The sequence below is a fragment of the Peribacillus sp. NPDC101481 genome, from assembly GCF_044767165.1.
GTDB lineage: Bacteria > Bacillota > Bacilli > Bacillales > DSM-1321 > Peribacillus.
On sequence record NZ_JBIWNJ010000001.1, the window covers coordinates 1,646,681 to 1,693,925 of the forward strand.

At 41.1% G+C, this 47,245-nt stretch carries 43 protein-coding genes (1 of these 43 only partly in view); 17 read left to right on the forward strand and 26 right to left on the reverse strand.

Annotation, left to right across the window (positions count from 1 at the left end; translation table 11 throughout):
• The 4 genes from ACIROD_RS07960 to ACIROD_RS07975 form a co-directional block, all read left to right on the forward strand.
• On the forward strand, nt 1-1,316 hold the 3' portion of the coding sequence (locus ACIROD_RS07960) for an amino acid permease (protein ID WP_230176625.1). Its footprint begins 106 nt before the window's first position; the window shows 1,316 of its 1,422 coding nt (coding positions 107-1,422); its start codon lies beyond the left edge, outside the window; it ends in the stop codon at nt 1,314-1,316.
• A gap of 51 nt (nt 1,317-1,367) precedes the next feature.
• Nucleotides 1,368-2,222, forward strand: coding sequence for a tryptophan 2,3-dioxygenase (kynA, locus tag ACIROD_RS07965; RefSeq protein ID WP_402939345.1), 855 nt, complete (start codon nt 1,368-1,370; stop codon nt 2,220-2,222).
• Nucleotides 2,223-2,273: 51 nt separating this feature from the next.
• Nucleotides 2,274-2,900, forward strand: a complete 627-nt coding sequence (gene kynB / locus ACIROD_RS07970) for an arylformamidase (protein WP_260358458.1) — start codon at nt 2,274-2,276, stop codon at nt 2,898-2,900.
• A gap of 165 nt (nt 2,901-3,065) precedes the next feature.
• Nucleotides 3,066-3,698 carry a LysE family translocator gene (locus ACIROD_RS07975; RefSeq protein ID WP_402939349.1) on the forward strand — a complete coding sequence of 211 codons (633 nt, stop codon included), beginning with the start codon at nt 3,066-3,068 and terminating at the stop codon, nt 3,696-3,698.
• A gap of 136 nt (nt 3,699-3,834) precedes the next feature.
• Here ACIROD_RS07975 and ACIROD_RS07980 read toward each other — a convergent pair whose 3' ends face one another.
• Nucleotides 3,835-3,963, reverse strand: a complete 129-nt coding sequence (locus tag ACIROD_RS07980; RefSeq protein ID WP_260358459.1) for a hypothetical protein — start codon at nt 3,961-3,963, stop codon at nt 3,835-3,837.
• Nucleotides 3,964-4,205: 242 nt separating this feature from the next.
• Between ACIROD_RS07980 and ACIROD_RS07985 the strand changes: the two genes are divergently transcribed.
• Nucleotides 4,206-4,847 carry a hypothetical protein gene (locus ACIROD_RS07985; RefSeq protein ID WP_402939353.1) on the forward strand — a complete coding sequence of 214 codons (642 nt, stop codon included), beginning with the start codon at nt 4,206-4,208 and terminating at the stop codon, nt 4,845-4,847.
• A 140-nt stretch (nt 4,848-4,987) separates the two neighbouring features.
• On the forward strand, nt 4,988-5,332 hold the full coding sequence (locus ACIROD_RS07990; protein WP_101223140.1) for a hypothetical protein: 345 nt from the start codon (nt 4,988-4,990) through the stop codon (nt 5,330-5,332).
• Nucleotides 5,333-5,419: 87 nt separating this feature from the next.
• Here the strand turns inward: ACIROD_RS07990 and ACIROD_RS07995 are convergent, their stop codons facing one another.
• Together ACIROD_RS07995 and ACIROD_RS08000 are read right to left on the reverse strand one after the other, a co-directional pair.
• Complete coding sequence (locus ACIROD_RS07995; protein WP_402939356.1) at nt 5,420-6,271, reverse strand: MBL fold metallo-hydrolase; 852 nt, start codon at nt 6,269-6,271, stop codon at nt 5,420-5,422.
• Nucleotides 6,272-6,407: 136 nt separating this feature from the next.
• The gene (locus ACIROD_RS08000; RefSeq protein ID WP_402939359.1) at nt 6,408-7,835 is read right to left on the reverse strand and encodes a phospholipase D-like domain-containing protein; all 1,428 of its coding nucleotides are present in this window, start codon (nt 7,833-7,835) and stop codon (nt 6,408-6,410) included.
• A gap of 220 nt (nt 7,836-8,055) precedes the next feature.
• Here ACIROD_RS08000 and ACIROD_RS08005 point away from each other — a divergent pair, with 220 nt between their 5' ends.
• Nucleotides 8,056-8,502: a hypothetical protein gene (locus ACIROD_RS08005; protein ID WP_402939362.1), complete on the forward strand. Its 447-nt coding sequence runs from the start codon at nt 8,056-8,058 to the stop codon at nt 8,500-8,502.
• 508 nt (nt 8,503-9,010) lie between these two features.
• On the opposite strand, the gene ACIROD_RS08010 is transcribed toward ACIROD_RS08005, so the two are convergent.
• The 5 genes from ACIROD_RS08010 to ACIROD_RS08030 all read right to left on the reverse strand — a co-directional run bounded on the left by ACIROD_RS08010 (nt 9,011) and on the right by ACIROD_RS08030 (nt 11,488).
• Nucleotides 9,011-9,571, reverse strand: a complete 561-nt coding sequence (locus tag ACIROD_RS08010; RefSeq protein WP_402939365.1) for a peptidoglycan-binding domain-containing protein — start codon at nt 9,569-9,571, stop codon at nt 9,011-9,013.
• A gap of 182 nt (nt 9,572-9,753) precedes the next feature.
• Nucleotides 9,754-10,206, reverse strand: a complete 453-nt coding sequence (locus ACIROD_RS08015) for a DinB family protein (RefSeq protein WP_402939367.1) — start codon at nt 10,204-10,206, stop codon at nt 9,754-9,756.
• Nucleotides 10,207-10,646: 440 nt separating this feature from the next.
• Nucleotides 10,647-10,796 (reverse strand): FbpB family small basic protein, encoded by a 150-nt coding sequence (locus tag ACIROD_RS08020; protein ID WP_098186234.1) that lies wholly within the window; start codon nt 10,794-10,796, stop codon nt 10,647-10,649.
• Complete coding sequence (locus tag ACIROD_RS08025; RefSeq protein ID WP_084786080.1) at nt 10,789-10,956, reverse strand: Fur-regulated basic protein FbpA; 168 nt, start codon at nt 10,954-10,956, stop codon at nt 10,789-10,791. The genes ACIROD_RS08020 and ACIROD_RS08025 overlap by 8 nt, the downstream gene beginning before the upstream one ends.
• Complete coding sequence (locus ACIROD_RS08030) at nt 10,877-11,488, reverse strand: flavodoxin domain-containing protein (RefSeq protein WP_402939371.1); 612 nt, start codon at nt 11,486-11,488, stop codon at nt 10,877-10,879. Before ACIROD_RS08030 ends, ACIROD_RS08025 begins: the two co-directional genes overlap by 80 nt.
• 292 nt (nt 11,489-11,780) lie before the next feature.
• On the opposite strand from ACIROD_RS08030, the gene ACIROD_RS08035 reads away from it, so the two are divergent.
• A complete protein-coding gene (locus tag ACIROD_RS08035) occupies nt 11,781-12,404 on the forward strand; it encodes a hypothetical protein (protein WP_402939374.1) in 624 nt (207 codons plus the stop codon).
• A 175-nt stretch (nt 12,405-12,579) separates the two neighbouring features.
• Here ACIROD_RS08035 and ACIROD_RS08040 read toward each other — a convergent pair whose 3' ends face one another.
• The 9 genes from ACIROD_RS08040 to kdgD all read right to left on the reverse strand — a co-directional run bounded on the left by ACIROD_RS08040 (nt 12,580) and on the right by kdgD (nt 23,639).
• Nucleotides 12,580-13,233 (reverse strand): DsbA family oxidoreductase, encoded by a 654-nt coding sequence (locus ACIROD_RS08040; RefSeq protein WP_402939377.1) that lies wholly within the window; start codon nt 13,231-13,233, stop codon nt 12,580-12,582.
• A gap of 242 nt (nt 13,234-13,475) precedes the next feature.
• Nucleotides 13,476-16,511 (reverse strand): efflux RND transporter permease subunit, encoded by a 3,036-nt coding sequence (locus tag ACIROD_RS08045; protein WP_402939380.1) that lies wholly within the window; start codon nt 16,509-16,511, stop codon nt 13,476-13,478.
• A 710-nt stretch (nt 16,512-17,221) separates the two neighbouring features.
• Nucleotides 17,222-17,920, reverse strand: a complete 699-nt coding sequence (locus ACIROD_RS08050) for a polysaccharide deacetylase family protein (protein WP_402939383.1) — start codon at nt 17,918-17,920, stop codon at nt 17,222-17,224.
• Between the two features lie 90 nt (nt 17,921-18,010).
• Nucleotides 18,011-18,460, reverse strand: coding sequence for an ASCH domain-containing protein (locus ACIROD_RS08055; RefSeq protein WP_101223153.1), 450 nt, complete (start codon nt 18,458-18,460; stop codon nt 18,011-18,013).
• A gap of 112 nt (nt 18,461-18,572) precedes the next feature.
• Entirely contained in the window at nt 18,573-18,893 is a 321-nt protein-coding gene (locus tag ACIROD_RS08060) for a hypothetical protein (RefSeq protein ID WP_101223154.1), read from the reverse strand.
• 121 nt (nt 18,894-19,014) lie between these two features.
• The gene (locus tag ACIROD_RS08065) at nt 19,015-19,467 is read right to left on the reverse strand and encodes a GNAT family N-acetyltransferase (protein WP_402939387.1); all 453 of its coding nucleotides are present in this window, start codon (nt 19,465-19,467) and stop codon (nt 19,015-19,017) included.
• A 152-nt stretch (nt 19,468-19,619) separates the two neighbouring features.
• Complete coding sequence (gene garD / locus ACIROD_RS08070) at nt 19,620-21,155, reverse strand: galactarate dehydratase (protein ID WP_402939390.1); 1,536 nt, start codon at nt 21,153-21,155, stop codon at nt 19,620-19,622.
• Between the two features lie 68 nt (nt 21,156-21,223).
• Nucleotides 21,224-22,687 (reverse strand): alpha-ketoglutaric semialdehyde dehydrogenase GucD, encoded by a 1,464-nt coding sequence (gucD, locus tag ACIROD_RS08075; protein WP_101223157.1) that lies wholly within the window; start codon nt 22,685-22,687, stop codon nt 21,224-21,226.
• A 19-nt stretch (nt 22,688-22,706) separates the two neighbouring features.
• Complete coding sequence (gene kdgD, locus ACIROD_RS08080) at nt 22,707-23,639, reverse strand: 5-dehydro-4-deoxyglucarate dehydratase (RefSeq protein WP_101223158.1); 933 nt, start codon at nt 23,637-23,639, stop codon at nt 22,707-22,709.
• 318 nt (nt 23,640-23,957) lie between these two features.
• Here kdgD and ACIROD_RS08085 point away from each other — a divergent pair, with 318 nt between their 5' ends.
• From ACIROD_RS08085 to ACIROD_RS08095, 3 genes are all read left to right on the forward strand, one after another.
• Nucleotides 23,958-25,319, forward strand: a complete 1,362-nt coding sequence (locus ACIROD_RS08085; RefSeq protein WP_101223159.1) for an MFS transporter — start codon at nt 23,958-23,960, stop codon at nt 25,317-25,319.
• Between the two features lie 31 nt (nt 25,320-25,350).
• Nucleotides 25,351-26,709 (forward strand): glucarate dehydratase, encoded by a 1,359-nt coding sequence (gene gudD, locus ACIROD_RS08090; RefSeq protein WP_230176611.1) that lies wholly within the window; start codon nt 25,351-25,353, stop codon nt 26,707-26,709.
• A 161-nt stretch (nt 26,710-26,870) separates the two neighbouring features.
• Nucleotides 26,871-27,572: a FadR/GntR family transcriptional regulator gene (locus tag ACIROD_RS08095; RefSeq protein ID WP_101223161.1), complete on the forward strand. Its 702-nt coding sequence runs from the start codon at nt 26,871-26,873 to the stop codon at nt 27,570-27,572.
• A gap of 390 nt (nt 27,573-27,962) precedes the next feature.
• Here the strand turns inward: ACIROD_RS08095 and ACIROD_RS08100 are convergent, their stop codons facing one another.
• Nucleotides 27,963-28,721, reverse strand: coding sequence for an SDR family oxidoreductase (locus ACIROD_RS08100; RefSeq protein WP_101223162.1), 759 nt, complete (start codon nt 28,719-28,721; stop codon nt 27,963-27,965).
• Between the two features lie 191 nt (nt 28,722-28,912).
• Between ACIROD_RS08100 and ACIROD_RS08105 the strand changes: the two genes are divergently transcribed.
• Nucleotides 28,913-29,533, forward strand: coding sequence for a TetR/AcrR family transcriptional regulator (locus tag ACIROD_RS08105; protein ID WP_402939397.1), 621 nt, complete (start codon nt 28,913-28,915; stop codon nt 29,531-29,533).
• A 31-nt stretch (nt 29,534-29,564) separates the two neighbouring features.
• Here ACIROD_RS08105 and ACIROD_RS08110 read toward each other — a convergent pair whose 3' ends face one another.
• Complete coding sequence (locus ACIROD_RS08110) at nt 29,565-30,266, reverse strand: alpha/beta fold hydrolase (protein ID WP_402939400.1); 702 nt, start codon at nt 30,264-30,266, stop codon at nt 29,565-29,567.
• A gap of 156 nt (nt 30,267-30,422) precedes the next feature.
• Complete coding sequence (locus ACIROD_RS08115) at nt 30,423-31,325, reverse strand: LysR family transcriptional regulator (RefSeq protein ID WP_402939403.1); 903 nt, start codon at nt 31,323-31,325, stop codon at nt 30,423-30,425.
• Between the two features lie 120 nt (nt 31,326-31,445).
• On the opposite strand from ACIROD_RS08115, the gene ACIROD_RS08120 reads away from it, so the two are divergent.
• On the forward strand, nt 31,446-33,449 hold the full coding sequence (locus ACIROD_RS08120; protein ID WP_402939406.1) for a YhgE/Pip family protein: 2,004 nt from the start codon (nt 31,446-31,448) through the stop codon (nt 33,447-33,449).
• 609 nt (nt 33,450-34,058) lie between these two features.
• Here ACIROD_RS08120 and ACIROD_RS08125 read toward each other — a convergent pair.
• On the reverse strand, nt 34,059-35,507 hold the full coding sequence (locus ACIROD_RS08125) for a DHA2 family efflux MFS transporter permease subunit (RefSeq protein WP_402940148.1): 1,449 nt from the start codon (nt 35,505-35,507) through the stop codon (nt 34,059-34,061).
• A gap of 257 nt (nt 35,508-35,764) precedes the next feature.
• Between ACIROD_RS08125 and ACIROD_RS08130 the strand changes: the two genes are divergently transcribed.
• Together ACIROD_RS08130 and ACIROD_RS08135 are read left to right on the forward strand one after the other, a co-directional pair.
• Nucleotides 35,765-36,661 carry a TetR/AcrR family transcriptional regulator gene (locus ACIROD_RS08130; protein ID WP_260358477.1) on the forward strand — a complete coding sequence of 299 codons (897 nt, stop codon included), beginning with the start codon at nt 35,765-35,767 and terminating at the stop codon, nt 36,659-36,661.
• Between the two features lie 144 nt (nt 36,662-36,805).
• Entirely contained in the window at nt 36,806-38,479 is a 1,674-nt protein-coding gene (locus tag ACIROD_RS08135; protein ID WP_101223168.1) for a ribonuclease J, read from the forward strand.
• A 57-nt stretch (nt 38,480-38,536) separates the two neighbouring features.
• Here the strand turns inward: ACIROD_RS08135 and ACIROD_RS08140 are convergent, their stop codons facing one another.
• The 4 genes from ACIROD_RS08140 to asnA form a co-directional block, all read right to left on the reverse strand.
• Entirely contained in the window at nt 38,537-39,874 is a 1,338-nt protein-coding gene (locus tag ACIROD_RS08140; protein ID WP_402940151.1) for an amino acid permease, read from the reverse strand.
• A 191-nt stretch (nt 39,875-40,065) separates the two neighbouring features.
• Nucleotides 40,066-40,698, reverse strand: coding sequence for a LysE family transporter (locus ACIROD_RS08145; protein ID WP_402939411.1), 633 nt, complete (start codon nt 40,696-40,698; stop codon nt 40,066-40,068).
• A gap of 152 nt (nt 40,699-40,850) precedes the next feature.
• Nucleotides 40,851-42,083, reverse strand: coding sequence for an MFS transporter (locus ACIROD_RS08150; RefSeq protein WP_230176604.1), 1,233 nt, complete (start codon nt 42,081-42,083; stop codon nt 40,851-40,853).
• Between the two features lie 473 nt (nt 42,084-42,556).
• Nucleotides 42,557-43,552, reverse strand: a complete 996-nt coding sequence (gene asnA, locus ACIROD_RS08155) for an aspartate--ammonia ligase (protein ID WP_427572397.1) — start codon at nt 43,550-43,552, stop codon at nt 42,557-42,559.
• 268 nt (nt 43,553-43,820) lie between these two features.
• Between asnA and ACIROD_RS08160 the strand changes: the two genes are divergently transcribed.
• Together ACIROD_RS08160 and ACIROD_RS08165 are read left to right on the forward strand one after the other, a co-directional pair.
• A complete protein-coding gene (locus tag ACIROD_RS08160; protein ID WP_101223172.1) occupies nt 43,821-44,447 on the forward strand; it encodes a LysE family transporter in 627 nt (208 codons plus the stop codon).
• 133 nt (nt 44,448-44,580) lie between these two features.
• Nucleotides 44,581-45,084, forward strand: a complete 504-nt coding sequence (locus tag ACIROD_RS08165; protein WP_402939419.1) for a hypothetical protein — start codon at nt 44,581-44,583, stop codon at nt 45,082-45,084.
• 95 nt (nt 45,085-45,179) lie between these two features.
• Here the strand turns inward: ACIROD_RS08165 and thrS are convergent, their stop codons facing one another.
• Nucleotides 45,180-47,087 (reverse strand): threonine--tRNA ligase, encoded by a 1,908-nt coding sequence (gene thrS, locus ACIROD_RS08170; protein WP_402940154.1) that lies wholly within the window; start codon nt 47,085-47,087, stop codon nt 45,180-45,182.
• Nucleotides 47,088-47,245 lie beyond the last annotated feature (158 nt).

The window sequence follows — 47,245 nt, forward strand, 5'->3', positions numbered from 1 at the left end:
TCGGGACAGGGCTATTCCTTGGCAGCGGGCTTGCGATTCAAGCGGCAGGGCCAAGTGTATTGCTCAGTTATGCTCTTGGGGCGTTCATTGTTTTACTGTTGATGGGCTGTTTAGCCGAAATGACGGTTGCCCATCCTACTTCCGGATCTTTTGGAGCCATTGCGGAAAAGTACATGACTCCTATGGCAGGCTATCTTGTCCGCTATTCTTATTGGATTGGCAATGTTTTGGCTGTTGGGGTTGAAGTAAGTGCAGTCAGCGTATATATGAATTATTGGTTTCCGAGCGTTCCGGGAATCGTATGGATTTTGCTGTTTGCAGGGGTCCTGATTTATGTAAATGCTACCAGCGTGAATACATTCGCGACATTTGAGTATTGGTTCTCCTTTATTAAAATAAGTGCCATTGTTGGTTTTATCCTTCTTGGAGCCTATGTACTATTCGGTTCATCCGAACAGCCACATATAGGACCGGAAAACTTCGTGAATGAAGGCGGTTTTTTCCCATTTGGTTTGAAGGGGATGTGGATAGCCGTATTTATTTCTTTATTCAGCTTTCTTGGAACTGAATTGATAGCGGTTACATCAGGGGAAGCAAAAGATCCAGATGCAGCTGTCCCAAAAGCATTAAAAGCAACCGTGTTCCGTTTATCCACTTTCTATGTGCTGACAATCGGCATCATGCTGATGATCGTTCCTTGGAAAACGGCTGGGATCGAGGTAAGTCCATTCGTAAAAGTGATGGAAATATTGAACATTCCAGGTGCATCCGGGATCATGAACTTCATTATTTTAACGGCTGCCATATCTGCCATGAACGCTCAGCTTTATGCTTCAACACGGATGATGTTTTCATTGGCACGTGGGAAAAATGCACCTAGCTTTTTAGGAAAGTTAAACAAAAGGGGTGTTCCTACAAAAGCACTTGCAGTCTCTTCAACGGGAATTTTCATCGCTGCAGGCGTTCATGCGTTACTTCCTGGTTCATCCTATGCCTTCATGATGGGGATTTCCATGTTCGGTGCTATGTTCACATGGCTCATGATCTTCATTTCCCATTTGTTTTTCAGGGTTACATGGGATAAAACAGGCGGACGCAAGTTACCGGTAAGGATGATTGGTTTTCCCTATTTAACGATACTAGGAGCCGTTCTTCTATTTAGTTTGATGATTACGTCATGGTTTACGGATTTCAAAATCATGCTTCAATTCGGGATTCCTTGGTTACTATTTTTAGCTGTTGCTTATTTTATTTCAAAAAGAAGAAATATTAACCATAATGTAATGGAAGAATCTCTGGAAAAGAAGATAGAATAGAATGACGAAATAAATAGTTTTTTGCATATGGAAAAGTGAGGAGATTGCGGAATGAAAAATGTGGATAACAATGAAAAAACAATAACGGGTCTAGAGAAAGAAATTCAAACCGACTTTCAAAAATCGATGTCTTACGGAGATTATCTCCACCTTGATAAGATTTTAACCAGTCAACATAGATGTTCCGATCATCATGATGAAATGCTATTTATCATTATCCACCAAGCGAGTGAGCTATGGATGAAGCTCATTTTACATGAGTTGACAGCAGCGACTGAGTCTATCCGCCAAAACAAGCTGGAACCTTCGTTTAAAATGCTGTCTCGCGTTTCAAGGATCCAGCAGCAATTGATTCAATCATGGAATGTCCTTTCAACCTTAACGCCGGCTGAATACATGGAGTTCAGGGATAAACTGGGACAATCTTCCGGATTCCAATCTTATCAGAATCGTTTGATTGAATTTGCATTAGGAAACAAAAATGTCCATACGCTATCAGTCTATCAGCACCAAACAGAGTTATACGAGCAAATGCAGCAGGCCCTTCATGAGCCAAGTATTTATGACGCGGCGATTAATGCTCTTGTAGCCCGTGGATTACCTATTGATCAAGGAGCCATCAGCAGGGATTGGTCACAAAGATATGAACCAAATTCGAGTGTAGAAGAGGCATGGCTGACTGTTTATCGCGATGTTGAGCAATATTGGGACTTATATGAGCTGGGCGAAAAGTTAGTGGACATTGGCCACCAACAGCAATTATGGCGTTTTAATCATATGACCACAGTGGAAAGGATTATTGGTAATAAGCAAGGTACTGGCGGATCATCAGGTGTAACGTATTTAAAAAGGGCACTTGATCAACACTTTTTCCCAGAACTATGGAGTTTAAGAACGAAGCTATGATGTAATATAATAAGCAGCAGAGAAACAGCCAGCAGAGATGGAGGTAAATGCATGGGGACATGGATTGATATTTCACAACGTCTGGATGATAACGTTGCAGTTTGGCCTGGAGATACACCTTTCTCTTATAAAGTAAATTGGAGTAAAGAAGAAAGTGGATCTGTCAATGTTGGTCAAATCAATATGAGTATCCATACCGGTACCCATATTGATGCACCTTTTCATTTTGATGACGATGGAAAAAGAGTGATTGATTTGGATCTCGACTTATATATGGGAATTGCCCGAGTTATCCATTTACCAAACAAGACAAGCATCGGAGTCGATGAATTATCCAGTATAGATCTAACTGGCGTTACCCGTCTGTTAATACGGACGGATGCATGGCAGGATCGAAGTGTGTTTCCACAAACGATTCCTCCTATCCAGCCAGAATTAGCGGCATATCTTTCAGAAATGGGCGTCCGTCTTATTGGTCTTGATTTACCATCAGTAGATCCACTGGATAGTAAAGAACTGTCTGCCCACCATGAACTTGCCGGTCATGGAATTCACATTTTGGAAGGACTTGTATTAGACGATATAGGACCGGGTAATTATGAGCTGGCAGCCCTCCCTCTTCCTTTAGTTGAAGCAGATGGAAGTCCGGTACGTGCTGTGTTGAAAAAGTTACCCTAACAAATTTTTTCAAAAAACGAGCCAGATCAAAAAATGATTTGGCTTGTTTTTTTTATTGCCTCCCTTTCTATTGAGGTAACCATTAACTATCAAATTTATCTCCCTAAACCAAGTGCATTTATGTTATAATTTTCAGAATTCATCACTAAGAGTGGAGGTCCGAATATGGAAAACTTTTATTTGTTCATCATCATGTGCATCCTTCTCATCATCTTACCCGGTCCAGATACAGCAATAGCCACAAGGAACACCGTTACCGTAGGGACGTCGGGAGGTTTTAAAACGATGTTCGGCACGTGCTGTGCCCTGCTTATTCATACATCAGCTGCCGTGTTCGGACTTTCGGCAATCATTGTGAAATCCGCTTTACTATTTTCCATCTTCAAATATGTCGGTGCCGTTTACTTAGTATATCTAGGCTTCAAGACCCTATGGGGATTAAGGAATAAACAAGTGGCCGCAGCGGCGGAAACATCAGTCAAAAGTAAGTACGAAAACCAGTCTTGCTTTAAGCAAGGCTTCCTTACCAATCTGCTGAACCCTAAAGTGGCCGTCTTCTTTTTAACGTTCCTGCCTCAGTTCGTGAACCCGGGAAATGATACGTTTTTTCCGTTCCTGATCATGGGCATGACGTACACCGTTTTAACTGCGTTGTGGTTTGTATTTTATATCTATCTGCTGAACCAGATCAGTGCTTTCATGAAAAAGCCTAGAACCCAAGCGATTTTCGAGGGTATAACCGGGACGGTCTTGATTGGTTTCGGGTTAAAGCTAGCTCTGGAAAAAGCTCATAATTAATCTGAACTGCACCCTAATTGTTAGAAACACCTAACAATCAGAGGTGCAGTTTTTTACAGAAACAGGGATTAAGGTACTTGCTGAGTTAGTGTCACAATAAATGAAACGATAATGTTTTCAAAAGAGAATCATATGTTCACTTCACTATTTTCCCCCCGTCACCGAACAACAGAATGTACAGTTTACCAGTTTTCCAATCTTCGCTAGCAGGGATTAAAAACAATGCACAAATACTTACTAAAGATAATCTTAGTAAAAGTTTCATTTCCATCCCCCTATTATTGTTTTTCTGCACTTTACCATAAACCACCACAAACAACGCTTTTGAACACAGTATATACGATTCAAATATTATGAACTCCCCTAAGGGAGCCTTACATGCTTCTGAAAATTGGAATTTTTTAAATTCTTTGGTCATTCAACTTTTTGTTTAGGGTTGTCCAAACATCTTGAGGAATTTCTGCATTTATTATCATGTAGCAATTTATAAAAAAAAGGATGAACGCTGTGTCAAAGAAAAAAGATAAGAAAACCAGTAAGAATAACAACGGTCAGAGTACTCGGTATACGACCGATGTTTGTGTTTTCATTTTAGGTAACGCTGCTGAAGTAAGAGAAGAAGATATAAGAACACAATTTAAATACGCCAGTGACATATGGGGAATTGATTTTCGGCCTAATATTTGTGATTTAAGAACTAAAGAAGGAGCACGGAAGTGTGGTTTGAAAACTGATGCCACTATAGCAACGATCTCCGTACCTTTGCGGATGAGACAACGGGAGAAAGTTTTTAGAGCCTTAAGAAAAGGTAATCGTGGCCGTCAAACTGGACTTGCTGTGTTTTACATTAATGCACAAGACCTTAAAGATGGAAAGGCTATTGCTAACGTCAGCTGGGATAATAAAGGAACACTGGGTAATATCGTCATGACATATGATACATTCCAACAAAAAAATATGGATATCTTGGCTCATGAATTCGGACATGCCTTGTTAGTCAATGCACGTCATTTAAATGATAAAAACAACATTATGTATCCCTCAGGGACAGTAATCGTACCACCAATCTCACAAAGACAACTAAGGGCTATGACTACCTCCAAGCAAAGAGCAAAAGCCTATAAAAGACCTTATGTTTACAGAATTTGAAGCCCGATAGAAATGATGAATCCTCCCTCGTGATACATGTACAAGCTATATAAAAGTTATATTAAACGGACCAGAAATAAGGCTATGAATGTTACAATATAAAAAACATATTTTGTTATTTTTATACAGGGAGAATAGAAATGAAAACTATTGAAGTTAGGAAAACAAAGGATATCGGATTAGGTTCCCTTTCTTTTGCACTATGTTTAATCGGAATATTGTTTACCTTTCAATTTGGCGATAAACCTTGCATAGGAGATGATATTTTAAATAATATCGGACTAAGCGCATGGTCAAATGGAGATTCAGGTATTCATTATACAATGTTCTATTCGGCTATATTTTTCATCCCTTCCTTTATCATTGGTCATATTTATCCCGATAACAGAGGAGCAAAAGCAGGGAAAATCATATCAGGTTTCCTATCAATTCTTATAGTTTCAGTACTATTAACTATTATTATCGATTTGGTGTGGGGACCTTGAATGAGCCTTTGAGAACTAAGGCCAAATTAAAGGGTATGGGCCCAGTATTACCGACCTCATACCCCAAGCCACCCCTATGGTCTTCAATCACTCAAAGTAACCATTCACGAAAAATCCAATTGTTTCACGTTCGTCCTCAGTTAGATCCCGCTTTAGTTCTTTAGCCAGTTCCTGCTCCATTAAAGCTCGGTTTCCCCGGTGTTCGACCACCGCTCTGGCACATTCTTTCATTAGCTTAAGCTCCGCCTCCATTTCCAGTCTCGTGCAAGGCTTATCATGATGGGAGAGTATGTAGGTTTCGGCATCATAGGCTTCAATTTTCTTAATGAGCAGCGAAGCCTGTTCAGGCGTATAATTCCATTTTTCAGCATAAAGATTGGCATAAAGGCAGTCTCCCAGAAATAATGTTTTTTCCTCCCGTACATAGATGATGCAGGAATCTTTAGCATGATCGCCCCCTACATGCTCAATGACACAGGTTATATTGCCGAGATCGATCGTCATCGTTCTTTCAAAGATGATATCGGGCAGAGGAAAGGAAATCTCTCTATTCGTCCCATGCTCCAATTTGATTGCATCGGCGCAAAAGGTAATCTCCGTCCCTTCTTCGACCCGTTGATCAAGGGCCCGATCTTCCCATGAAAGCTGCTGCATATCTTTAATGTTGGTGTATGTTTTTTCCTGACAAATCACTGGAATCCCGATATTCTCCAGTCCGAAAACATGGTCCCAGTGTGAATGGGTAAGAACGAGGAAATTCCCGCTAATATCTTTACGAAGCAATTCGTCCTTAAAGAGCTGTGCATGCCTGACTGAGTTACCGGCATCGATGATAAGCGTTTTCTTGTTTCCCGTCACGGCGGCAAGAACCGGGCGATCCGTTTCCTGAACTGGCGGCAGGTAGACAATACGTTTCGATAGGTGCTGTAATGTTTGCATGTTTCTGTTCTCCTTACGATTGTTGTTGTGATTAGCTTGCTCAAGTATAGCAAATTACACATGTATTCATTACATAATCTCCGCTAAAGGCAAAAAAGACAACAATCTCCGTGATTGCTGTCTTTTTCGTCATCATTCAAATGAACCTATTCCAATATACCGTGATTTTCGAGAGGGCATTTAAAAAGGTGGCTTTAAAAAAAGACTCTTCCTTCTTCTGATCTTCAGGCGGTTGTATATATTTTTTATTGTCCGCAATGAGTGTACTTTTTGTGATTTTCGAATCGATGGCACCTATCAACTGCGTTGCAAATCTTTCACTATCGATGACCACCATCGATTCTGTATTCAGAAAGGCAGATCGGGAATCCAAATTATAGGAGCCCACTGCACTTAATCGTCGATCATAGACAACCGATTTACCATGCAAAGAATAAGGCTTTGAATATTCATAAAGCCTTGCCCCCGTCTCAACGACGCTATCCCTAAGCGCCAAATAACCGGAAAAGGCGATAACATTCGGTGTTGACGCCACCGAATTGGTAAGTATTGTCCAATCAGCCTTTGGATCCATTTGCCTCGGTACATAATCCTTCAAGGCATCCCCAGGAACAATATAGGGACTTTGGATGTATACCGATTGATTGGCGTTCGCAGCAATATCCAATAGGGATCTCCACACAATAGGGTGTTTGTTGAAACGTTCGATTGGATTATGAATGAAGGACACTTTCTTTGTAGGTGTTGTAGCCTTGTTCCAATCGACGACTGGATTAACGAAATCAGCTTCAGTTTGCAATGCTTTGCTATATTGTTTCGCTAATGCATCTCTTTCACGTTCTCCTTTTTTCGTTTGCCTTTTCGAGAGGTCCGAAAAAACATCGCTCGTATACGGATGATTCCATAATTGATTCAAATAGTCCTTCATTTCAACGATTACACTATCTTTCTCCTCTTTAGCATTGAAAATGAGTACATCCCTGTCATAGACAAAGTTCCTCGGCGGCTTGCTTGCTAAGTACTTATCTGCAATATTTCTCCCGCCGATGATGCCTAACTTTCCATCTACAGTGATAATCTTGTCATGAAGGCGATTATGCCAGGTCCACGGCTTAAATGGCTTAAAGGTTTCGTAATATCTTAATTCAATGTTTTCATGCGAAGCCAATGCATAACGGGCACTGCTTAATTGACCTCTGAGTCCATGAGATATTCCATCCAGAAGAATTCGGACTTTGACACCTCGGTCAGCCGCATCAATCAAGGCTCCAAGAAAAAGCTCTGTTGATTTGCCTTTTCCAAAAGCATAGTAGGCGATATCGATTGAATGCTGGGCTTCCTGGATCATTCGCATTCTGGCGAGTCCCGACTCATAACCGTCTTCGAAAAGCAGGACACGATCCACGGTGGCTTCCTTCTCCCCCATATATTCACTTACTTGTTTAATCGGCCTGTTTTCTTCTTTTTCTGCTTTGGGGAAAAGAACAACAGCCGTCACCACTACATAAAGGACATATAATAGAAGAACAAGCAAAAATCCTTTAATTGCCGTTTTTACAGACATTGAGCACTCCCCCCTTTAAGCGATATTTTATTACTATTCGTAATATGCAAAGACTCTATTCAAAATCTGCAGGCTTGATAAATCTGACTACCATCGAGCGATGCCATTTACCCATCTGCTTGATCCTGGGTGGAACTTGGAACATTTATTTTCCTTTTAAATGTGACAAAGTGGTGAACATGAAAGCAGTTGCATAATATGATATAGAAGGAGGGATTTCATGCTTAAACAACCTGATAGAATAAGTATCTTCAATTATTGTTTTGCATTAGGGGTATCTGAAGTTTTCTTTTTATCCAGCTTTTATCTTTCCATTCTTGACGTTTCATTATTTGCAATCGCTTTGCCATTTTCCGCTTTATTTCTAATGTTCTCCTTGTACCTATTCCTTCGAACGCACAAAGCAGTAAAGACCTTACCCAACCAAGATGAAAAAAGAAGGGAAATTCATGCCTTCTATCATCAATCTTTCGGGATTTTCACGATCATTTTTTTCACTTTACTTTTTGTTGCTTTAGCCTATATTCCTTTGCTGGACAACGGAGGGCATTTCTATCTGCTTTATTGTTTACCGATGGCCTTGCTTTGTATGATTCCTTCAATTGTTTCTTATAAAGGAATAAAATTATTCAAACTGGATTCCGGCAAGGATTTAACTAAAGTCTAATTGATTTTACCAAAGACTTCGTTAAGCAATATCTCACCCATGTTTTTTAGTTGAATGTATAGGCAAAATGAGGATATAATATTGATAACTAATAAATAAAAAAAGACACTGGTTTAACCAGCGTCTTAATGAACAGCAAACTGCATAAAGAGCAGCGGCTTTCTGTGGTAAGTCAGTTGCTACTCGATCATGAAAGTAACCCTTTTCCTACATACATCTGGCCGGATGGTATGGAGGGGGTTACTTTTTTAATGTAACCGCGATTACTGCGACGATTAAAGAGGCGAATGAAATCATTAGCATCAGTCCGTCCATAATAGAAATCACCAGCGACACCCCCTTTCTGAAAAGGAGTGACCGCTGCCCACTATACCAAATTGCTGTCCATTTACTATTATATCTGTATTTACTTGTTATTTATAGCCAAAAATAGCTGTATTTAGTCTACTTTAATATCCATAAAAAAAATCCCACTTAAAGTGAGAACATTTTTTGCATGTATATCCCTTTATTGTTCGACTACACGGCCATCTTTATAAATGTGAAACCACCCAATCGTTCCTGTGCCGCCTTGATCGATCCAATCTTTATTAGCTGCTTTATAATTGTAATATGATTTTCCTTTACCATCTTTCAGCAATCTGCCATCACCGCTGAATACGATGTTGTTACCCAGCTTCTTCTTACCTAACGCGATCGCGTCTTTCTCCGTGAACTGTCTTCTTTCCACCTTATTTTCATCTAAAGCAGCCCATGTCTTCGGTCCGACGATACCATCCGAACTCAAGTTATGATCCACTTGAAACTCCCTTACCACATTTTGTGTTTGGGTACCGAAAATCCCATCAACACCTACATTATATTTAACATCTTTAAGGCTTTGCTGTAAGTCTCTTACATAACTCGAACGTGAGCCTTTCCTGAGGGTCGGGCGTGTTTCCGCCTTCGTTTCGAATTTCTGGATTTCACTGCCCTTTGATGCTGCGTGGGTAATTGAAGTAACCGTTCCTAGAGGGGCCAACATCAAGGCAACTGTTGGAATCATGACCAATAATTTTTTCTTCAACACATATAACCTCCATTCATATGATCACTCCTGCAGGTTTCTGACACTTCCCTTGGAGCCCATTCATTATAACGTATGGAGTTATCTTATTAGTTATTTATTACTTTAATTATAAAAAATGGTAAATACGATCCATGGAGTGCAAATGTGAAAAATTGAATAAAAAAATAGTGACCTATGGATCACTATTTTTTTATTATAATTTGATTGTTAATATGATGTTCCATATGTTCTAGGTAATCTTTTATTAGCCACTCCAATGATTTTAGTTGATTATTTCCTATATCACAAAGATTAGATAATCTATCATTTGGTGTATTCGTTATTATATGTATGATTTGCTTATTTAAAGAACAAAAAAGATTAACGATCTCATCCATTGGCCGCTCTTGATAATTCTGAATCAATACCCATTGGTCTTGATTATATGGTTGTATAACATATGGCTGTACTTCGTACTGAATCTTGATAAACCTATCCATATTGTTCAATGCAGAATCGCATAGATGTCCTAAAATCTCTTTTTTGGACCATTTGTGTGGCATTGGTCGATGATTTATTTCTTTTTCTGTCCTCCGGTTGAACTCTTCAGGTATAAAACCTATCCAATGATTGATTCCATTTATTACATTTTTCAATTTGCACTCCCCCTAAGATTTACCTAAAGAATTTTTATTCGGCAACCAACCGGAAAATACCTTCTTCTTCAACTGACTGCATTGTTTGCTGAATATGGAAACCAACAGCATTTAATTATAGACCCAAAAGAAAAAACCAAATCAAAAATGGATTTCGGCTCAGACTTCAGGCAAACTTGAAGAAAAGTCAGTTTGCCTGAAGTTTCAAAAATACTCGAGTTGATTTCAGAAATCCGCTCCTTTCCGCTGACTGTCTGCCAAGCCTCCTCGACGCAAGCGACTCCGGGGTCTCGGCTAGCCAGTTTTCGGCAGGGGTGTCGCAAATTTCCTCAATCTAGCGAGCGTTTCATAAAAGAACCACAGGCGCAAAAAGCTCCGAGTGCGGGACCGCCCGTGGAAAGCGAGTGCCAAGTTTCAATCAACGTTCAAATTTTAACCAGTCATGATTGTACTTGCTTACCGCCCTTTTTTTCATTGATGGCTTTTTGATCGATCTTTGTATAGATGCGTTCCACTTCAATTTTGTCATGCAACAGAAGTTCGCGGTTTTCTTTTAGAAGTTCAGTATATGATTTCCTTCTCCTAGACATTTTTTAATTCACCTCTCAAGTGATTGAATTCCTTCTGTAAAACTACTATCGGAAGCTCGTAAAGTTGTTTATTATATTTTTTAAAAATCCCGAATTTCAGAAGTTCTTGTATAAGTTCCTCTTTTTTTGCTTCTCCCTTTGTACTTAATTGGGTAATCATCAAGGACCCTCCTTAACAAAAATACAGACTTTTGGTATTTGGGGCTGCCCAGCATCCGATCCCACATGAAGAATCTCCACTTCTTCCTATTGCTTCCCCATATAAGGGCATGCTCTGCAAAGTCTTCGCATTTGCTTAATTGTTCGTATGTACTGCTTTCATGGTGTATTTTCAACACTTGATCATATACATCAAATCCAAATTTCTTCATTTTATTGGAAAGGATATCTATCCCAGCGCAGGGTTTCGAATGGGTCAGGTCGCCGGCACCAAAGAATGCAACTTTCACTCCAGTAAAGTCCACTTGATCAATTTCTTCATAAAACTCGTTTGCTTCATACGGTAACTCTTCTAGATTCCATGTATATAAACCGATAAAGGCCAAATCAAAATCCTTTAAAGCATCAACTTCAACAGTATCCAATCTTTCCATATATACTTCACAGCCGACAGCCTTCATTCTGTTCTTTATGTTTATAGCCATTTTCTCGGTATTACCGGATAAACTGACATAACCAATGAATACCTTCATCTATATCACCTTCCTAATTGAGAATTAATTTCATTACACATCTCACTATAAATGAAAATGATTCTCATTGTCAATTATTTACCTCCGGTAATTATATTAAACAGTCCGTTCCTCATCTTAAAAATAATATAAATATCCTAAAAATCAAGTGAAAAACCAAAATATCTAGGTAAAAAAGCCTGTTTTTTTCACAAACAACCATGATACACTATGAAATAATTTAACTCATTCAGCCATTGCAAATGGTTATAGTTATTTTGAGGTAAATAAAAAAACACTAGGTGGGCTACTAATGGAATGGTTGAAATCTTTTGAAGCTAATAATCAGTTCTTAGACAATACAGACAGTTTTTCAGATTTCAAGATCAGGGAATTTATCCCCAATTCCAATGTCCAAAAAAAATATTCACTATTAACTCAATTCTTTTTACTGTTGGGTTGCCAAGATGAAAATAGTGTTACTTCGTTATTTGTCGATACTAGAATTGATTATCAAGTAATCGAAGTAATTATTATGCATTTTGACAACACAAAGATTGTATTAGAAAACGAATTACCATCAGAAATAATCTTAAGTAAGCCGAATCAAGAATCTCTCTCCTTGATCAGGTGGAATCATTTAAATCCAATAATAAAAAATCTATATGGGACAATGAGCAAGTCACAATATGAATGGAAACCACAAAAATCATACAAGATAATACCTGAATTTATAGAGAAATACGAAGATATGGAGTTCGATAAGGTGTTAGATTTTTTAAAAAACACATCAAAGGGGCCAAAAATCTCGCTCTCATTATACAATTGGACTTTAAAAGATACTTTTGCCATTAGATATTTCACACATAAATGTAAAAATGCTTATTTATGGGTCGATAATTCTAATATTGTTACTACAATTCAACTAGAGTTATAGAATTACATTAAAATACCCCTTTTATATTAAACAGTAAAAAGAAAGGCTTTATTGTTTGATAAAAGGGGTTATTCTGTAATATTTAAGTACTCTAAAAATTAATCAAGCCTATTTTAAGGAGGGGCGTGAAATGACATTACAGTAGTAAATCCGTATTTGCCTGACAGTAAAAACGTTATTGGCAATTCCCCTTACCATCACATTGCAAGCCATCAAATTCATTCCGTTTATTTTTTGCTTCTACCTTCTCAATGACTTGCGCCAGCCTTTCCTTGCTGGCTAGTCCTTGAATAACTTCATCACCAATAATAAACGTCGGGACAGCCCTTATATCTGCTTCTTCATAGGCATGTTTGAGTGCTTGTTGGTGCACTTCCCGATACTTCCGTGACACTAGCGCTTCTCTAAAGTCTTCTACAGGAAGCTCAACTTCACCCGCTAATTTTGTCAATACTTCAATATCTTCAATATTTTGTTCCTCTTGAAAAAACGCGGTAAATACTCTGTTGTGGAATTCGTTCCCTTTTCCGTGCTCCTTTGCAAAATGGCAGCCTTCGAATGCCAAATGTGTATATGGATGCGGGGAGACACGGGGTAAACGCATATCAACCCCTAGCTTTTTCGCAGCAGGCAGAATGTAAGAGTCCCATGAATTCAACTTATCGGGTTCCTTCCATGGATCGATTTTGGCATGTGGACTCGGACGCAATTCAAATGGCATCCATTCCACTTCTACATCCTTATCCTTCACGATTTCGTCCAAAGGACCTTTACCTAAAAAACAAAATGGGCAAATAAAATCAGAATACGCTTTAATTTTCACTGTCATAATATATTCCCTCACTTTTCATTATCAGCTCAACTTGTAACCGTAATAGTTACAATACAAAGCAAAAAAAATATTAATATAAGAACATGGCATTCAGTAGTCGATAGCTTTCGGCAATTGTTTTACCACCTGCTGTAATAATTTTAGTTACAGGTTAAAGGAAAGTCAACCATTATTTTAAAAGAAAAAAAGTTTGTAAAGAAAATGTTGCTTTTCTCTACAAACTTTTTTATTAAGCTTCCCTACATCTCGATTTGTTCGTTAACGGGTTCTTTCTTTTTCCTTCTCTGTTTTTTCGATTTTTTATAGTATAGTAATTCGTATATACATGGAATGACGATAAGTGTGAGCAGTGTAGACACAGCTAGCCCGCCAATGACAACGATCGCTAAACTTTGTGAAACCAAGCTTCCTGTTTCCGCTTTTTTATATAAAAGCGGCAGCATGGCACAAATTGTTGCTACAGCCGTCATTATGATCGGACGGAATCTTGTAGCCGTCGCTTCGACGATCGCATCACGGATGATCATTTTTTCTTCGTTTTGTTTGACTCGATCCAGAAGTACAATCGCGTTTGTCACAACAATTCCTATTAACATGAGAGCACCCAGCAGTGCTGTAATGTCAACTGGAATTCGACTGATAACCAATCCTAATACCGCTCCAATGGCAGCGAATGGCAAGGAAAATAGAATGGCGATCGGTGCTTTGATTGATTTAAATGTTATTACCATGATTAAAAATACGATGCCGATCGATATTAACATCGTAAGGAATAAATCGGAAAAATCATCTGTCTGCTGAGCACTGGCCCCGCCGACTAAAATCTCTACATCATTCGGAATATCAAGACCTTTGTTCTCTTTATCTCCAAATATCTCAAGATTTATTTTGCTTGCAATATCGGAAAGCTTAGTCGGATCGACCGTTGCCGTTAATTGAAGATACGTTTCTCCATCTTTATGGAACTGCGTTGTTGCACTCTCTTCACTATTTAAAGATGCAACCTTAGACACCGGAGCTAGACCGCCGTCTGTCATGATCGGGATACTTTTTAAATCCTCTGGTTTTTTAGGATCAAAGATGGGTTCAAGGACGACAGGTGTCTGCTTATCCTGCAAGGTTATATTGCCAATAGGAGTTTTATTAAGCATGATACCTAATTGTTGACCGATTTGTTCTGTATTGCCTTTAGCCGGATCTACCTTGAATGAATAAATCGTTTTCTTTTCGTCTTGGTTTGTTGTAACCTCTTCGATTCCTTTAATATCCTGAATACTTTCTTTGACCTTATTGGCCGTCAGTTCCAAATCTTCAACATTACTGCCGATCACATCTAACGTAATGTTCGTCTTTGATGCCCCCATCATAAATGAAGAGGCTTGGGCCGTAAGCTTCGCATCAGGATAGTTTTCTTGTTCCTTTTCCATTTTCTCCAGGATTGAATCTACATTTGCTTTATCCTTCACGAGGATGCCGAAAGTTGCTTCTGTAGGTGATGTGACTGCTCCATATTGGGCCGTCTCGGCTGAGTTTCCTAATTGCATGAAAATATTATCCACTTCACTCATATCCTGCATCGTTTCTTCGAGTTCAATCGCTTTTTCCTTTACTTTCTCATAAGGCTGATCATTTGGATAAGTTAATGTCACGGAGACATAGTCTGCTGAAGAATTATCAATCGCCCCTTTTGGCATGGCAAAATATGTACCAATGGAACCGACAAACAACAGCATCGCAATAATCAGGACTACCCATTTATGATTTAATGACCAAGTAACCAGTTTGGTAAAACGCTTGGCCGGTCGATGTTTTGGCAGCTCCGTCCTTTTCAGCAATCCTGCGCTCATTAACGGAACAACCGTCAATGCCACAATTAAAGAAGCCAGCAAAGAATAAGTTACCGTCAATGCGAAAGGAAGAAGAAACTCTTGAAGCCCTCCATTCAATAAAGCAACTGGCAAGAAAACGGCTACAGTAGTAAGGGTTGAAGCTGTTATCGCCACTCCCACCTCTTTCGTTGCATCCATCACCAATTCCTTTGAAATCTTCTCCTGCTGCATTTTCCGGAAAATATTTTCAATAACAACTATACTATCGTCCACCAACCGCCCGATCGCTACAGCGACACCGCCCAGCGTCAAAATATTCAGCGTCACTCCCGACAATGACAGCAAAAATAACGTAAATCCAAGAGATAGCGGTATGGATACGATTGTAATGAATGTAGATCTTACATTCCGTAAAAAGACCATGATTACAATCGTAGCGAATAACGCACCTAGCAGAACTTCTTTTACCATCGTCTGAACGGAAGTCTCCACCATATCAGCTGTAGATAAATAAATGGTCGATTTCTGGTCGCTATACTTTTCATTAATTTCTTTTGCTACTTTTTCAACCTCTTTACTGATTGTGACCGCATTTGATTGACTGTCCTTGATAATGCTTAAATCAATGCTTTCCTTTCCATTAAAACGACTGATGAGGTTGCCATCCTTCGCTTCTTCAACTTTTGCTATCTCTCCAAGTGCGACATTCGGAGTGACCTTTAGTGCTTCTAATTTTTCAATACTTGTTAAATCACCGATAACCTTGATGTTACTTGCCTTCCCATCAATCACTTTTTCGCCTACGGCCAGAGCTGCATTCTGACCGTTAAGGACGCTCATGACATCTTGAATGGAGACTTTCTTTTTAGCCAATTCTTCATTATCCACTTTGACTGAAAGAACGGATTGCGAAATTCCAAATGTCTGTACATCCGAAACCCCTTTAATATCTTTATACAGAGGCTCTAATTCTTTCTTGGTAAAGTCTATATTTTCAGCTGTTAATCCATCCTTAAAAGTAACAGCTACAAATGAGATGGGAATCATTGATGTATTTAACTGTGTAACAGTTGGCTTTGCCATGCTTTGTGGCAGCGCTACACTGCCAAGAGCCTCTTGAACATCAAGTTTCGCTTGTTTCATATCCGATCCGGCTTCAAAGAATAGATCTACTTTTGAAAATCCATCTCCAGTGGTGGAGTATATTGAACTCTTTCCTTTAACTCCCGTAACTGCTCTTTCAATTGGATCTGTAACTTGTGCTTCCATCGTTTTCGAATCAGTGCCCTGACCCATTGTGATAATCGTAACTTGAGGATTATCGGCAGATGGTAAAAATTCCATCGGCAGTTTAAAATAACTGACAACTCCTATCAACAAAATAAATATGGTTACCAATGAAACGGCAGCCTTGTTCTTAAACGCCCACTTAGTAAAAAACTCCACGTACATATCACCCCTGATTATAATTTATAAGAAAATAATCCCATTTCAAATATTACCATATATTACTAATGTCGTAGTGTTAATTTTTTATTGATTTTTATATTTTTTTATGTATCTCTATACATAGAAACAAAAAAAGGCTGCGCAGCAGCCTCAGTTTGTAGACAAAAGGGGTTCTATCTAAATTTAAAAACCAAGTTGGTTGGAACGTAAGGAACGAGACTCCTGCGGGAAAAGCGCGTCCAGGAGACTCCCGGACCGCCCGCGGAAAGCGAGTGCCTGGAGAGGAAAGCAACGTTCAAATTGTACAAATCCTTAAAACCAGTAGACAGACTCGATTATTTATATCCTTTGAAAAAAAGCATAACGATAGCAAAAACCATTACCCCGATAAGCAATAACGGGCCGATGCCCGAGCTATACACGAAGTATACCGTGATGTGGCGAAAAATGAGCACCACAAGAAATAGGAATAACAGGAAACATAAAATCATGATCAGAGCGGTGTTTTTATTCCGATACAAGTAACCAGCCCCATTTTAATAGCTTTATTTCCACTAAGGAAAAATTCATGCGAATGCATGCCCTAACAACAACCTTCCATTAAGAAACAATATGCAGCCCATGTTTTGTACTATTCTGTATATCAAATAAAAAAGGGCTGCCGCAGCAACCCGATTCTTCGAAAATCGTCTGGACGAAAAATGAAACTACATTTCCTGAAGTTCATTGACCGTTACAAACCTATACCCTTCGTTCGTTAACTCTTGTAAGATCCCTTCAATCGCTTGAAGTTCTTTACCCGTATCATCGTACATCGGATGCATCAGGATGATCGAACCTGGTTTTATATTTTCCTTCACATACTTCACTTTGTCAGAAGCTGAAGTGTAATAGCTATCTGGTTCCAGATTCCAAGTAATGGTCTCTCTATCATTTTTATTTAAATAATAAGGCAAACCTAAGATTTTTTTCCCGTTTGGCGGCCGGACATCAATTTCACCCTTATATCCGGAGTTTTGAATTAATGTATCCGTTTTCTCGATTTCCGCCTTGATATAAGAGGGCGATTTAAAAACCATTCGCCTGTGGGAATACGTGTGATTGCCAATCTGATGTCCTGCTTCCGCTATTTTATCCGCTTCCTCTGGATACTTTTCGATTTCGTTACCAATCAGGAAGAATGTAGCCTTTACATCGTATTTATCCAATAACGGAAGGATTTGATTTACATTGTTCGATGGGCCATCATCAAAAGTCAAAGCGACCACTTTTTCATTCGTCTCGACATTATCCGTTAATCCACCGAATAACTGATATGTTCTTGAATTCATTAATTTATACGTACCAAACAATAGCAGGAAAACAACCAGGATTCCCAATCCAATGAATATCAGTTTCCTTTTCATGCAAATACCTATCTTTCTATAAGTTTTTTAATCCAATGACCTATTATAGCAAATCACTGAAAGAAAGCACTTATTGCTAGCCGTCTACACTCACTTTACATGAATCAATTCAAAACGCTCACACACTAGCAGCATATCTACTTGAAAGGTGTGTCCGATTCTGTCCAATTCTTCTTTAAAAAATTTTTCATGTGCGTCCCACCAGTATGTATATGTTCGATCGCCTTCCCCTTCTGCAATTGCAAACTCTTCGCTCACTTCATTCATGGGCAATACTTCGACTTTCACTGTTTGGATGATGGCTAAGGGCTCATCCTCACCGCTTAAAATAATGCTGTAATCACCCACGGATGGTAATGGTTCATTTTCTTCTTCATAAAAAATATACCCAGAGCATGTAGCCGTTTTTATCCCAGCCATCACTAATCGAGCCAATTGATCGGGATCGGCCCCGAATTGCCACGCACTGACTGACTGGGGTTTTTCTTCTTCTTTCCCCTGCCAAAATTCATTCCAATATAACTCCGCTTTGACATTCATTCTATGATTCTCCATTCTATTTTTCAGCTCCCCTGAGCATCACGAAAGGTTCAATTGGTTCAACTCCAAACTATCTTCAAGCAAAACTCATTAAACTCTATCACTGCAACCGCTAATTTGATCTACGTGGCCATTCTATTTCACCAGTTAACAGCAAAGTGATGACGATAACCCAAAATATAAAGAAAGATGAGGAAAAAACCAAAGAAACGATAGAAATCACTTTTTTCTCCGTTTTCTTCAAAATTCCCATGACAGATAGGACGATACCGGTAATCGTAAGGAAAAATGTGATATAATCACCCGTCAGGCTCCCGAAATTTGCGATTCTGATAGGTGTAATAAAAACAGTAAAAAAGCAAACGATTCCAATGATGAATGAAGTAAAACTGATTACACCATACCTCTTCTGAATACATGCTTCGTTTTCCATCGAGCTCACCCTTTCATAAGTTTTTAAATCCTATACATCTATTAATATCCCACGAATAATTTTAACATATAATACCAGACAAGTTGTTGTGCACAAAAAAAGGGGACAAAAGACCGTGAATTTAAAGCTTCATTTTCATGCCTTCATGAGTGGCTTTAAATCCTAAACGTTCATAAAAACGCAACGTTTCTTCCCGCTTTTTATCGGTCGTCAGCTGAATGATATGGCAGCCCCGCTTCCTTGCACGGTCAATCGCATATTGAATCAACTTGCTTCCAATACCTTTCCCCCGTTCTGTAGATGCCGTCCGAACCCCTTCGATCGTAGCTCTCCAACCGCCTTGATGGGTAATGTAAGGAGTGAACGTGATTTGCTGTACCCCAACGATTTCCTCACCAAGACATGCTACGATCAATTCATTATTTCCATCTGCATCAATGGATTCAAATGCTTTTATATAGCTTTCAGGAAGGGGATTTTCATAGCGCTCCCTTTCCCTCCCCAAAACATCATCCGCAAGCATCTGTACTATTTCACTTAAATCTTTTGCCGTCGCATTCCTGAATGTGACCATGCTATCCCTCCTGATATGTACTTCAGTATCTCGTCATGATGAAAACCAAACGTTCATTAATAACTTCTGCTAATAGTCCAGCGGTCCTCTTTTCTGGAAGAAAAAAGGACGGACTTCCTCTATTAAAAGGAAGTCCGTCCAGTAAATCATTATTAAGTAATTGGAGCAGGATTGAACAATGCCAAATCATTATGCAGGCCCCAATGCTCTGCCCAGGTTTTCTTTTTACCGCTGGCCACTTCCAAAATAAGGTGAAATATTTCCCATCCAACATCCTCAATCGTCGCTTCACCAGTAGCGATAGTTCCAGCATTTAAATCGATCAGGTCTTTCCATTGCTCTGTCAATGTATTTCGTGTAGATACTTTGATGACGGAAGCCATTGCGAGATTATAAGGTGTGCCTCTTCCAGTTGAAAAAACTTGAAGGTGCATACCGGAAGCGAGCTGCAGTGTTCCGCAAACAAAGTCACTAGCTGGTGTAGCTGCAAAAATCAGCCCTTTTTCCGTTGCTTTTTCACCTGGAGCCAATACGCCTGAAATGGGGCTGCCTCCGGATTTGGCAATGGAGCCTAATGATTTTTCCACTACATTGGCCAATCCGCCTTTTTTGTTTCCAGGCGACGGATTGGCACTTCGATCAGCATCACCTAAAGCAAGGTAGTTATCATACCAATCCATTTCCTTTATTAAGGCTCTTCCTACTTCTTCATTCACCGCTCGAGGCGTCAATAGATGAATCGCATCCCGTACTTCTGTGACTTCAGAGAATAGAACGGTTGCCCCTGCTCTAACTAACAGATCTGTAGCATATCCTACTGCAGGGTTAGCTGTCACACCAGAGAAGGCATCACTTCCTCCGCACTGTGTACCGATGACTAATTCGGAAACCGGAAATGTCTCCCGCTGCCTGCGGTTCAACTTGATTAAACGTTCCTCGGCCATTTCCATAATGGATTGGACCATTCCCGCAAATCCCTGCTGATCCTGAAGTGAAATGATATCTGAATCATCCCCGCTTGGATTTATTCTCATTGGAGAAAGTTTTTCACACCCTAATCCAACTACCAAGGCTTCCCCGCCGAAATTTGGGTGTTTCGCAAGGTTCTGTATCGTGCGAATGGGAATAACCGCTTCCGGTGCATTGATAGCGACTCCGCACCCATAGTTGTGATTTATGGCGAAAACATCATCAACATTGGGATACTTCGGGAGTAGCTCTTTTTTTATCCGGTTCACGACAAAATCCAGAACGCCCACAACACATTGAACGCTAGTTGTAATGCCTAATATATTCTTGGTTCCAACACTGCCGTCTTCATTGCGGAATCCTTGAAATGTATACCCTTCAAGTGGGGGTAAAGTTTTCGGTATATCATTTGCTACCGGTAATGCCTTTAAATCTGGAGAAGCCGGCAGTATCACCAACGACTCGTCAATCCAACTGCCCTTACTGATGGATTCAGCCGCATAACCGATAACTTCCCCATAGCGTATGATGGCTTCATTCTCGACTATATCCGTCAAAGCCACTTTGTGACCTTGTGGTACTCTTTCTTTCAATTCAAGCCCACAAGAGAAAACGGTTCCTTGATCCAAGCCCCCCGTATTAACCACGATGGCGACATTATCAATCTTATTTACCTTAATATAAAGCGGAACCTCCGTCAGTTGCGTTTTCGTATCCACTTTACCACTCCTTCATTCTAAAAAAGCAAACAGTCATCACTAAAGATACACGATACACGAGAGGGTTATTATTTTACAAACACCGTTTTAATGGATGTAAAAAACTCTTTTGCTGCTTCTCCTTGTTCCCTGGAGTGGGAGCTGGAGTTTTTCATGCCGCCAAATGGCGCCTGCAATTCAACGCCAGCGCTCTCAGCGTTGACCCTGATCAATCCCGCTTCCATATCGTTAACAAATGAAAGCAAATGTTTGATATTCGCTGTGAAAATCGAAGCACTAAGGCCGTATTCCACGCTGTTCGCAAGTTGCAGGGCCTCTTCAACTGAATCAGCTTTCAATAAAGCAATCACCGGACCAAAAATTTCTTCCTGTACAATCGTCATATCTGACGTGCAGTTATCAAAAATAGTAGGCTCTACATAAAAGCCATTTGCCTGAGGGCCTTCTTCAGCACGCTTCCCGCCAATTAGAAGTTCAGCGCCTTCTTCCACTCCTTTTTTAATATAGGAAAGAACCGTATTCAATTGATTTTCGCTAGCACATGGTCCCATCCATGTCCCGCTGTCCAATCCATCCCCAATGGAAATGCCTTTCGTTTCTTTCACCAGCAGCTGCTTGAACTCTTCATAAACTTCAGCTGCAACGATGACACGGCTTGTCGCGGTACATTTTTGCCCCGTTGAACGGAACGCACCTGTAATGACGGCTTCTACAGCCAGATTAAGATCCGCATCCGCTGCAACGATGACCGGGTTTTTCCCGCCCATTTCAAGCTGGTATTTCGCTCCGCGTGCTAACGCCGCTTGTCCAATCCTTTTTCCAACGCCGTTTGAGCCGGTAAAGGTAATGCCGTTTACATCTTCGTGATCAGCGATGCCCTGCCCGATGACACTGCCCGGTCCTGTGACCATATTGATTACACCCGCCGGTAAACCCGCTTCTTCAAAACACTCCATGATCTTCGCACAGGTGATAGCCGTCTCGGTGGCTGGCTTGACCACAATCGTATTCCCATATACGAGAGCAGGAGCCATCTTCCAAATTGGGATGGCGATTGGGAAATTCCAAGGTGTTATGACGCCCACAACGCCAAGCGGGACTCGCGTCGTGAACATAAGCGCTGAACTGTCGGTGGATGGAATGACATCCCCCACTTTACGCATTCCTTCTCCTGCATAGTATTTCAGGATCGCAATGCCGCGTGCCGTTTCCCCTTTTGTTTCAGCAAAGGTCTTTCCCATTTCCCGTGTTGCACATTCTGCAATTTCATCAATCCGCTTTTCAAGAATTTGCGCTGCTTTATATAGATACTCCCCGCGCTCTGAACCAGCTAGTTTGCGCCATTTTTCTTTCGCCTTTTTCGCAGCTTCCACAGCCAGGTTCAAGTCATCCTTGGTAGATTTTTGTACATATCCGACAATTGCCTGTTTATCTGCCGGGTTTAAACTTTTTTCAACTTCATTTGAAATAGAAGCAACCCATTCACCGTTAATATAGTTAAGATACGTTTTTGTTTGAACTGTAGTTATCATATTATAATCCCCACCCTTATTAGATTGATTGAATTGGTGTTTCTTTTGGAAAACGATTTAAAGCATTCTCTAATATCGTTTGCATTTCTGCATAATGTTCTTTTTCCACCGGAAGAATTGGTAATCTGACTGTTTGCCCAACCGGCATTCCCATAATCTCCATACCTGCTTTAATGAGCGAAACGGCATATCCCTTTCTCTGACGGCGAATATTGTTGATTGGCATGATGACCTGTTGGTAAATTTCATTGACCGTTTCCTGATCTCCGCTCAAAATGCCATTATAGAATTTTCGTGAGATATGCGGGATGTAATTGGATATCGCCGATGAATATGAGTCAAAGCCAAGTGGAACGTAGGCCGACATGGTAACTTCCGCAAGCGGCATTCCGTTCAGCCAGCCGAAACGTTTTCCGAAGGTTTGTGTAAGGAGTCCATTCAACTCCATATTGCCCAGGCCGTCTTTGACGCCGACCACCTGCGGGACCTCAGCAAGCGCTTCCAAAGTTGAAAGTGAAAATGAAACATTATCACGCTGATATACTATGGAATTTAAGTCTGTACTTTCTGCGATGGTTTTGAAATAAGCAGCCAGACCTGCCTGTTCTCCAGTAACGAGATATGGAGGTAATATTAAATAACCGTCTGCCCCTCTATCCGCTGATATTCTGGCAAGTTCGAGGGAAGTTTGAATATTCCCGCCTACCCCTGTGTATACAGGTACTTTTCCAGCCGTGACGGATACGGCTACCTCTACCATCGCTTCATATTCCTCTTTACTTAACGAAGGATATTCCGCTGCTGCACATGCCACGAAAATAGCCTCGAGTCCCTCATCTAATAAAAATTGGATATTTTGGGCGAGTGCTTGTTCATCAAGCTTATTACTCGTTGTGAATGGTGCCACGGGAAATCCGAGTATTCCTTTAGGTGCCTTGCGAGTCTTATTCATTATTTATTCCCCCTTGTGTATTATTGTTTTATTGTAAGACAAATAGACCTTCTGGTCAATCGTATTTTTTTTATTTTCTGAAAAAACTAACATTACGTTAAACCTCAATAATTTCACTTCTACTATATACAAAAAAACACGATAATTAAGGAGCTAAAATGAAAAATGATTTACGAAAAAAAGCCATTGACAAACAATTTTATTTGTCTTACCATTGGACAAAACTAAATATTAAGAATTTTCACGAAGGAGGAACAGTTAACATTGTAAGCGGTATCAAATGAAAATATAATTAAATACGATTAAGGAAGTGAGTATATGAACGCTGAAGAAAAAGTTTTTCAACCATCTCCTAAACTACCAAGTGCCCAGAAAAAAACACGCACACGATGGTTCATTGTCTTTATGCTCTTTTTGGTCACTGCTCTGAATTATGCGGATCGTGCGACGCTATCAATTGCGGGTACGGACATGTCTGGTCAGCTTGGTCTCGATTCAGTCATGATGGGCTACGTTTTCTCCGCTTTCGCTTGGTCTTATGTAGCAGGACAAATTCCAGGCGGATGGCTTTTAGACCGTTTTGGCTCAAAAAAGGTTTACTTTTGGAGTATCACGTTATGGTCTGCCTTTACGCTTTTACAAGGGTTTCTAGGTTTTTTCGGTTCTGCCGGAACAGCTGTCATCGTATTGTTCGGCCTGCGTTTTTTAGTTGGATTGGCAGAAGCGCCTTCCTTCCCGGCCAACAGCCGCATCGTCGCTACATGGTTCCCAAGCCATGAACGCGGAACCGCGGCTGCCACTTTCAATTCCGCCCAGTATTTTGCAACCGTTCTCTTTGCACCGATCATGGGTTACATTACGTATAAATTTGGTTGGGAATATGTCTTCTTCTTTATGGGTGCTTTAGGAATCATCGTTGCTTTCATCTGGCTGAAAACGATTTATGGCCCGAAAGAACATCCTCGTATCAACAAAGCTGAGCTTGAATATATCGAAGCTGGCGGCGCTTTGATCAATATGGATCAAACCAGTGCAAATAAGGAGGAAAAGAAAGGCGTCAACTGGAATCATATTAAGCAGCTTTTATCAAACCGCATGCTGTTAGGTGTTTATCTAGGACAATATTGCATTACGACGTTAACGTACTTTTTCCTTACATGGTTTCCTGTGTACCTTGTACAAGAAAGAGGCATGACCATTCTTGAAGTTGGATTCGTCGCTTCCCTTCCCGCCATTTGTGGATTTTTTGGCGGTATTCTCGGAGGTACATTCTCGGATTTCTTGTTACGGAAGGGATTCTCATTGACTGTCGCCCGAAAAATGCCAATTGTTGTTGGGATGATTCTATCGATGAGCTTGGTAGCAGCAAACTATGTAGATACGGAATGGGTTGTCATTTTCGTTATGGCCCTTGCGTTTTTCGGTAAAGGATTTGGGGCATTAGGCTGGGCGGTTGTGGCCGATACCTCACCAAAAGAAATGTCCGGTGTCAGCGGCGGGCTTTTCAACACATTCGGTAACATTGCCGGCATTACAACACCGATCATCATCGGATATATCATTGCCACGACAGGGTCGTTCAATGGGGCGCTAGTCTTCGTATGTGCCAATGCTCTTGTCGCTATTTTAAGTTACTTATTCCTGGTTGGTGAAATTAAACGTGTAGAGTTAAAATCATAGTCAACTAAATATTCTAGTAGGGGGAAAAATTATGAACAATCAATTGCTTAAGGATAATGTAAAAGTCGGCACACCGGTAATTTCAGAAATGAGCGTTATTCCAGTTGCGGGCCATGACGGCATGCTGCTGAACTTAAGTGGTGCCCATGCTCCATATTTCACCCGGAACATTGTCATTCTAAAAGACAATGCGGGTAATACAGGTGTAGGTGAAGTTCCTGGGGGCGAAAAAATCCGCCAAACTCTAGAAGATGCCAAACAATTGGTTGTCGGCCAGTCCATTGGGGCATACAACAACATTCTGAATACCATCCGTAAGCAGTTTGGGGACCGCGATGCTGGAGGGCGCGGCCTTCAGACGTTCGATCTCCGTATTGCCATTCATGCCGTAACAGCATTGGAAGCGGCACTTCTTGATTTAGTTGGCCAATATTTAGGTGTTCCTGTCGCAGCCCTTCTCGGTGAAGGACAGCAGCGTGATAAGGTGGAAATGCTGGGCTACTTATTTTATGTAGGTAACCGCAATAAAACAGATCTTGGTTATTTAAGCGAACCGGAAGCGGAAGATGACTGGCTTCGCCTCCGTCATGAGGAAGCGCTGACACCCGAATCGATTGTCCGTTTGGCAGAAGCCGCCCATTCTCGCTATGGATTCAATGATTTTAAATTGAAAGGCGGGGTTTTACGCGGGGAGGAAGAAATCGAAGCGGTGACGGCACTTGCGGAACGCTTCCCTGAAGCCAGGATCACGCTTGATCCAAATGGCGGCTGGCTGCTTGAGGATGCGATTAAACTTTGCAGGGATCAGCATCATGTTTTAGCTTATGCGGAAGATCCATGCGGAGCGGAAAATGGTTTTTCCGCCCGGGAAATCATGACGGAATTCAGGCGTGCAACGGGCCTTCCAACCGCAACGAACATGATTGCAACGGACTGGAGGCAAATGGGGCACTCCATTCAACTTCAATCCGTGGACATCCCTCTTGCCGATCCTCATTTTTGGACGATGCAGGGCTCCGTCCGTGTCGCTCAAATGTGCAACGACTGGGGATTGACATGGGGATCACACTCGAATAATCACTTTGACATTTCACTTGCCATGTTTACACACGTTGCAGCAGCCGCACCAGGAAAAATCACTGCAATCGATACCCACTGGATTTGGCAGGATGGGCAGCGTTTGACGAAAGAACCTTTTAAAATTGTCGGCGGTATGGTCGATGTCCCTTCCAAACCTGGACTTGGAATTGAAGTGGATATGGAACAAATCGAGAAGGCACACCAGCTTTATAAACAAAAAGGACTTGGTGCCCGTGATGATTCAATGGCGATGCAATACCTGGTTTCCGGATGGAAGTTCAATCCAAAATCTCCTTGCCTTGTGAGATGATTTTTTTCCTACATTGCGTGCGTCTCTCTCTTTAGAGAGGCGCATTTTACTTTTTTTGGACGTAGGTCTTCTCATACTCACATGCAAATAAGTGTATTATATTATATAATTAGTCTTACAGTATGAATACATATAGGATTTAACAGAAAAGGGGTTACACAATGGAAGAATCGTCAAAGAAATTAGGCGTACAATCGGTACATCGCAACACTCTTTCACAACAAGTCGTGGATCAAATTGTGCATCTGCTCGTCAGCGGACAAATGAAAGCGGGCGACAAACTGCCTCCTGAAATGGAACTTATGAAAGAACTTGAAGTAAGCAGGCCTGTTTTACGTGAGGCGCTCAGTGCACTTGATACACTAGGTGTCATTACTCGAAAAACACGTGAAGGAACCTTTTTTAACGATAAAATCGGTACACATCCATTCTCTGTCATGCTGGCGCTGGCTACAGATAATTTACCAGCGATCATCGAAGCGCGAATGGCTTTGGAGTTGGGATTAGTAACGATGGCTGCCGAGAAGATCACAGACGAACAATTGGAGAAACTGCAAGTTACGATTGAGACGATTGCCAATAGTGAAGACAACGATTATGGAGAGGCCGATAAAGAATTCCACAAGATCATAGCTTTAAGTGCAAACAATCCCATTATTGAAGGCATGATCGATTCTTTATTGATTACACATAATAAAATTAATAGCCTGATTCAATTCAGAGAACGGGAACTGACTGTAAAGTATCATAAAGCCATCTATGCGGCACTTGCAGCACATGATCCGCATGAAGCATTTAGCCAAATGTACAAACACCTTGATTACGTCCGTCAGAAAGTCCTTCAATATTCTCACGCCAATTAATATATCGTTTGAGAGGTATCGCAGCAAACTGATGGATCACTCAGTGATCCAATTTCATAGGGAAAGTGGATTTTTTCTGGGAACCTATTTTGCTTCCAAGATTTCAGAGTTCAACTTATCTTTTAAATCCAATTGATAGCATAATTCTTTTTGAGAGAAAAACTGGATAGTAGTTCGAACTATCCAGCCCCCACTTATCCACTTTCGATTGAAATGACAATGTCAGGACTACCGAATGAAGTAGAAACTTCCTCTAGCAAATTGTCTGGCTAACCAAATTCCCCCTACAATGATCCCGCCTATGCTCCACTCAAAAAAATGCATCCCTGCTAACTAGCAGGAAAATATATCAGTCACTAAGTTCTTGACCATTCTTTTTAATTTACGGGCTTAATATGCACTCCAACCAGCATCTGCGGTGATGACAGTACCATTAACAAAACTGGAATCGTCTGAAGCAAGGAATAATGCCACTTTAGCGATTTCCTCAGGTTTGCCATTGCGTGGATTGATAGCCATACCCAATTGTTGGCGAGAGAAGCCAAACTCATTGATATTCGTCATGCTGGAACCAATATTGGTTTCAACTCCGCCTGGTGCTATTGCATTGCAGCGAATCCCTTTATTGGCATACATAAAGCCCGTGTTTTTTGTGAACCCAACGACTGCGTGCTTAGAGGCAGTGTATGCTGCACCTGCTCGAGCACCGTACAAACCGCCAGCAGAAGCAATATTGATGATGACCCCTTTTTGTTTTTCTAAAAAGATCGGCAACACCTTTCTAGTCGAACGCATGACGCTAGTCGTGTTAATGGCAAAAATCCGATCCCATCTAGAGTCTTCAATGTCTCCAGCCGGTTCCATGCCATCCATGATACCCGCGTTATTCACCAAAATATCCACCGTACCGTAAGTACTGACCGTGGTATCGATCAAATGTTGAATATCTTCCTCCACCGCCACGTTCGTTTTAATGGCAAAGGCCATTCCGCCATTCGCTTTTATTTCTTCTACCGTTTCGTTCGCACCATCAAGATTTAAATCCGATACGACGACTTTCGCACCTTCTCTAGCATAATCTATAGCAATTTGTTTTCCCATGCCTGATGCTGCACCTGTCACTACTGCAACTTTGTCTTGTAATTTCATTATGAACTCCCCCATTCATTCTAGTGAAGTGATACTTATTGTACAGATGTTCATTAACTACCTTCCTTTATAGTATAATTAGTTTCAGTAGGCTTATACAATCAGCAAATGATGACCTCGATGTTGAACAATGAACAGAAAGTGGTCATTATGTTCATTAAAAGCACAATAACGAACAAAGGGTGAAGAAAATGACTGATAATAACACTGGGATTGATAGAAGGATCAGGAAGTCCAAAATGGCTTTGAAAGAATCCCTCATATCATTAATGCAAAATAAGGATTTCAGGGATATATCGATTACTGACATTGTAGAACTCGCCGACCTTAATCGGGGTACATTTTATAAACACTATCAGTACAAAGAGGAACTGCTTGAAGAGGTCATGGAAGATGTCATTGCCGATTTGATCATATCTTACCGGGAACCTTATAAGAACGTTGATACTTTCACCATCAATGAACTAACCGCTTCAGTCATCAAAATATTTGAACATGTAGCTAACTATGCAAACATTTATACCCTTATCCTAAAGACGAATGCATGGCCTACATTACTGGAAAGGATTTGTAATGAGTTAAAGAAACTTCCATTGGAGGACCTGGAAGATTACCGGCCGAACCCTAAGATCAATATAGAACTTGCCTCCAGCTACCAAGCGTATGCGATATTAGGCATGATCATCGAATGGGTCAACACTGGCTTTAAATATAGCGCTGGCTATATGGCTGAACAGTTGCTTGAAATCCTGAATAATAAATCAGTAAATTCCGTCTTTAAAATAAACCATAACATTTTAAAGCAGGAATAAGAGGGCTGCATCGGCAACCCTCTTAAGCCTATTAAAACGCCTGTCCTTTGGAAAGAAACCTTGTTACGGCAGCCAAGAAAGCTGGTAAATTATCTTCATGGACAAAGTGTCCGGCATCCTCTATCGTCACCAATTCGCAATTCGGAATAAGCTCGGAAACCTCCTGCAATTTGTTTTGGGGAATATGGCTCGACCCGCCCCCTATAACAAGCGTCGGCATCATAATATCGGTAAGGCGCGCCCACCATTTGGGATCGGGTTCATTAAGCTGCTGTAGAATCGAAGGCACTACCTGCCAATCAAACGGCAGTGGGACAGCAGGTTTGGAAGGAACCTCCATTGGCTTATCCGAAAAAGGAGGAGGCGTGTCTTCGACAATCAACCTATCTATCCTCGAAGGATAAGTTTGCGAGAACAGATAGGAAACTGTTCCCCCCATGGAATGCCCCATTAGCGAAAACCTTCCCAAATTAAGCGCATCCGCAAAATGAAGCAAATCATCGCACATCAATTCAAAAGTGTATGTATTAGTTCTCGCACTCCCACCGTGGCCCCGTTGATCTAAGGCTAAAACACGATAATTTTCTCCTAATGCGGCATCCGCTTGATCCCATGAATCTGCACTTTTCCCCATCGCGTGAAGAACAACAAGCGGCGGTGCAGAAACATCCCCGCTCTCCCGATATTGAAACGTGAGGCCATTCAACTCAATTTGATTAACCCGTATTTCCATCTCCATTCATCTCCTAGGATCGGATTCGTCATTTTGAACCCGATATATTTAATAAAAACCTCCTAGAATACTATGTTCTCTATAATTAAATTATACTTTTTATGCCTTCACCCATTTATTCGCCCTAACCGGCGATTTATTCGACCTTTACCACATTTATTCATCCTTTAGCCTAGCGGAATTGACGGCAGCGAAGTAATCCATGACAAATAACCGAAATTGCTTGGCTACTGCGGTGAAGTAGCGTTTTTCTGACCAGCCAAGCCCTATTGTTCTTTGACAAACAGGTTCTGTTATTCGGATTTTATGGGATAATGATCCGGTTTGATGAAGCCATGTCAATTCGGATACGAAGGCGATCCCCAACCCTTTCCTGACAAGGTCCGAGATGACAGCTGGTTCATCTCCTTCGAAGGCGATGTGCTGGACGAATCCCGCTTCGAGGCAAAATTGGTCGGTTAGGCTGCGGAACCCGAAGCCTGTATTCATACTGATGAATGGTTCATCTTTCACTTCTTTGAGTGTTATGCTTTCCCTGCCAGCCAGCCGGTGATTGGGAGGCACGATCAAGTATATTTCTTCGGTGATCAGCGGTTCCCACCTTAAGTCTGGTCCTTCGATCGGAACGGACGATATGCAATAATCGATTTCTCCTTCAATTAAAAGCTGCTTCATTGATGATATGGATTTTAGGAATTGTTGAAAACGGACATCCGGGTACTGAGATAAAAATGCACCCAATAAATCAGGCAGGACCCTGGGAATGGTAACGGCCAAAGTGATGTTCTTTTGGTCTTGATCTGCTAATTCCACTATTTCGCGCCTTCCTTCATTCAGTTCCGCAAAAGCGCGTTCGACCCGGTTCAAGAATATTCGGCCGGCTGCATTGAGCTTGATTTTCCGGTGTTCCCTATCGAAAAGTGCGACACCCAAATCCTCTTCAAGCCGGGATATGGTTTTACTGAGGGATGGCTGAGCTATTTGAAGTTGTTCCGCAGCCTTCGTCATATGTTCCAGTCGTGCTACGGTTTGAAAGTACTGCAGCTGTAATATTTCCATTTTCCCACTCTTTTCGCATAGATTTAAATCTATTATTACATAATCAATTATGTATTATACAGTATCTAAAAAAGCCATTATCATGAAATAATCTCTTATTTAGAAAGGGCAGGCTCAATAATGAAAGGTTTACAACTTGTATTGCAAGATATTAAAGCAATGTGGAAACATAAACACGGGAGAATCGCCTTGATTTTCCTTTTGGTCGTTCCATTGATTTACTCTGGTTTCTTCTTGGCTGGATATTGGAATCCTTATGGACAGTTGGATCAGCTCCCTGTAGCAGTGGTCAATCTCGATAATGGTTCGGAAATGGACGATAAGCCAGTCCAAGCTGGAGATGATTTCGTTAAAGAATTAAAAAAGCAAAAAGAATTGGACTTTCACTTTGTCACGGCAAAAAAGGCTAATACAGGTCTTGAAGAAGGTACCTATTATTTGGTTGTCACGATTCCGGAGGATTTTTCGGAAAATGTCACGACTTTAATGGATGAAAAACCGGAAAGAGCTAAACTTTTGTATACTGTCAATCCAGGTAAAAACTTCGTTGCCTCACAAATCAGCTCAACTGCTGTTGAAAAGATGACTGCAAAAATCAACGCAAGCATTACGAAAGTCTATTCTGAAGGCATCCTTTCAAAATTCCAGGAGGTTTCTAAAGGCTTGGCGAATGCCGGGGATGGAGCAGAAGAGCTTCAACAAGGAACGGCGGAAGCGAAAAGCGGCAGTGAAAAATTGGATGATGGCATTCAGGATTTAAATGATGGCGCCCAGAAACTGCACACAGGAAGCACCAAGCTCTTGGATGGACAAGAAGCCTTAGCTGATGGTGCGAAAGGATTAACATCAGGTTCGAAGAACTTGTATTCCGGCATGAAGCAGCTATCGGATGGACATCACTCATTGGAAAGTGGGATGAATGAAGTAAGTCAGGGTGTTGAGGACTGGTCAGCCGGAAATAAAAAATTGATGCAAGGGCAAGAACAGGCTGCCGATACAGCGAATACTCTTAAGAAACAATTGGATGCCTATATGAAAAGTCATCCTGATGCAATAAAGGATCAAGACTTCAAGCAAATCATTGCCCTATCAGAAGGGTTAACCAAAACAGCCGCCACTTTAAATGCCGGTCAAAGGCAATTGGGAGAAGGTGCTGAAAAAGTGGCTGATGGACAAGAGACCATTCAAACCGGGATGAATGCCTTTGGTGATAAAATGGCACAAGCTACTTCAGGTGCCAAGCAATTAAACGAGGGGTCTCTAGAATTCGCGAATGGTTTCTCTAATTGGACAAATGGTTTCTCCACTTTAAATGCCGGAATCGTTTCGCTAGCTGGCGGAAGCAGCCAACTAGCCAGTGGATCGACGGAACTACAAGAAGGACTGGCTTCGCTGGAAACGGGCTCAAGCAAGTTATCCTCCAAGCTTAATGAAGCTGCCGATAAAACGGCTAGTCTTCAGTACGACGATTCGACCACTTCAATGTTCTCTGAACCCGTGCAATTGGTCCAATCCAATTTATCCGAAGTTCCTAACTATGGTACCGGAATTGCCCCTTATTTTCTGTCTTTGGCCTTTTATGTAGGCGGCATCATGGCTTCCAATATCTTGCCGCTTGGCCGCAGGCAGAATCTTAGGGTTACCGGAACCGTTCATTTCACGAATAAATTAATGCTAGTATATGTAATCGGCTTGATTCAGGCAGTGCTAGTGGATGCAGTGGTCCTGCTTGGATTCCATTTACATGTAGCAAGTGTCCCTGTATTCATTCTATCTAGCATCATCGTTTCATTTACCTTCATGACGTTCATTCTTATGCTGGTGACCGTATTCGGAGTGGTCGGAAAATTCGCGGCCGTGACCCTTCTCGTGTTCCAATTGGCTACATGCGGCGGAACATTCCCAGACGAACTGGGCATGTCGCTATTGACGAAAATCGGTCAATTTTTACCTATGGCCCATTCACTAAAGGAACTTCAAGAGGTCATCTCCTTAGGCGGCTGGGAAAACTTGCAGGTGCAGATGTGGATCCTACTTGCCTATCTCGTTTCTGCCGCGATCATTGGCTGGATAGCCAGTCATATCCAGCATGCAAAAGTAACTTCAGAGGAAGTGACATCTTGATGTAAAAAAAGCGCAGTGCAAATGGCACTGCGCCTTTTTTGTATAAAAGTGAAATCACCGGGTAAAACATATTTGATTCATGGGTCGATTTAAATAGGTGATAGGTCGAATATTTCCAACGTGGGTCGAATTTAATCGGCGGTAGGTCGAATTTACTCCAGCGGGGGTCGAATTTAATCGGTGATAGGTCGAATTATTCCAGCGGGGGTCGAATTTAATCGGCGGTAGGTCGAATTATTCCAACGTGGGTCGCATTTAATCGGGGGTAGGTCGAATTATTCCAACGTGGGTCGCATTTAATCGGGGGTAGGTCGAATTAACTCCAGCGGGGGTCGAATTTAATCGGCGGTAGGTCGAGGTAGGTCGAATAATTCCAGCGTGGGTCGCATTTAATCGGGGGTAGGTCGAATTAACTCCAGCGGGGGTCGAATTTAATCGGTGATAGGTCGAATAATTCCAGCGGGGGTCGAATTATTCCATCGTAGATCGAATAATTCGCTGTAGCCTGAATTAATTCCGCTGTAAATCAAACTAGATGGCTGATGTTATTAAAAAAAGCCCTATGCTGCCTGAACGATTCAGGTGGCATAGGGCCTTATATTGTTTCATTTAAGCGGTTTGATCTTTTTTCATAGCTGGTTTTTCTTCAGCCGGCCAAGCACGCTTAATGAATAATGCCAGAATCAGCGCCACACCGGCAATGAAGGTAGATACAAAGAAGGAGAAGTTAATTCCATCCAGCATTGCCTGCATCCCGATTTGGGCTTTCATTTGGCCCATCACCTCAGCGGTGGGCTGGCTTGTTAATTTGCTCATCGCTTTCGTCATTAAATCTTCGGCAGTAGAAGCTGCACGGTTAGACATGACCGTAACGAGCAATGCCGTACCGATCGCACCGGAAACTTGGTTCAGTGTGTTATTCATGGCTGTACCGTGCGGGTTCATGCGGGCTGGCAGCGAGTTCAAACCATTTGTCATGATCGGCATCATGGACATTGACATCCCGAAGGAACGAACGGAAAACAGGATTACAATTTCTGTATACGTAGTTTCCATTGATAATTTACTTAGCAAATACGTAGTTACCACGGTGATAAGCAATCCGATTGAAGCAAGGATGCGGGCACCGAACTTATCGAAAAGCTTACCGGTGACCGGTGACATGAGGGCCATTAATAACGCACCTGGAAGCATCAGTAATCCAGAATCGAATGGTGAAATGCCACGTACTGTTTGTGTGTACATCGGAATTAAGATCATCCCCGAGAACATCGCCATGTTCAGTACGATTGAGATCGTTGCGGATAAAGCGAACATCGGGTGCTTGAAGATCTTGAACTCAAGCATTGGTGTTTCCATTTTAAGCTGGCGTGTTATGAAAAGGATCAGGGAGATGGCACCGACAATCAGTGTGCCGTATACCTCAAGGCTATCCCAACCTTTGCTGCCTGCCGAACTGAATCCGTAAAGCAAACCGCCGAAGCCTAAGCTTGAAAGGATGACCGATATTTTATCGATTGAGATATTGACTTTTTCCTTGTGGTCTTTAAGTTTAAAGAAGCCGAAAATAAGAACAAGTAAAGCTAGCGGAGTAATGAAATGGAATAGCATTCTCCAATCATAATGTTCGATGATCCAGCCTGAAAGCGTCGGCCCGATTGCAGGGGCAAACATCATGACCAAACCGAATAGTCCCATTGCCGAGCCCCGTTTTTCAACAGGGAAAGAAGTTAAAAGTACGTTCATTAATAATGGCATCATGATTGCCGAACCGGCAGCCTGAACCATACGTGCGCTCAATAATAGCGGGAATACATGCGCTACACCTGCCACGATTGTCCCGATTGAGAATAGGAGCATGGCTGTCAGGAACAGATTACGTACCGAATATTTTCTTATTAAGAAGGCAGTTGTCGGAATCATGATTCCGTTCACGAGCATGTAGCCAGTTGTCAGCCATTGAACTGTGGAAGTCTCTATTCCCAGGTCTATTTGAATTGATGGCAGTGCAATATTTAAAAGGGTTGAATTCAGTATCGATATGAACGCCCCGACCATCAGTATGGCCAAAATGCCATACGAACCCTTTTTCTCATTTATTTGTGCAGTACTCACTTTTTATCTATTCCTCCATTCAAACTATTGGTTCATTTAATTATACGAGCGGTATATTCCAATCTCACAAAATCAATAATATACCCCTAGTTCAATTTTTGCAATAGAAATTTACTGGTTTAAATAAGGGTTTGTGCTGTCATGAAAAATAGAGTACGATTAAATTTATACAAGCAGTATAATGAAAATTAGGTGATATGATGAATAATCGAAGGCAGAATGTCATCGATACGGCTCATAAGCTTTTTATTGACAAAGGCTACCAAGCGACGTCCATCCAGGACATTCTAGACGGCAGCGGTATATCAAAAGGTACATTTTATAATTATTTCCCTTCGAAGGGTGAATTATTTATAGCCATTTTCCGTTCCTTTTATACAAAGATTCGTCATGAACGGGAAAAACTGTTGATTGGTCAAGATTCCGCCGATATTGAAATTTTCATCCGGCAGCTAGAACTGCAATTAATGGTGAACAAGCAAAGCAAATTGCTTATCCTGATTGAAGAAGTCCGTGTTTCCAACGATGAAGAATTAAAACAATTCATCAATAAAACGCTATTGTTGAGCTTACGCTGGATGTATAACCGTTTTATCGATATCTTCGGGGAAAGCAAAAAACCCTATCTTTTAGATAGCGTCATTATCTTCCATTCGATGATGACCCACATGAATCATTTTAGTTATCGTGCTAATCCGGCCGGTACACCGGACATACAAATTATCCGCTATTGCATGAACCGCATTGTCCATTTAGTCAATGAAGTGGCTGAAAGCGGGGAACAGATCATCGATCCGGAACTAATGGACACATGGTTTCCAAACTTTACAAACCACCTTGAACCTTGCCATAATGATTTGCTTCATTCCACCACGGAATTGAAAAAAGCGATAAACAAAGCTTTTCCTTGCGATGAAAATCGAACAAGAGCCATTGAATTGGTCGACTTCATCCAAGATGAGCTAATGCAGTCTGACAAACCGCGAGAATTCTTGATAGAAAGTTTGCTGGCCACTTTGAAGACTAGATATGCTTCTCAGGTCCAAGCATACATTGATTCTTTTGAAGAAAGCATCAACTCTTGCTTGAGCCGTTGAAGATTAAAGACACACGCACCTACCGAAATCGGCAGGTGTTTTTTTACGGCTTCTTGCATTGCCCCGATTTTATAAAAAGAGTGGTTTTATAAAAGGTGCCTAAGGAAACACTATCCTTATCATAATAAAGGGAGGTCTACCCACTTGAGTGTGAAAGAGAATGCTTTGTCCATACTGGCTCTGGGCGGAGTGAATGAAATCGGTAAAAACATGTATGTGGTTCAATATGCAAACGATATCGTCATTATTGACTGTGGTGCCAAGTTTCCTGATGAAAGTTTATTAGGAGTCGATTTAATCATTCCTGATATTTCCTTTCTCCAGGAGAATAAGGAGAAGATCCGGGCTTTGATTGTTACTCATGGGCATGAAGATCATATTGGCGGTATCCCCTATTTCTTAAAAAAATTGAATGTACCCATTTATGCCACACGTTTAACACTAGGTTTGATTGAATTGAAATTAAAAGAACATAACCTTTTGGGTGATACGAAGTTAATCCAGATCGACTCGGATTCAAGATTGGAATTCGGAGAGATGGTTCTCGACTTTTTCAAAACGAATCATAGTATACCCGATTGCCTTGGTGTCACCATGCGAACGCCAGAAGGCACGGTCGTTCATACAGGGGACTTTAAGTTTGACTTGACTCCCATGAATGATCAGTATCCCGATATTCATAAAATGGCCAAGATCGGGAGTGAAGGTGTTTTGGTTTTATTATCGGAAAGCACGAACGCTGAACGTCCCGGCTCCAGTCCCTCGGAGCATCTCGTTGGCAGCCATATCGAAGAGGCCTTCATGCAGGCAAAACAGAAAGTCTTTCTTTCGACCTTCGCTTCAAATGTAAATCGAGTTCAACAAGTTGTGAACGCTGCACAGAAGACAAACCGGAAACTTGCCCTAATTGGACGTAGCATGGTGAACGTCGTATCCGTTGCCATTGAACGCGGCTACCTCGAGGTACCTGATGGGATGCTTATCCAACCACATGAAGTCGATAATTATGCGCCTGAAAGGATCGCAGTTTTATGTACAGGAAGTCAAGGAGAGCCGTTTGCTGCCCTTTCCCGCCTTTCCAGTTCAAATTATCGGGATATGAGTATACTGCCTGATGATACAGTGATTCTTGCCTCCACTCCAATACCCGGAAATGAACGGGATGTTTCACGAATCATCGACAACCTATTTCAACTTGGTGCCAAAGTCATTTACGGTTCTGGGACTGTAACAGGCATGCATGTATCCGGACATGCCTATCAGGAAGAGTTGAAGCTCATGCTTACCCTTATGAAACCGAAGTATTTCATTCCAATTCACGGTGAATATCGGATGTTGCACCAACATCGATTACTGGCTGAGTCTGTCGGGGTAGAGAAGGGCAATACTTTCATTATCAGTAATGGCGATGTGGTGGATATTGAAAACTCCGTTGCCCGTCAAACGAGAAAGGTGGCTGCCGGCAATACCTTTGTTGACGGTGTCGGCGTTGGTGATGTTGGAGAAATCGTTCTGCGGGACCGTAAGCAGCTTTCCGAAGATGGCATGCTCGTAATCGTCATAACATTAAGCAAGTCGGAACGAAAAATAGTATCAGGACCCGATACAATTTCCCGTGGATTTGTATATGTTCAAAATTCCGAGGACCTCCTTAAACATGTGAATCGTCTTGTCACGAAAACGGTCAACGACTTACAAAGTGAAAAGATATACCGTTGGAACATCATCAAACAAACCATAAAGAAGGAATTGGGGCACTATCTCTTTACTCAAACTAAGAAAAAGCCAATGATCCTTCCGATCATCATTGAAATTTAGCACCAAATCGAAAGCACACAAAAAGGAACTAGACTTCGTTAGTCGAGTTCCTTTTTTTCAATCAAGTTCTGATTTACTGGCTTTTGCGGCCATCGCCTTGTTCTTATTCCAAACCTTGAATTTCATGAAAACGGCGGCAAGACCGATGATCACGATGAATAAAAGGCTGATGAAAAAACCTGGACGTATTTCTTTTTCAAGCAAAGTGCCACTAACCGCCGCTAAAATTAAAAGAAGTCCGAAAACGGCCGTGATCTTACTCCAAATCTTATTTTCCAAGATTTTAAATGAAGAAAGAATGATGAATGCCCAGTTATACAAAAGTAATATTCCAGCAGATGTTGTGATGTATTCATAAATCTTGCCTGGCAGGAGCAAGGCAGTGATGATTGACCCTAAAAGTCCTAAGGCTCCAAGACCAAGTGAAGGCAGTGGAAGGTCCTTGAATTTCTTGATCTTTTGCATGAATAATGAGGGTGCGTTCCCGTCATTGGAGAGTGTTACCAAAAGATTGGTTACACCAAAAAGTGAAGCGGTCATCGTCGAGAAACCAGCTATTATAATTGCACCATTAAATACGTGCGGGAAAAATGTCAGATGATAGCTGTCCAATGCCGAAACGAATGGACTTTCTTTTTCACTGAATGCCCCTAACGATATCATGGTTACGGCTAACCCCAATGAAACCACATATATGATGGTTAGAACCAAGAGCATGATCGTCCCTGCCTTTGGCGCATCTTCTTTCTTTTTAAGCTGCATCGCCATCAGTCCAATGACCTCAATGCCGCCAAACGCATAAAAAGCATAGATTAGTGATGTCCAAAACCCTTTTAACCCTTTTGGAAATAATTCATTGAACTTATTCGGAAAGGATGGCGGTTTCCCTCCATCAAGACCAAACCAGCCCAAAACGGCACATATTGCTATAATGATAAACATTATGATTGCTGCTGTCTTAATTACCGCAAGGATGTTTTCCACCCTGTCGAACCCTTTTGTTCCCAACAATACCACCACGATTGAAACAATTGCGAATCCGGATGCAAATAGCCACAGCGGTACTTTCGGGAACCAAAATTGAGATAATAGCGAAAGCGCAGTAAGCTGGCTTCCCATGATCAATATATTGGAGGACCAATAATTCCAGCCACAGCTAAAGCCAGCCCATCGTCCAAATGCTTTATTGGCATAATAACAAAAAGAACCCTCTTGAGGATCGGCCGCAGTCATCTTGGCAAGCAGATTATAAACGATGTAGGTACCTAGTGCAGCTAATACAAATGAAAATACAATGGATGGCCCCGTCGTTTTTATCCCTATAGTCGATCCAAGGAAATACCCTGTCCCGATCGTACAGCCTACACCGACCAATGATAGCTGCCACCATTTCATATCGCCTTGTTGTTCACCTGATGCATTAGAATCTTGGACAGCCTTCCCTTTCGCTGAACTGCAATTGGCTTTTGTCGTCATGACATTCCTCCTCCTTCCATCATTCATAGTGTTGATATTGCCACAATGAATTATGCAAGGAAGAAGTTTTCAAATACCCTACCTTATGTAATAAACTAAAGCATTGTGCTTTATAATATGATGGCAGAAATACCTTGATATGCAAAATAAACCCCAAAGCCTACCAATGATAATCCAGAGATGATCGAAATGGCCATTAAGCTTTTTTCATTTAAGAACCTGCGAAATCCATTCGTTAATGCCGCTACAAAAAAATCCCAACAGGTAAGCCCAAGGAAGATCATCCCGCTATAAATGAAAAGTTGGGATGTCCCATAACTTGAAGCTGTTTTAGCTAAAACAGATCCATATATCCCCAACCAAAATAAAATGGATAATGGACTGGTCACAGACATGATGAACCCTGTCAAAAAACAGGAAATTAAAGAATCTTTATTCCTATATTCATTTAATAATATCGTATTGACCCGCAAAACACTTTCGACCCCAGAATAAATAAGCACGAATCCCCCAAAAAGCCATAGAAAAATCTGGACAATCGGAATTTCTAAAAACCTTACCATACCTATATACACTAAAATCATGAACAAGGCATCTGCAATCATCGACCCTGCCCCAACGATCCAGGCATGCCAAAACCCGTTCTTGATTCCTTTATCGATACGAGCAGAGTTCACCGGACCGATCGGTGCTGCAAGGGTAAGTCCCAAGAAAAAGTAACTCAGCAGTAAATGTACACTCAAAAAGCATCACTCCTTCGAGCTAGTTCATGACTTGTACATTTTATGTGACAACCCTCGGCCTATAACCACTTGCCATAAAAAATTTCCCGATTTACAAACAAAAAAAGCCGTGGGAAAGCCCGGCTTTTTCGGAGAACTTCTATAGAAACCTATTAGGCAGCAGCTTCTTTTTTATCTGAGCTAATGAATTTCATAACAATCAAAACGATGCCTATACCAATGATCCCTGAAATGATATAGGTCAAATTGATATGATTTTTCATGACAAGGGACATGACCGGAGGGCCTGCCGCAACTCCAATGAACCTTGATGACATATAGAAGGAAGTTATCGTACCCCGCTGTTCCTTTTTTATATTTTGAGTGATGATTGCGTCGAGTGTCGGCAATAACGCACCAATCGCTATGCCCACCAAACTCGTTACGAGTAATAAAAGGAAAACCTTGTTTTTTGTAAAACCGACAAATACAAGGCTGATTGAAAGAACAGCTATACTGATCATGATGATTTTTTTCATGATTGGTAATTCACCCTTGATTTTTTTCCCGGCAACATAAGAAGATACACAAAGGAAAAACAGCGGGATCGCTATTACTAAACCTTTTTTAACTCCATGCAAATCATGGATTTTTTCCAGATTATCAGACAAAAAGAAAAGAACACCAAACAAAACCAACATGACAAATACACCAATCAGGAAAACTGTATATAACCATTTCCCTTCCTGCTTGAATATTTTTTTCGTATCATGCCAGAATTCTTTGAATTTCTTCGGATCATCCTTCTCCTTTGGTACCTTTATAAAGAAAAAGACCAAGACAATAGATATTAAACTGAAGAATGAAATTGAGAAGAATGGTAAAAACCAGATAAATGCAGCAAACAGGGAACCCAGTATTGGACTCAGTACTTTCCCAAATGTATTCGAGGTTTCTATGATTCCTAAACAAGAACTGGTTTTTTCATCATCATCCTTGTATAGATCCCCCACCAGAGGCAAAATGATGGGCGAGGCCCCAGACGCCCCAATCCCTTGCAATACCCTCCCAATGATGATCCATGTGTATGGATTCTCCATTTTCCATGATGCATAACCTGCGATCAAGCCGCCGATGAGGGCTAGGATCAAGCTTGGCAGAATCACCATTTTCCGTCCAAATCTATCTGATAAATAACCCGCTATAGGAATTAAAAAAATGGATGCTACGGAATAGCTTGTTATAACCATACTTGATTGAAATGAAGATATTCCCACCTTTTCCTCGAAAATGGGCAAAACCGGGATAAGCATTGAATTTCCAAGTGTCATTACCAATGGAATCGATGCCATACTGATCAGGCACCATACGCTTACATCTTTATTTTGCTTCTCATGACCTTCCATACTTACACTCCTCATCCATTATAAAAGCAACTTATTGCATAAAAGGTAACATTGTGAAACTAATTTGTTTTGCATCATTATAGATGTCTTCAATTATTATGTTATAGCGCAGAAAGATTTATTCAGTAGCGCTTTACCCAAAATTACCCCTATTACCTTTAAAACAAAAAAACCATTCTGTTTAAGAATGGGTCAGACTGTTGACAAACTCGATATTAATTAAGATTGCCTACATTTTTTTGAGGGAGTGTAAAATATGAACGATGATTTCCACTTTAGGCACTCGCTTTCCGCGGGCGGTCCGGGAGCCTCCTCGGCGCTCTTGGCGCCTGTGGGGTCTCCCTTGGACGCGCTTTTCCCGCAGGAGTCTCGTACCTTCCGTTCCAATCAACTTTGTTAAAATTGCAATTGGAGCCCCTTTTGTCTACAAACTCAACCCATTCTGTTTAATAATGGGTTTCATCCTTTCGTCTTTATAAAAGAATAATATTCCTTTTTTCACAATCCTTTAATATTTGGTCATTCCATACCGAAACCTGAACCTCGCCAATATGTGCTTTCTTCAGCAGAAACATGCATAATCTGGATTGCCCTATTCCTCCACCTATTGAATACGGAAGCTTTCCTTCCAATACGGCCTTATGATAATCGAGCACCTTACGATTTTCGTTTTTGGATAATCTTAATTGTTTTAACAGTGACTTTTCATCTACTCGAATTCCCATTGAAGAAACTTCAAAAGCACATTCCAAGAGTGGATTCCATAAAATGATATCTCCATTTAGGTCCCAATCATCATAATCCGGTGAACGTCCATCATGCTTTTCCCCCGATTGTAACTCTCCGCCAATTTTCATGATGAAAATTGCACCATATTTATTCGCTGCCACATTCTCCCTTTCCTTCGAAGTCAGATTCGGGTATAAATCCTCCAACTCCTGGGTCGTAATGAAGTGAATGTCATCAGGTAACACAGGCTTAAGCAGATGATGGAATTCAAACATATAACATTCGGTCGATTTAATGGCTCTATATATTTTTTTCACTTCAGATTTTAATGTATCTACGTTACGCTGTTCCTTCGTTATGACTTTCTCCCAGTCCCATTGATCCACAAATAAAGAGTGTAAATGATCAAGTTTTTCATCACGTCTTATCGCATTCATATTTGTGTAAATGCCTTCATCACACGCCAAACCATACCTAGATAGAGTGATTCTTTTCCACTTCGCCAAAGATTGAACCACTTCGATTTGTTTATTCTTAATATCCAGAGCTTCAAAGGTAAGAATCCGATCCACACCATTTAAATTGTCATTTATGCCATTACCTTCATTTAAAATAATAGGTGCTGATACTTTAATCAGGTTTAACGCATTTGAAATTCCTTCTTCAAAATGATTCTTAATTTCATTTATTGCAATATCCGTATGCATGATATCAAGAATTGTTTTGTATTTATTCGGCATCGATAATTCAGGCATAATTATCCTCCAATTCCGATTTGAATAGCGCATGCATTAAAATTGGCGTCTTTCCATTTGACTAAATTACATTATGAAGGAGTTTTCTGTGTTGTTACAAAAACACCATGTCACGACTAGGTACATCCATAAGCAGCAAACCGGACAATGATTCACCATATCCACTCAAAAAAAGGGTCAAAAATGTGGTACAAGTCCAATTATCTGAATACATTCAAATAAGTGAAGATGTAACAAACGATGAGGTGATGAATTGGGTGTTTTTTTCAGCTATGTATTATTAGGCTTATCACTGGCGGCTCCTATCGGTCCCATAAATGCTGCTCAATTGGACAAAGGAATCAAGAAGGGGTTTTGGCATGCCTGGGTTTTTGGCTGGGGTGCCATTTTAGCTGATTTTGTATTTATAGCCCTCGTCTTTTTCGGTGTCGTCCACTTTTTGGACAACTCCTTCATGAAGACATTTTTATGGCTGTTTGGATTTTTCGTCCTGACCTATACCGGAATCGAAAGTCTGTTAAGTGCAGGTAAGATTGAAGTGAATGCACGAAAAGCGAAAGATTCCCTTATTTCTTCATTCCTGACAGGATTCATCATGTCCCTTTCGAATCCTTTATCCATTTTGTTTTGGCTTGGAATTTATGGATCCATTCTGGCAAACTCCGCTTCAAAATATGATATGGATCAATTGCTTTTATACAGTTCAGGGATCCTTGTCGGCCTCTTAACCTGGGATTTCGCAATGGCCATCATCGCCAGCACCTTCAGACGCATTTTATCCAAACCCATTCTAATGGGCATCTCGATCATTTCAGGAATATCCCTTATAGGGATTGGCATTTACTTTGCCATCCAAGCAGCCAAGGCTTTATTTACATAAAGAGTTTACTCTTACATTCATTAAATATATAAAATAGGCAGCCCATTTTAATGTCCATCTTTGCCCATGTCGGACACTTATCCCTCTTTGTTCATAGCTTTCAAAGGGTAAACACAAAGGAAGGATTTCTTAAATGTATAATAATTATTACCCTTATAATGTTCCATATAATAATGATCCATATTATTATGATAATTCTTATGCCAATTTGCCTTATTATGATTACAGAATGCCAGTACAAACACTGGTTCCATTAGCTACTATTCAGAGTCATTTAAACGCAGGCCGACAAGGTCATTGTTTCAGAGGTTTTTGGGGTAACACCGAGCACACCTTTATTTTGATGGGGTTCAATGCTGCTACTGGTATGGTACAAATACTCGAAGGTGGCATCCCGAATGAGATTCATCATACAGATATAGTCGGATTACAATATCTAGGATTAACCTGCCCTGTCGGTGGCGGCGGTCAAGGCGGCGGTCAGGGTGGCGGACAAGGTGGCGGTCAAGGCGGCGGTCAAGGTGGCGGTCAAGGTGGCGGTCAAGGTGGCGGACAAGGTGGCGGTCAAGGCGGACCGGGCGGTAACTGTTTCCAGCAGTTCGTTCAGGGCGTTGGCTGGGTATGGATTTGTAGATAGAAAAAAGACAGCCGAAATATTCCGGCTGTCTTTTTTTATCCAAATCTAATCCAATGGGCATTTACTCGTGAGTTCCGGATTAAGCTGCTTTTTTGTTAGTTGCCGCGTTCTTTAATTTGCTGTACCATTTTCTTAATGAACATTTCTATTGCGACATTTTCAAATGCTTGTTCCCCGTATCTCCGGACATTCACTTCATTTTCTTTCTCTTCTTTATCTCCAAGAACCAGCATATATGGGATTTTCCCCATCTGTGCTTCCCTGACTTTATACCCCAGCTTTTCATTCCGATCATCGATTTTCACTCTTATGCCTTTATTCTTCAGTTCTTTTTGAACCTTTAAACAATAGTTCAAATGAACCTGTGAGACAGGGATGATCTGTACTTGTAGCGGAGCGAGCCATACGGGAAATGCACCGGCAAAATGTTCTATCAGAATTCCAAAAAAACGATCGATCGATCCATAAATGGCACGATGAATGACGACCGGACGAACTTTTTCATTATTTTCATCAATGTAAGTCAGATCAAATTTATCGGGCATTTGAAAATCAAGCTGGATTGTTGCACATTGATGGCTTCTTTTTAATGCATCTTTAATATGAAAATCAATTTTCGGTCCATAAAATGCCCCGTCCCCTTCATTTACTTGATAATGTATCCCGATGCTTTCCAGAACATTTTTCAAGGCTGTTTCAGAAGCTTCCCAAAGGGAATCATCGCCCATTGAATCCTCTGGACGAGTCGAGAGCTCCACGGAATACTCGAATCCAAAAGTGCGATACACTTTATCAATCAGATGAAACACTTGTTTAATTTCACTTTCGATTTGATCCTTCCGAACATAAATGTGGGCATCATCCTGGCAAAATGTACGGACACGCAGCATCCCGTTCAATGCACCGCTATATTCATGACGGTGGACTTGACCGAATTCGGCCATCCGGATGGGTAAATCCCTGTAAGAATAAAGACTGTTTTTGAATATAAGCATATGACCCGGACAGTTCATTGGCTTCATCGCGAATTTTGTTTGATCCACCTCAGTGAAGTACATATTCTCATGGTAATGATCCCAGTGACCCGATTGTTCCCATAACCGCTGGTTCATCATGAAAGGAGTGCGAACTTCGTCGTAGTCAGCTTCAGTTTGAAGCTCCCGTGAGAACTTCTCCAATTCATTTCTAACAATTTGTCCTTTCGGTAAATAAAACGGCATTCCAGGGGCTTCCTCCGAAAACATGAATAACTCCAACTGCTTCCCTAATTTACGGTGATCGCGTTTAGCCGCTTCTTCCAGAAATTCAAAATGCTCTTGTAAATCTTTTTTCTTTTGGAAAGCAACGCCATACACCCTTTGAAGCACTTCATTTTGATTGTCTCCCCGCCAATAGGCACCAGATACACGAGTCAATTTGAACGATTTTACAAATGAAGTGGATGGAAGGTGCGGCCCTCTGCAAAGATCGACGAATTCCCCTTGTTGATAAAGCGTTAATTTTTCACCATTAGGGATGTTCTTTGCTATATCCAACTTGAATGACTCCCCTCTGCCCACGAATAACTTTACAGCTTCATCATAAGTCGCTTCGACCCTTTTAATTTCCAGATTTTCACTTATGATATGCTCCATCTCTTTTTCAATGGCTTGTAGATCTTCTGAACTCAAAGGATGGTCTAACTTAAAATCATAGTAAAAACCATCTTCCACTACTGGCCCCATCCCTAATTCCACGTTTTGGTATAATCTTTTCACAGCCTGCGCCAAAACATGTGCCGATGTATGTCGTAACACTTGTAATCCTTCATCCGAATCCAGAGTCAAGATCGACAGTTCGGCATCCTTATTAAGCTTGTGACTTAGATCAACCAGTTGCTTACCCAGTTTTCCTGCTACTGCCTTTTTCCTTAAACTTGAGCTGATGGACCCTGCCACACTTTCCACCGTCACCCCTTGCGGATATTCCCTTTGCTGCCCATCCGGGAATTGAACTTTAATCATTTTTTCACTCATCACATAACACCCCTTTTTTAATAATAAAAAAACGCACTCATCCCTATGCGAGGGACGAGTGCGTTTACCCGTGGTTCCACCCAATTTCCCATAAGCAAAAAACACTCATGGCTCTGGAGCTTGTAACGCAGCTTAGACGATATCGG

Bases quoted from the DNA above. Each gene is read 5' to 3' on its own strand.
- kynA (WP_402939345.1), top strand. From the start codon at position 1,368: ATGAAAAATGTGGATAACAATGAAAAAACAATAACGGGTCTAGAGAAA.
- kynB (WP_260358458.1), top strand. From the start codon at position 2,274: ATGGGGACATGGATTGATATTTCACAACGTCTGGATGATAACGTTGCA.
- ACIROD_RS07975 (WP_402939349.1), top strand. From the start codon at position 3,066: ATGGAAAACTTTTATTTGTTCATCATCATGTGCATCCTTCTCATCATC.
- ACIROD_RS07980 (WP_260358459.1), bottom strand. From the start codon at position 3,963: ATGAAACTTTTACTAAGATTATCTTTAGTAAGTATTTGTGCATTGTTT.
- ACIROD_RS07990 (WP_101223140.1), top strand. From the start codon at position 4,988: ATGAAAACTATTGAAGTTAGGAAAACAAAGGATATCGGATTAGGTTCC.
- ACIROD_RS07995 (WP_402939356.1), bottom strand. From the start codon at position 6,271: ATGCAAACATTACAGCACCTATCGAAACGTATTGTCTACCTGCCGCCA.
- ACIROD_RS08000 (WP_402939359.1), bottom strand. From the start codon at position 7,835: ATGTCTGTAAAAACGGCAATTAAAGGATTTTTGCTTGTTCTTCTATTA.
- ACIROD_RS08005 (WP_402939362.1), top strand. From the start codon at position 8,056: ATGCTTAAACAACCTGATAGAATAAGTATCTTCAATTATTGTTTTGCA.
- ACIROD_RS08020 (WP_098186234.1), bottom strand. From the start codon at position 10,796: ATGTCTAGGAGAAGGAAATCATATACTGAACTTCTAAAAGAAAACCGC.
- ACIROD_RS08025 (WP_084786080.1), bottom strand. From the start codon at position 10,956: ATGATTACCCAATTAAGTACAAAGGGAGAAGCAAAAAAAGAGGAACTT.
- ACIROD_RS08030 (WP_402939371.1), bottom strand. From the start codon at position 11,488: ATGAAGGTATTCATTGGTTATGTCAGTTTATCCGGTAATACCGAGAAA.
- ACIROD_RS08035 (WP_402939374.1), top strand. From the start codon at position 11,781: ATGGAATGGTTGAAATCTTTTGAAGCTAATAATCAGTTCTTAGACAAT.
- ACIROD_RS08040 (WP_402939377.1), bottom strand. From the start codon at position 13,233: ATGACAGTGAAAATTAAAGCGTATTCTGATTTTATTTGCCCATTTTGT.
- ACIROD_RS08050 (WP_402939383.1), bottom strand. From the start codon at position 17,920: ATGAAAAGGAAACTGATATTCATTGGATTGGGAATCCTGGTTGTTTTC.
- ACIROD_RS08055 (WP_101223153.1), bottom strand. From the start codon at position 18,460: ATGAATGTCAAAGCGGAGTTATATTGGAATGAATTTTGGCAGGGGAAA.
- ACIROD_RS08060 (WP_101223154.1), bottom strand. From the start codon at position 18,893: ATGGAAAACGAAGCATGTATTCAGAAGAGGTATGGTGTAATCAGTTTT.
- ACIROD_RS08065 (WP_402939387.1), bottom strand. From the start codon at position 19,467: ATGGTCACATTCAGGAATGCGACGGCAAAAGATTTAAGTGAAATAGTA.
- gucD (WP_101223157.1), bottom strand. From the start codon at position 22,687: ATGATAACTACAGTTCAAACAAAAACGTATCTTAACTATATTAACGGT.
- kdgD (WP_101223158.1), bottom strand. From the start codon at position 23,639: ATGAATAAGACTCGCAAGGCACCTAAAGGAATACTCGGATTTCCCGTG.
- ACIROD_RS08085 (WP_101223159.1), top strand. From the start codon at position 23,958: ATGAACGCTGAAGAAAAAGTTTTTCAACCATCTCCTAAACTACCAAGT.
- gudD (WP_230176611.1), top strand. From the start codon at position 25,351: ATGAACAATCAATTGCTTAAGGATAATGTAAAAGTCGGCACACCGGTA.
- ACIROD_RS08095 (WP_101223161.1), top strand. From the start codon at position 26,871: ATGGAAGAATCGTCAAAGAAATTAGGCGTACAATCGGTACATCGCAAC.
- ACIROD_RS08100 (WP_101223162.1), bottom strand. From the start codon at position 28,721: ATGAAATTACAAGACAAAGTTGCAGTAGTGACAGGTGCAGCATCAGGC.
- ACIROD_RS08105 (WP_402939397.1), top strand. From the start codon at position 28,913: ATGACTGATAATAACACTGGGATTGATAGAAGGATCAGGAAGTCCAAA.
- ACIROD_RS08110 (WP_402939400.1), bottom strand. From the start codon at position 30,266: ATGGAAATACGGGTTAATCAAATTGAGTTGAATGGCCTCACGTTTCAA.
- ACIROD_RS08115 (WP_402939403.1), bottom strand. From the start codon at position 31,325: ATGGAAATATTACAGCTGCAGTACTTTCAAACCGTAGCACGACTGGAA.
- ACIROD_RS08120 (WP_402939406.1), top strand. From the start codon at position 31,446: ATGAAAGGTTTACAACTTGTATTGCAAGATATTAAAGCAATGTGGAAA.
- ACIROD_RS08125 (WP_402940148.1), bottom strand. From the start codon at position 35,507: ATGGTCGGGGCGTTCATATCGATACTGAATTCAACCCTTTTAAATATT.
- ACIROD_RS08130 (WP_260358477.1), top strand. From the start codon at position 35,765: ATGAATAATCGAAGGCAGAATGTCATCGATACGGCTCATAAGCTTTTT.
- ACIROD_RS08140 (WP_402940151.1), bottom strand. From the start codon at position 39,874: ATGAAATGGTGGCAGCTATCATTGGTCGGTGTAGGCTGTACGATCGGG.
- ACIROD_RS08150 (WP_230176604.1), bottom strand. From the start codon at position 42,083: ATGGAAGGTCATGAGAAGCAAAATAAAGATGTAAGCGTATGGTGCCTG.
- asnA (WP_427572397.1), bottom strand. From the start codon at position 43,552: ATGCCGAATAAATACAAAACAATTCTTGATATCATGCATACGGATATT.
- ACIROD_RS08165 (WP_402939419.1), top strand. From the start codon at position 44,581: ATGTATAATAATTATTACCCTTATAATGTTCCATATAATAATGATCCA.
- thrS (WP_402940154.1), bottom strand. From the start codon at position 47,087: ATGATTAAAGTTCAATTCCCGGATGGGCAGCAAAGGGAATATCCGCAA.